The following is a 54,155-nucleotide window of genomic DNA, read 5'->3' as shown; positions in this document are numbered from 1 at the left end:
CCCCTCCCGCGATCGAGCAGCACCACCCAGCCCCTCCGGCGATTGAGGAGCGGGGGCTCGGGGGCCGGCCCCCGACCGCGACCCGCAGCATGCGGGCACCTGTCGCACAGGGTCCGTCCTCAAACGCCGGACGGGCTGGGTGTGCTCGGGCCACCCGTGGTGCGGGGTCCGTCCTCAAACGCCGGACAGGCTGGGTGTGCTCGGGGCACCCGTGGTGCGGCGTCCGTCCTCAAACGCCGGACGGGCCGGGTTTGCTCAGCCTCTCCCGCGATCGAGCAGCACCACCCCAGCCCCTCCGGCGATTGAGGAGCGGGGGCTCGGGGGCCGGCCCCCGACCGGGGCCCGCAGCTTGCGGGCAGCTGTCGCACAGGGGGCCGTGCTCAGGCGCCCGGCGGGCGGGGCAGTCCGCGAGTGCCGGGCCCGTCAGGGGCGCGCGGGCCGAAAGTGATCGCCGGTCTGGCGCGCGGCGCGACTTCCGGTGTACTGAGGGCTTCGCATCCCACCACCCACCCCGCAGCGAGGCCCCTCCATGACCCAGCCCCCCTCCGTCTTCGGTATACGCGTCCCCGACCGGGTCCACCCCGCCGCCGACCACATCGGCCGGCACCTGATGGCCTGGGCGGTCCACACCGGCCTGGCGTCGGACGGCCGCGACATGGCCCGGCTCGACTCCGCCGGGTACCACCTCGCGGCGGCCCGTGTCCTGCCCGACGCCGCCCCCGCCGGGGTGGAACTCTTCGCCGAGTGGACCGTGTGGCTCTTCCACCTCGACGACGAACAGGACCAGGGGGCCATGGGCCGGTCCGCCGCATCCGTCGCCGCCGGCTACGACGCCATCACCGCCGTGATGGCGGGCCGGCCCGCCCCCGCCGGAGCCTCCCCCGCGGTCACCGCGGCGGCCGCGCTCTGGCCCCGTACCGCCGGGCGGATGTCCCCGGCGTGGTCCCGCCGCTTCCTGGCGCACATCCACGACCACCGCGACGCCTTCATCGCCCAGGCCGCCCACCGCGCCGGCGGCACCCTGCCGACCCCCGAGCAGTACCCCGCGCTGCGCCGGAACGACAACGCCATGTTCCTGTACGACCTGGTGGAGGTCGCCCACCGGACCGAGATCCCCCCGGAGCTGGCCGGTGACCCGCACTGGACCGAGCTGTGCGCGGCCTCCAGCGACATCGGCGCCTGGTGCAACGATCTGCTGTCGCTGGACCGGGAGGCCGCCAACGGCGAGACCACCAACTACGTCACCGTCCTCGAACACGCCACGGGCGCCGGACGGCACGCCGCCGTGGAGCAGGTCCGTGCGCTCATCACCCGCCGGTCGCACGATCTGGCGGCGGCCGCGGACGCCTGTCTCGCCCGGGCGGCGGACCTCGCGCCGCGCACCGACCCGGACGGGGTCCGGCGGGTCGTCGCCACCATCGTCGACATGCCCGGCGCGTATGTGGCCTGGATGCTCGCGTCCGGCCGGTACGAGGCGCCGCTCCACCCGGCCCCGTAGCGGACGGGGTACGGCGGCGCCGGTGGGTGCCGGCGTCGCCGAGGGCATGGCCCGCGCGGGTGCCCCCCACACCGGCTCACCCCGCCCGGCGGCCGATCCGCCGGAGGGACACCGCGAGGAGCACCCCGCTGAGCAGCAGATGGATCGCGGTCTCCAGCCACTGGAACGCCCAGTAACGGCTGCCGGGGTGGTAGAGGACATCGACCCGCAGATCCCGCTCGGCCAGGCACGCCGCCGTGTCGCCGAAGGTGCCGCCCGTGCCGGTGCTGGGCGGGCTGTCGAGACAGGCGTTGAACTCGGCACCGCCCAGGGGCTTCCCGTCCGCGGTGCGGAGCGGGCCGGTCTCGGCGATCCACGCGTCGGGCTCGCCCGGGACGGTCACCCCTCCGATGACGGCTCCCCCGCCGATACTGCCCAGACTCCGTGCCCCGTTGATGACTTCGACCGTCATCGGCAGCGTGGCCCTCTCCGGCGGCATGAGACCGGGCCGCACCACGTTGGGGAAGAAGAACTGGAAGGCGATGAAGCCGACGAGCGTCACGGCCATCGCGGGCAGGGTGCGGCGCAGCAGAAGACCGATGGTGGTGCCCAGGGTGACGGCCAGCGCGGCGTGGCCGATCGGCGCGATGTTCCGCGCGCCGAACACCAGGGTGTCGAACCGCTCCTTGACGACCTCGTCGAAGGGGGCGGCGGCCCAGGTGAGACAGGCGGACGCGACACCCGTCAGCACCATGGCCGCCGAAACGGCGAGCAGCACCTTGCCGAGCAGCCAGCGCGTTCGGGTGACGCTCTGGTTCCACACCAGCCGGTGGGTGCCGTTCTCCAGCTCGCGGGCGACCAGGGGCGCGCCCCAGAAGGTGCCGAGGACGGCGGGGATCAGGGCGAGTCCGGTCGCGAGGAACAGCAGCGTGTTCTGATGGGCGCCGCGGAACCCGGCCTTCGCCCGGGCGCAGCCGGCCCCGTCCCGGTCCTGGCAGTGGGCCCGGTAGACCTCGTAGCCGTCGCGGATCTCCATACCGGTGTACAGCAGATACGCGGCGATGACCAGCAGCGCCCCGGCGCCGGCCAGTGCCTGGAGGCGGAACTGCCGCCAGCTCAGCCACATCATCGCGGGCCCTCCCCGGTGGTGCTCCCGGTCCGTCCGGCTCGGTCGCCGGCCGCCGCCCGGGTCATATGGGCGAGGACGAGCTCCTCCAGCGAGACGGGCTCGGCCGGGTACGGCAGCGCCGCGTGCGGGGTGTCGGTGCGGACCAGCGCCGTGCTGCGCCCGCCGCTCTGCCCGGTTTGGATCACCTCGGTCCCGGCGGGCGGCCGTATCGGCGCGCCGGCCGGCGCGACCAGCCGGGTGTGCCCGGCCAGCAGGTCCCGGGTGTCGCCGGCGAGCTGCACCCGTGCGCCGCAGAGCACGATGAGGTGGTCACAGACCTGTTCGATGTCGCCCAGCAGATGGGAGGAGAGCACGGCGCCGGCGCCGAGTTCGCGTACGGATTCCATCAGGTTCAGCAGAAATCCCCGGCGGGCCAGCGGGTCCAGCGCCGCCGCCGGTTCGTCGAGGATCAGCAGTTCGGGCCGCTTGGCCGCCGCGATGGCCAGCGCGAGCTGTGCCCGCTGGCCGCCCGAGAGCTGCCCCGCCTTCTGCGCGGGGTCCAGTCCCGCCCGGCGGATGCGCCGCTCGGCGAGGGACGGGTCCCAGGAGGGGTTCATCCTGGCGCCGAGGCCGAGGTGCTCGCCCACGGTGAACGAGCCGTACACCGGTGTGTTCTGCGCGACGAAGCCGACGCGGGCCAGATGCGCGGCGCTCGCCGCCGGGCGTGATCCCAGCACGGTCAGCGAGCCGGCCGTGGGTTCGATCAGTCCGCAGGCCAGGTGCAGCAGCGTGGACTTGCCGGCCCCGTTCGGGCCGACGAGGCCGATGACCCGGCCGGCGGGGACGGTGAGGTCGACCTCGTGGAGGGCGGGCCGGCCGCGGCGGCCGTATGTCTTGGTCAGCCTCTCGGCGCGCAGGACCGGAGGGGAGGTTGCTTGTGCCATGCCGACCATCCTGGAATCGCGCCCGTGTCCCGGCATCGGCCGAAAGCACGGCTCCCGCCGCCGGGGGCCGTCCCTCTGACCGGTTCGGTCCCGCACCGGGATTCCCGGCGGGTCCGGCGGTCCGGCGGTCAGCCGGTCAGCCGGGCCGCCCGGTGGGGAGGTGCAGGGGCAGGGTCGCCCGCACGGCCCAGCCGCCGCCGGGCCGGGGGCCGGCGACGAGCGAGCCGCCGAGCGTCTCGACCCGCTCGCGCATACCGATCAGCCCGTAACCGGCGCGGGGGCGGGGCAGGACGGAGCGCGGCGGGGCGTCGTCGACGACTTCCACGGTGACGGCTCCGGGCGCCCGGCCGACGGTGATCTCGACCGACCGGGTGTGCCGCGCGTGGCGCAGGACGTTCGTCAGCGCCTCCTGGACGACGCGGTACACGGTGCTGGTCACCTCCGGTGGCCATGGGTCGCCGTCGCCGGGCACGCTCAGTCGCACCGCCGGGCCCTGCCGTCCGAACCGCTCCACCAGGGCGCTCAGCGACTCCGGCCCGGGCGAGGCGGGCGCGGTGGCATCGGCGCCGTCGGTGGCCCCGGTGTCGCGCAGCAGGCCGACGACGCGGCGCATCGCGGCCATGGCCTCGGCGCCGGCGGCCTCGATATCGGCCAGCGATTCGGGTATCCGCTCCGGGCTCCGCCGCGCGACGATCCGGGCGGCCTGGGCCTGGATCAGCATCCCGGTGATGTGGTGAGCCACCACATCGTGCAACTCACGTGCCAGATCGAGCCGTTCGGCACGGCGCAGCCGCTCCTCGGCGGCCCTGGCCCGGTTGTCGAGCATCCGCAGCGACAGTCCCGCCCCGAGGGCGGCGAGGAGGACCGCGCCGGCGATGAACGGGACGGCCGACAGCGGCCGGGCGGCGAACTGGGCGGCGACCACCACTGTTCCGCCGCCCGCGATGCCCGCGGCCCGCTCCGCCGGCAGTGCCCTGACCGCGGAGGCGATGAGCACCGCGAGGCCCAGGGCCGTCGAGGGTCCGAGTCCGGCGGGAAGCCGGGTGCCGGGCAGCATCGGGACGAGGACGGCCAGCGCGGCGACGGCCAGGCCCGCGACCGCCGTCCGGGTCCGCTTCCGGTGGCGTATCAGCGCGAGGGCGCACACCAGCGCTCCGGTCGCCGCGCCGGGCACCCAGAACAGGCCGCCCCAGGTCTGCGCGATGGCGAGCGCCTGGACCGAGATCACCAGCAGGAAGACGGAGCCGAGCGCGGCGGCGGGCAGGGCCCTGACCCATCGTTCCGGAGTGATCATGCCGACCAGGCTAGCGAGCCCGCGCGGCCGGTCCGGACCGTCGGGCGGGGTGGCGGACCGGGCGGCGGGCCGGGCCGGGTCCGGCAGTTGCGAGGGTTCCGCCGGGTCCGGCGGGCCCCCGCCCGGCCTACCGATGCGGCGGGGCTCCCCAGGACCCCTGCGGCGCGGCGCGGCCGGCGCGCGGCCGGCGGTCGAGGAGGCGCAGCACCGGCCCGGTGACCAGGGCGGCGGCCAGCCCCGCGACGGCGATGACCGTCACGGCGGTCCAGCCCCCGGCTCCGGCCCACCCGGTCACTCCGGTGCCGCAGACGGCGATCGCGGCGGCCGGGCCCGGCGGCAGCGCCCGTACCGCCGAACCGACGAGCACGGACAGCCCCAGCACCGTGGCGGGCGCGGGCTCCTGCGGCAGACGGTCGCCGGTGGCCGCGCCCAGCGCGAGCGCCATGGCCGTCACGGCCAGGCCGGCGAGCGCGGTGAGCGCCCTGTTCCGCTCGCGCAGCAGCGCGAGTGCGCCCACCACCACCGAGACGGCGGAGCCGGGGACCCAGGAGGCGCCGCTCCGGCTGTCCAGGAGCAGATACGCCGTGGCGGCGATCCCCAGGGCGAGTACGGCACCGAGCCCGGCGTTGAACCTCGTCCGTGCCGGTCGGACCGGCCGCTCCGCTGTGTTCATGCGGATGAGGCTAGGGAGCGCGGACCCGTCGCACACCGGTCAGAAGTACGGAAGAGCGCCGGGGGAACCGTACTCGGGGAGGGTCCCGGACAGGGGCCCGGGCGGGGTTCCGCGCCGGTGGACCGGGGCCGTGGGAGGCGGGGGCCGCACTCCGGGCACGGCCGTGACCCCGGTGGTACGGTCGACCGGCCCCGACCCGGAACGGGCCGGTCCGTGCGGCCCGTTGTGCCCGTCCCCCCAGGGAGCCCGGATGACCATCAAGGTGCTGATAGCCGACGACCAGTCCATGATCCGCCGCGGTCTGCGGCTGATCCTGGAGGAGGAGTCCGACATCGTCGTCGTCGGCGAGGCCGCGGACGGAGCGGAGACGGTCTCCCTGGCCCGGCGGCTGCGGCCCGATGTGTGTCTGGTCGACATCAGGATGCCGAAGCTGGACGGCATCGAGGTCACCCGGCTGCTGGCCGGCCAGGGGGTGGCCGACCCCCTCCGGGTCGTCGTGGTCACCACCTTCGACACGGACGAGTACGTGTACGGGGCGCTGCGGGGCGGGGCGGTGGGGTTCGTCCTGAAGGACGCCGGACCGGCCCTCCTGGTGGAGGCGGTCCGCGCCGCCCACAACGGGGAGGCGCTGGTCTCGCCGTCGATCACACTCCGGCTGCTGCGCCAGGTGATCTCCGCCGGGGCGCCCCGGGCCCCTCAGCGGTCGCCGCTGTCGGAACGCGAGTCCGAGGTGGTGCGGTCCATCGCCCGGGGCCGCACCAACCTGGAGATCGCCTCGGAACTCTTCATCTCGCTGAGCACCGTGAAGAGCCATGTGTCCGGCATCCAGGCCAAGCTCGGAACGCGCAACCGGCTGGAGATCGCCGCGTGGGCGTGGGAGAACCGCGTGGTGGAGAGCGGATAGCGGCGCCCCGGTCACCGTGGGTGGCCGCCGCGCGGACGGGTGAACGGGACGGGTCCCGGTGCGCGGGAACCGCGCGGCCGGGGCAGCGATGAGTTCCGGGCGCCCTCCCGGTCCGAACAGAGAAGGCGGAGAGCGACCGCAGCGCAGTCGACGAGGAGAATCCCATGCCCACCGTCACTCCCAACCTCTGGTTCGACACCCAGGGCGAGGAAGCCGCGACGTTCTATGTCTCGGTCTTCCCGAACTCCGGGATCACGAACATCACCCACTACGGCGAGGCGGGCCCGCGCCCCGCGGGCACCGTGCTGACGGTCGAGTTCGTCCTCGACGGCCAGCCGTACACCGCGATCAATGGCGGGCCCGAGTTCACCTTCACCGAGGCGATCTCACTCATGATCAACTGCGCCGGCCAGGACGAGGTCGACCACTACTGGTACAGCCTCTCCGACGGCGGCGAGGAGGGCCCCTGCGGCTGGCTGAAGGACCGGTACGGACTGTCCTGGCAGGTCGCCCCCACCGTGCTCGGTGAGCTGCTCGCCGACCCGGACCAGGACCGGGCCCAGCGGGCCATGCGGGCGATGCTCGGCATGAAGAGGATCGACATCGCCGGGCTCCTCAGGGCGGCCGACGCCGAGGCGTAGCCGCACCCGCCGGGTGCGGGCACGGCGGGGGACCCGGCCGGCCGCCGCCCCCGGCGCCTCCGTCCCCGCCCCGCGGCGGGGGGGTGTGTGATCGACTCCCTCGTGGGCCCGCTCCCCCACCGGTCCGGGGCATCACACGGAACGGACCCCGCACCGGCCCCCGTCCGTCCCGCGGGGCCCGTGCGCCACACCAGGGGGCGTGCGGTAGATTTTGCGCGCCCTTGAACCGGTATCACCTCATGAACTCGGAGACCGTCCCCTCAATGAGCGACATCGTCAATGGACTTGGCCGGGCCGGCGCCTACGGCGCCCTCGGTCTGGTCCTTCTGATCCTCGGCATGGTCCTGATCGACCTGCTCACCCCCGGCAAGCTCGGCCGGCAGATATGGGAGGACCGCAACCGCAACGCCGCGCTGCTTCTCAGCTCGGCGCTGCTGGGCATCGGCGGGATCGTCTTCACCTCGATCTGGACCACCTACGACGACTTCGGCAAGGGCCTGGTCTCCACGGCCGCCTTCGGTGTCCTCGGCCTGGTGATGATGGCCGTGGCGTTCCTGGTGGTGGATCTGGTCACGCCGGGGAAGCTGGGCGCGACCCTGGTGGAGCCGGAGCCGCACCCGGCGGTGTGGGTGACGGCCTCCTGCAACATCGCGGTCTCCGCGATCGTCTCGGCGTCCATCGCCTGACCCGGCGGGGCGCCTCCGCGACCGGTGGGCGCGCCGCCGCCGCGTGCCACCGGGGCGGCGGCCCGGACAGAGCCCCCGGGCCGGTCGCCGGGCGGATGGGGGTGGCCCGGGCCGCACCTCGCGGGCGTCGCGGGCGGTGAGCGGCCCCGGGGGCCGGACCCTCGGCGCGCGACGGTCCGGGACCGCCCTCCCGGAACCCGGCGGCCTCCGGCGGCGACCGGCCGGGCCGGTCCCCGCGACGGCCCGGGGCCCGGCGGCCTCCGGGCGGGCCCGCCGCTACCGGAGTCCGTCCAGAAGCGGAGCGTAGTACCCGCCGTCCCCCTCGGCGAACGCCTCCAGCAGCGCCAGCGACGACGCCCGGTCGGCCTCGTCCGGCTCGGCGGACGCGAGGTCGTTCTCCAGCATCCAGGTCTCCAGCATGACCGCGTGGCCCAGGAGCACGTCCGGGCCGCCCGCCGCCGCCAGTTCCGTGGCGGCGATGGCGCGCACGACGTCCTGGAGGGGGGCGGGTTCGGCAGGGTCGCCCGGGGCGAAGGCGATCTTGAGCGGGGTCCGGTGCCGTGGATCGCGAGGCGGAGGAGGGAGCCCACGCGGAGCGTCGGCGACCGACGACAACGCGGCGAGGCGCGGTGCCAGGGCTCACGAGCCCGGCACGATCCGCAAGAGACGACCCAGATGATGGGTGGCGTAGCTGCGCCACGGACGCCACTTCTCACCGGCCGGCCCCGCCGGGCCGGCGCCGGTGCGGCGCAGTCCGGCGCGGACGGCGGGGTCGTCGGCGAGCAGGACGTCGGGGTCGCCGAGGGCGCGCATCCGGATCAGCGCGGCCGGGCGGGGGCCGATCCCGGGGAGGTTCCGCAGCGCGTCCTCGGTGGCGTCGCGGTCGGCGCCGGGGTCGAGGGTGAGGGTGCCCTCCGCGAGGGCGCCGGCCAGGGTGCGCAGGGCGGTGATCCGGTCCCCGGGGAGGCCGAGGCCCTCCAAGGCGGCCCCGGCCAGGGTGTCCGGCTCGGGGAAGAGATGGGTGAGGCCGCCGCTGGGCCGGCACAGGGGCTGCCCCAGGGCCGCGATCAGCGCGTCGCCGAGCGCGCGGCCGGCCCGGACGGGGAGGCCGTCGCCGACGACGGCCCGTGCGGCCAGCTCCTCCGGGTCGGTGGTGCCGGGGGCGCGCAGTCCGGGACAGGCGGCCACCAGCGGGGCGAGCGCGGGGTCGCGGGCGAGGAGTCCGTCGACGGCCTCCGGGTCGGCGTCCAGGTCGAAGAGGCGGCGGACGCGCTGGGTGGCGGTGGTCAGATCGCGCAGATCGGTCAGGTGCAGCCGGCAGTCGAGCCAGCCCGCGCCGGTCTCCTCGGTGACCTCGGCGATCCCGGGGCCGCCGGGCAGCCGCAGGGTGCGGCGGTAGACGCGCCGGCCGCGCTCCCCGGTGATCTCCTCGACTCCGGCCAGGGCGCGCTCGGCGAGGTGGTCGAAGATTTCGGCGGTGGCGCAGACGCCCCGGAAGGCGAGGCGCAGCGGCACCCCGGTGCGGCCGTGCTCCGGGGTGACCGGGCCGACGCGGGCGGCGGGGGTCCGCCCGCCGGGGCGGGCGGCGCGCAGTTCGCTGGGGGTGGCCGCGTAGATGGCGCGGATGGTGTCGTTGAACTGCCGCACGCTCGCGAACCCGGAGGCGAAGGCGATCTCGGCGGCCTGGAGCGTGGTGCTCTGGAGCAGTACGCGCGCGGTGTGGCCGCGCTGGGCGCGGGCGAGCGCGATGGGCCCCGCGCCGAGTTCGGCGTTGAGCTGGCGCTGGAGCTGGCGGGTGCTGTAGCCGAGCCGGCCGGCGAGCCCGCCGACGCCCTCCCGGTCCACCACCCCGTCGCCGATCAGCCGCATCGCCCGGCCGACGACATCGGCGCGGGCGTTCCACTCGGCGGAGCCGGGGACGGCGTCGGGGCGGCAGCGGCGGCAGGCGCGGTAGCCGGCGCTCTGGGCGGCGGCGGCCGTGCGGTGGAAGGTGACGTTGTGGCGTCGGGGGGTGACGGCGGGGCAGCTCGGCCGGCAGTAGATCCCGGTGGTGGAGACGGCGAAGAAGAAGACCCCATCGAACCGGGCGTCCCGGCTGCGCACTGCCTCGTATCTGCTGTCCTGCGTGGTCATACCTCCAGTATCGGCGCTGCCGCGACGCCGTTCCGGCGGGTTTCGGACACGGAGATCCGGGGTGGTCAGAGGGTGATCCGGACCGGGCCCCCGTCGGGGTCGGCGTTCCTCGTCCAGCGCGCGGAGAGCGGGAGCGGGCGCCCGGGGAGCACCGGGCGGGGCAGGAGCTGCCGGTGGAGGAGGAGCCCGTCCTGGCGGACGGTGAGCCGGGGCGGCGCGAGGGCCTCGGCGGCGCGCAGCAGGAACCGGTTGTGCGGGGGCGCGGGGCCGTCCGGGTGGACACGGTTCGGGGAGACCCACAGGAGGGGGTGGGCGGCTTCCACGGGCAGCCCCGGGCCGGGCCAGGGCTCGCCCGCGAGATGGCCGAGCACCTGTACGGCGGCGGCCCGCCCCTCGGCCGCCGCGAGGACGGCGCGCTCGCCGCCCCGGAGCAGGTTCCCGGCGGCGAGGACCCCCGGGACGGTGGTGCGGCAGCCGGTGTCGACGGCGGGCCCCCGGGTGGCCGGATCGAGCGTGACACCGCCGCGCCGGGCGAGTTCGTGATCGGGTATCCAGTCGCCGGTGAGGACGACGGTGTCGCAGGCGAGGGTGGTGGCCCGGCCGTCCCGGTGGCGCACGCGCACCCCGGTGAGCCGGCCGTGGCCGGTGAGAGCGGTGACGGTGGTGCGGTGGAGCACGGGGACGGTGCGCCGCAGCGCGCCCGGCAGCGGCGGCGGAGGGCGGTCGGTGACCAGCGCGACGGTCTCGGCTCCCCCGGCGCGCAGGGTGAGCACGGCGTGGTGCGCGAGGGGGCCGGCGCCCACGACGACGGCGCGGGTGCCGATCCGCCGGCCGTACAGATGGACGGCCTGCTGGAGTTCGCCGGTGGTGAGGACGCCGGCGGGCCGGGTGCCGGGGATCAGCCGGGCGGCGCGGGGCCGTTCGCGGGCCCCGGTGGCGAGGAGGACGGCGCGGGCGGTGACGCGCTCGATGCCCCGGGGGCCGGTGGTCTCCAGGGTGGTGGGGCCCGCCCAGCCGGTGACGGTGACGCCGGTCCGCAGCGCGGCCCCGGCGGACACCGCGTCGTCGGCCATCCCGCGGGCGTACGCGGGGCCGTGGCGGCCGTCGAAGCCGCCGTGGAAGCAGTGCCGGGGGATGCCCCCGGGCTGCCGCTCGCGTTCGAGCACCTCGATCCGCCCGGCTCCGGCGCGTGCGAGCCGGGTCGCGGCGCCGAGGCCGGCGGGCCCGGCGCCGACGACCAGGACATCGACACTCCGCTCGACGACCTCGCCCCTGGTCCGGGCCGATCCACCGGTCCGCTCCACCTCGCCCACCCCGTGCCTCCCGCTCGTCGCCCGGCCACGGGAGGAGTCCCGCACCGATCCGTCCATCCGTCCGCTCTCCGCCCGCGCGCCGGGCCCCGGCACCCGGCGCCGCGCCGCGCCGCCCCGGGGGTCCTCACCGCCGTGTGGGTGCCCGCCCGGAGCAATCGCCCACCCGCCCCCGCACCCGGCCCACCGGACGGACACCACCCACCACATACCCCTGACAAGCGGTACGCGGCACCGGGCGCGCCGCCCCCGCCGGGCACCCGCCCGCCGAACCCACCCGGAGCAAGCGCCCCCTGACAAGCGGTACGCGGCACCGGGCGGGCACCCGCCCCGGCGGGGCGTTCATCCGCCCGGCTCCCCCGGTGGCCCCGCCGCCAGCAGCTCGTCGACCGCCGGGCCGCAGTAGAACCCCTGGCAGCGGCCCGCGCGGGCGCGGGTGCGGCGGCGGAGGCCGTCCACGGAGCGCGGCGGGATGGTGGCGGCGAGCGCGTCGCGGATCTCGCCGCGCGAGACCCGTTCGCAGTGGCAGACCAGCGTGCCGTACTCGGGGTCCCGGGCGATCAGCTCCGGGCGCTGATAGGGGCGCGGGAACGCCTCCCCGAGGTTGGGCATGCGGACCGGCTCCCACGGGTGCGCGGGCCCGGGGTCGAACCCGGACTCCCTCAGCAGCTCCAGCACATGGGCGGCGATGGCCATCGAAGCGGTCAGACCGGTGGAGCGGATTCCGCCGACGGTGAGACAGCGCTGCCCGGGGTGGGCGCGGATGCGGTAGTCCTCCTGGCCGGTGGCGGCGCGCAGTCCGGCGTAGACGGCGGTGATCTCCTCGTCCGGCAGCCGTGGCACGATCCGCTTCCCCTCCCGCAGCAGCCCCGCGAGCCCCTCGGCCGTGGAGTCGGTGGCGCGCTTGTCGCCGAGGTCCTCGGCGGTGGGGCCGAGCATCACATTGCCGTACACCGTCGGGGAGACGAGAACCCCCTTGCCGAGGGCGGTCGGCACCGGCAGCAGGATGTGGCGGACCAGGTCGCGGGCGAGCTTGTCGAAGACGATGAGCTGGCCGCGCCGGGGGGTGACGGTGAAGTCGCGGCGGCCGATGAGGCGGTCGATGTCGTCGGCGTGGAGACCGGCCGCGTTGATGAGCCAGCGGGTGCGCAGCGGGCCCCGCCCGGTGGTGAGTTCATGGTGGCCGCCGGTGTCGGTGACGGCCTCGACCCGGCAGTTGAGGTGGAGGCCGACGCCGCCGCGCACGGCCTGGGTGGCGTAGGCGAGGGTGGTGGTCCAGGGGCAGACGATCGATTCGCCGGGGACGTCGAGCGCGCCCAGCGCGCCCGGCCCCAGCCCTGGTTCGCGGCGGTAGACCTCGTCCGCGCCGATGATCCGGGCCCGGTGGTAGTCGTTGCGGACGGCCTTCGCGGCGAGGGCGGGCAGGGCGTCGAGCTGTTCCCGGTTCCAGGCGACGAGGAGCGCGCCGAGCGGTTCGACGGGGATGCCGGTCTCGGCGGCGTACGCGCTCAGCATCCGCTGGCCCTCCCGCACCAGGCGGGACTCCAGAGTGCCGGGCACGGCGTCGAAACCGGTGTGCAGGATCGCTGTGTTGGCTTTGGAGGTGCCGTTGCCGACGTCGTCGGAGGCGTCGATGAGCGCGGTGCGCAGCCGGTGCCGGGCGAGTTCGCGGGCGATGGCGGAGCCGACGACCCCGGCGCCGACGACGGTGATGTCGTGGAGGCCGCCGGGGAGCGGGCCGGTGGTGGTGACTCTCACGACGGTCAAGGTACCCGGGGCGGCGTGCGCTCCAGGAGGGCGGTCACCTCGGCGCGGAACCGGCCGAGCCGTTCGGCGGCCTCGTCGGGTCCGGCCTGCGGTTCGTAGACGGCGGACGGCCGCCAGGCGGGAAGCGCGCCGGCGGCGGTGCGGCCGGGGTCGAGGCCGAGCCGCGCCACGGCGGCGGCGCCGAGCGCGGTGGCGTCGGGCAGGGCGGAGACCTCCACGGGGATCTGGAGCAGATCGGCCTGGGTCTGCATCAGCAGCGCCGAGCGGGTCAGTCCGCCGTCGACGCGCAGACTGCTCAGGGGGCGGCCGAGGTCGGTGGCGGCGGCCCGCGCGACCTCGGCGACCTGGGCGGCGATGCCTTCGCACAGGGCGCGCACCAGATGTCCGGGGCCGGTGTCGAGGCCGAGTCCGGTGAGTTGGCCCCGGACGTCGCCGCGCCACCAGGGGGCGGCGAGACCGGCGAGCGCGGGGACGAAGGCGACCCCGCCGCTGTCCGGCACCGAGGCGCCGACGCGGTCCAGGTCGGCGGCGCCGGAGACCACTCCGAGGCCGGTGAGCCAGCGGACGGCCGACGCGGCGGCGTACACCTGTCCGTCGAGGCAGTAGCTGGTGCGTCCGCCGAGCCGCCAGGCGACACAGGAGACCAGCCCGGCGGTGGTGCGGCGGGGGCTCGGGCCGGTCTGGGCGAGGAGGAACGCCCCGGTGCCGTAGGTGCACTTGGCCGTGCCGGGCTCGGTGACGCTCTGGGCGAGCAGGGCGGCCTGCTGGTCGACGAGCAGCCCGGTGAGCGGCAGCTCCGGGCCGAAGGCGGTGGTGGTGCCGACGAGGCCGGCGGCGTCGACCACCTCGGGCAGCGGCTCGTCGGCGAGGCCGAAGATCCCGAGCGCCTCGGGTGACCAGGCGACGGTGTCGAGGTCGAGGAGCTGGGTGCGGCCGGCGGTCGCGGCGTCGGTGACGAAGGCTCCGGTGAGCCGGTGGACCAGCCAGGAGTCGCTGGTGGTGACCACGCCGTCCCGGGTGCGGTGGCGGCGTATCCACGCCATCTTGGGGGCGGCGAAGTAGGGGTCGAGCGGCAGTCCGGTGAGATGGGCCAGCCGGTCGCCGTGGGCGGCGAGTCCGGCGCAGACGGACTCCGCGCGCCGGTCCTGCCAGACGATGGCGTCGGTGAGGGGTTCCCCGGTGGCGGGGGACCAGGCGAGGACCGTCTCGCCCTGGTTGGCGAGTCCGACGGCGGCGACGGGCTCCCCGGCTGCGGCCAGCGCCCGGCGTCCGGCGGTGACCACGGAGCCGAGCAGTTCCCGGGGATCGGCCTCCACCCGGCCCCCGGGGCCGTAGCGCGGGGTGACGGGCGCCGTGCCGGTGCCGATGACTCCGCGCTCGGGGCAGACGACGAGCGCCTTGGTCGCGGAGGTCCCCTGATCAATGGCGAGTACGGCACTTGACATCGGCCATCACACTCTCTCGGGAAGGCGTTGCCCGACGGCTCTCAAGTGCCGCGAGAATCCTGTTCGTTGACGAGAGGACAGGGTGGAGCACGGGACGACGGCCGTCAAGAGATAGTCAAATACCCTTGTTAATGTGCCCACCGTTCCACGATGTGACCGATCTTCGTCAACTTCTTGTCGTATTCGATTGGTTGAGTAAGATCGGCGCGCATACGGGGAGTGGAACGTTTTCTCTGCCCCCAGCCCACCCCCCACCTGTCCCTATGAGGACCCATGACGACCTTTTCTCGACATCCACGCCGGCGCAGAACGACGGGGGCGGCGGCGGACTGATGTCCCAGGACCAGTTCCGGCCGGTGTACCACCCGGCGGGCCACGACAACGAACTCCGCACCGTCATGCAGGATTTACGGACGGGCCGGTGGTTGTCGATGCGGAATCTGCTGCACACCACCACCAGCTGGGGTGTGTGGACCCAGCGCACCCAGGTGCTGGCGGCCGTCGCGGCGGGCTCCGACGCGGTCCAGGCGTGGCGGGCCGAGGAACCGGGCTCGCGGGCCGCCGCCGTGATGCAGAGCAGGGTCTCGGTGGAGCGGGCGCTGCGGGCCCACCGCGAGAACCACCAGCGGACCCAGGAGCTGTGGCACGAGGCGTGGGAGGCGTGCCGGATCGCCGCCCACCAGGGGCCCGACGACCCGGTGCCGTGGGTCTGTCTGCTGGCGCTGGCCCAACTGGACGAGAAGCAGCGGCTGGAGGAGCACCGCCAGGTCCCCCCGGGCCCGATGCTCTTCCCCGGCCCCTGGGGGCTGCTGGCGGAGGCGCACAAGCGCGACCCGTACAACCGCGAGGCGTACCACCGGATGCTCCAGTTCGTGTACGCCCGCAGGTCGGGCGGGCATCTGTCGGAGGCGGTGAACTTCGTCCAGTGGGCGGCGTCCGCCGCGCCGGCCGGATCAGCGCTGCTGGCCCTGCCGCTCCATGTCCGGGTGGAGCGCTACCGCCGGGACCGGGGCCACGAGCGGGCGCTGGATCTGCACTGGGTGACCGAGGACGCCACCCGGGAGGCGGTGATCGCCCTGGAGGGCTGGTTCGACCGGATCGACCCGGCCGAGGCCTCGCTGCTCGATCTCAACCATCTGGCCCACGCGCTGTGGGGCGCGGGCCGGTTCGCGGAGGCGGCCCGGGTCTTCGAGGCGCTGGGTCCGTACTTCACCGCACCCCCCTGGCTGTACCGCTCACAGAGCCCCGGTGACCCGGCGCTGGCCGAGGAGGTCTTCCTCCGCGCCCGGAGCCGCTGTCTCGCCGCCGCCCGCGGTGCCGGTCACTGACCGCCCCGCACCCGCACCACCCCCGTAACCCCCCACCGACTGTTCAGTGCGCGCACACCTTTCCCCCGGAGGTTGATTCATCATGTCCATCCCCTCACCCAGATGGTCGGGTGCGGACCCCAAGTCCCCCATCGACGAGGAGGAACGGCTGCGGGAACTCGGCTATCAGCCGGTTCTGGCCCGCCGCATGGGAGGCTTCGGCAACTTCGCCATCAGCTTCTCCGTCATCTCCATCCTCTCCGGCTGCATGACGCTGTACGGCTTCGGCATGAACACCGGCGGTCCCGCCGTGATGCTCTGGGGCTGGCTGGGTGTCGGGCTCTTCGTGCTCTGCGTGGGCATGGCGCTGGCCGAGGTCACCAGCGCCTACCCCACATCGGGCGCGCTCTACTACATGGCGGACCGGCTGGGCGGCCGCAAGTGGGGCTGGTACACGGGCTGGCTGAATCTGCTGGGCCTGCTGGGCGCCATCGCCGGCATCGACTACGGCGCGGCCCTGTTCACCGGCGCGTTCCTCCATCTCCAGTGGGGATTCGATCCGACACCCGGCTCCACCATGGTGATCTTCCTGATCATCCTGCTGCTGCACGCCACGCTCAACCTCTTCGGGGTGAAGCTGGTCAGCGTGCTGAACTCGATCAGTGTGTGGTGGCACATCGGCGGTGTCGCGCTGATCGTCGGTGTGCTGGCGGTCGTCCCCAAGAACCACCAGTCCCCGGAGTACGTCTTCACCGAGTTCGTCAACGGCACCGGCTGGGAGAACCCCGTCTATGTGGCGGCGATCGGTCTGCTGCTCGCCCAGTACACCTTCTCCGGCTATGACGCGTCCGCGCATCTCTCGGAGGAGACCTCCAATGCCTCCGTCACCGCCGCCAAGGGCATCGTCCGCGCGATCTGGGTCTCCTGGATCGCCGGTTTCGCCCTGCTCGCGGGGCTGACCTTCGCCATCCAGGACTACGCCGGGGCGCAGGACTCCGCGACCGGGGTGCCGCCGGCCCAGATCATGGTGGACGCGCTGGGCACCGGCGGCGCCTCGGCGCTGCTGCTGATCGTGATCGTGGCGCAGCTCTTCTGCGGCAACGCGGAGGTCGCGGCGGCCAGCCGGATGGTGTTCGCGTTCAGCCGGGACAACGCGCTGCCGGGCTCGTCCCTGTGGCGCAGGGTCAGCAGCCGCACCCAGACCCCGGTCCCGGCGGTGTGGCTGTCGGTGGGCTTCGCGGCGCTGCTGGCGCTGCCCTCCCTCTACTCGTCGACCGCCTACGGCGCGGTGACCGCGATCAATGTCATCGGCATCACCCCGGCCTACGCCATCCCGGTCTATCTGAAGCTGCGGGCGGGCGACCGCTTCCAGCCGGGGCCGTGGAACCTGGGCAGGTGGAGCAAGCCGATCGGCTGGATCGCCGTGGTGTGGGTGGCGTTCGTGACGGTGCTCTTCCTGCTGCCGCAGTCCAGCCCGGTCACGGTGGACACCATGAACTACGCTTCGGTCGCACTGGTCACGGTGCTGACGCTGGCCACCGTCTGGTGGTTCGTGGCGCGCCGCTCGTACGGCACCCCGCAGGCATACGGCTCGGCGCGTGAACAGGCCGAGCTGTCGGACCAGATCGTCTGACGTTCCGTCGGCGATCGGGCACGGAGAGACCGGTGGGGCCCGTCCGTCCCGGACGGGCGGGCCCCGCCGCCGTGTCACCGGACCGCGGGGCTCCCCGTGACCCTCGGTCCGCGCAGGCTCCCGGTGTTGTCGAAGGAGCCGAACCCGACCCGGCCGGTGGTGAGCGTCCGGTCCACGGCCGTCATCAGCGGGTGCCGGGAGCCGTCGACGTACACCGCGATCTCCCCGGTGCCGGCGCAGTGGGTCACGCGTACGGAGTGCCAGGCGGCGTCCGTGACGGCGGGCGGCGCCCCGGTCGCGCCGTTCCACTGGTGGTCGAGGCGGAGCCGGTCCGCGTCGGCGACGACGAAGATCCCGTTGTGCGGATAGATGGTGTTGTCCGACGACAGATGGGCGTAGTAGAAGCGGGTGTCGGACTGGTGGCCGAAGACGACGACCACATCCCGGTTGCCGATCTCGACCGGGGTGTCGAGCCGGATCTCGGCGTCGATCCGGGTGCTGCCGAGGACCGGGCCCGCGGTGAGCACGGCGTACTCGAAGGGCCTGCGGGGCCCCGGCCGTGAGACGCCGGCCTCGGCGAGGGTGACCCTGCCCCGCGGGAAGCGCCATTTCGCGGGGGTGACCGGGGCCCAGTGGCGGGAGGCGGTGAGACCGGTGAGCGTGGTGCCCGCCGGCCGGCAGTCGGCGAAGGTCCGGGTGCCGGTGACCCGCCAGATCCTCCCATTGGCCTTGGAGAGCAGATACAGCTCGCCCGCGGCGTCCTGCCCGAAGCGGAGATCGACCCGGCGGTCCCCGGCGAGGTCGCGCAGGGTCACCCGCTGTCCGGCGCGGTCGAAGAGCATCAGCCGGTAGGTGTCGGCGAGCCTCCCCGAGCCCCGGCGCATCTCGGCGCTCTCGGAGTAGAGGAGCCGGCCGTCGACGATGTCGCCGTAGAGGTACTTGCCGCGCAGCGCGGGGGCCGCGGAGCCCCGGTAGACATGGCCGCCGACGATGGCCCGGCCCACGTCCGAGCGGCAGTTCCAGCCGGCGGGCGGGTCGTGGTCGTAGGCGGCGACCGGATAGGTGTAGCCGTACCGGGCGTCGTCGGCGGGCAGGGCCAGGAGCCGGTCGCAGGGGTCGGCCGCGTTCCGGTCGTACACGAAGGCGCCCTCCCGCTCGCTCCAGCCGAGATTGTCCCCGGCGCGCACCTCGTACACCCCCTCGATGGCGTGTTCACCGATGTGTCCCAGGAGCAGCCGGTGGGGGGCGGCCCGGTCCCAGCTGAAGCGGTGCGGGTCGCGCATGCCGTACGCGTAGATCTCGCCGAGCGCGCCCGCCCGGCCGGTGAAGGGGTTGCCGGCGGGGATGCCGTAGGCGCCGTTGGGACCGTTCCGTCCGCCCGGGTCAATCCGCAGCAGCTTGCCGTGGGGCAGGGAGAGGCTCTGGGGCTCGCTGTTGTTCAGTCCCTGGGCGCCGTCGCCGACGGCGATGTACAGCAGCCCGTGGTCGCTGTCCCCGGGGCGGGCGGTGGGGTTGAGGTCGATCTGCTGGATGCCGTGGCCGCCGCCGGTGAAGCCGATCCGGAGCAGTTCGCGGCGGCTGCCGGAGAAGGTGGCCGCCGCCGGGTCGTCGGCCGTCCACTCGGTGACGACCCCGTGGTAGTTGACGGCCGACCCCTGGACGTAGTCGGGCCGGGCGGTGGTGGCGGACGCCTTCTCGGTGTGCACGGTGTAGAAGCGGCCGGTGTCGCGGAAGCCGGGCGCGAAGGCGACCGAGCCGAGGCCGGAGCCGAGGCCGCTGCTGGCGAAGAAGGCGGAGCCGATGGCGGCGGGGAGCTGGAGATAGGCGCGCGGGGTGCCGCGCCGCACGAGGTAGAGGGTGCCGTTGAGGTCGGGTACGGCCATCCGGCCCGAGCCGTCGGGCAGCTCGACGAGCTGGTTGATCCGGGCGTGGCGTCTGAGCCGGGCGTCGGTGACGGGCCCGGGGACGGGTTCGCTCCTGGGGAAGGAGGCGTACTCCTCGACGGTGAGTCCGAGGCCGGACTCGATGGGCTGCTGGGGGATCGGATCGCGGACGGGACCGGCCGCGCCGGTGTCGGCGGCGCTCCCCGGTGCGGCCGGGGCCGCGAGGAGCAGGGCGAGCGCGAGAAGGAGGGTGAGGAGGGGCGGGGGGAGGGTGCTCCTGCGGCGAGGACGAGACATCCCTCCATGTAATCGACGTTCCTATGTGTGAACAACCGTCGTGACACGATCCGTTGCCGGGGAACGGCGCGGAGGGTCCGGGCGGCGCGGAGGGTCCGGGCGGCGCGGAGGGTGCTCCCGGGGCCGGCGCGGACGGTGCTCCCGGGGCCGGCGCGGGTGGAGGGGAGGAGCCGGCCGCGGGGCGCGTCAGCGGATGCCGAGGAGCGGGCCGGTGATCGTCAGCCCGAGGTCGTGACCGGCGTACGAGAAGAAGGCCAGCAGCATCAGCGCCGCGCCGCCCAGCGAGACCGCCTTGAGGAAGTTGATCATCTCGGTCTGGCGGGCCTGCGCATCGTCCTCCTTCCAGAACGCGTGCATCAGCAGGGCCGTGGGGAAGAGGAAGACGGCGAGCAGCAGCGCGCCGAGGTCGGCCCAGACACCGAGGAGCACCATCAGCCCGCCCGCCGCCAGCAGCAGTCCGCTGCCGAAGGTGGCGGCGGCGGGCGCGGGGACCCCCCGCGCACCGGCGTAACCGGCCAGGGTCCGGGTTCGGGTGAGATGCCCGATGGCCGAGTTGAGGAAGAGCAGCGCGAACAGGATGCGTCCGATGAGCACCAGGACATCCATGGAGACCTCCCGAACAGGCGGTTGAACAGCGGACAACCAGCCCTTCCTCAGCGTACGTCCGCCCGGCGCGCGCCGCCCGCCGTGGCGGTTCGGCGCCCTTTGCCGGACATGGGGGGACACTCCCGGTGGCCGCATATGCCATTTCCGTGGGGGCGCGCGCTCCCCGCCCGCCGACGGGTATAGGACGAGGGCGCGGGCGGCACTCCGCATCGGCCCGCACCCTTCGGAGAGGCACCAGGGTGAACCCGAGCAGCCGGTACACGGCCATCGCAGCGGCACTGATCTTCGCGGCACTGGAGGTGACGGCCGTCCATCTGCTGCTCGGCGCGGGGACGGCCGTCCTGCTCTGTACGGACGCCGTCGTCGTCGCCGTCACCGGCGGCTGTGCGGCGGCGCTGCTCCGGCGGCGGGAGCCGGTGGCGGACGATCCCCGGGCGGAGGCCCGGGCCCGCCACAGGGCCGTGCGCTACCGGACGGACCGGGAGAGCAGCGCGCGCGGGTGCGGCCGGCCCGCCTGGCGGCCCTGAACCGGACGGATCGCACGGCCCGGTTGAATCGAGTCAGCAATCGGCCGTTTCCGGCCTTACTGCCCCCGCGTCCGGGGACAGCGGCCGGGGCTGCGTCCATGATCGTCGGAGCGAGTCCGCACCGGTCACCGGCTGAAGGAGTTCCCTCGATGCCCGCAGCACGCGTCAGTTCGGCCGTGATGACGCATCCGGTCCGACGAGCCGAGGCGGAGGAGCTCTGTGCCCGTCTGGGCCTGGACGGGCTGGCCCTGGACCCCGCGCCGGACGACTCCCCGTCGGCGCTGCGGACCGCGCTGGTGGCGTGGGGACGGGCGCGCGAGGACGCCACCCACCATCTGATGATCCAGGACGATGTGGCCGCTCCGCCGGATCTGCTCGACCTGGTGGCCCACTGCGCCGACCGGTTCCCCGGGGACGCCCTCGCCTTCTACACCAACTGGCACGCGCGCAACGGCGCCGCCGCCCGGCTCGCCGCGCTGGCCGGAGCGGGGTGGGTGCGGGCCGTGCCCGAGGAGTTCGCCCCGACCCTCGCCATCGTCCTCCCGGTGGCCATGGCCGCCGAGTTCCGCCGCTGGGCGGGCACGACCGGCGAGCGCCACGACGACGAGGTGATGGCGGCGTTCCTGCGGCGGGACGGGCGGCGCAGCGCCCTGCTGGCGGTGCCGACCGTCACCGAGCACATGGGGACCAGCAGCATCAACGGCCACGCGGCCCAGGGGGTGCGCCGCGCGGTCTGCCCGGTCGGCGCGGACGACGCCCGCCCGGCGCTGTACGGGGGCTGGGTGCTGGAGGAGCTGGAGTGGCTGCCGTACATGCGGTACGGCGAGGGGTTCATCCGGCTGCCGGGCCAGGACGCCACCCCCAAGGCGCGCTCGCACATCACCTGGCGCGAGGCGCTGCCGGGGACGGGGCTGACCGAGGAGGCGATCACGCGGGCGGTGCGGGCCGGCCGCCCGGAGGCCGCGGCCGGGGAGATCGGGAAGACGTTCGGGGCACCCTTCGCGGACGAGTTCTGGATTCACTGCCTGCTGCTGGGCCGGCAGGCCGAGTCCGCCGCCCGGCGGTACGCGCCCCGGGGCGCGGCCGGGAGCGGTTCCCCGGCCGGTGAGCGGCTGCGGGCCGCGGCGGTCTCCACCGCCGGTGTCGCCGGGCTGCCGCCGGAGCGCCGCCCGGAGGTGGACCAGGCGCACACGGAACTGCTCTCCGCGTACGCCTGGACCGCCGTCAGGTGCGGGGCCTCGCTGCTTCCGGAGCCGGGTCCCGCAGATCGAAGGTGATCCACACGCCCGGCTCCCAGTAGGAGGCGAGGTCCCGGTCCCGGTCCACCCGCAGGGTGGAGAGCCCCTCGGGGAAGACGTACTCGCCGTCCTCGGGGAAGGCCATCCCGGTCCAGGACTCCCACTCGGCGACGGTGCCGGTGATCCGGGAGGACTCCGACACCCCGGCGGCGACCACGCCCCCGAGCCGTACCTGGACACGAATCCAGGGGTCGAAGGGCTCGCCGTCCTCGCGGGTCCAGAACGCGTACCGCTCGACGGGGACGAGGGGGTAGCGGTGCTTCCAGATGGGCCGGACCGGCACGATCAGATGGGGCAGCCCGTCGGCGCGGGCCATCTCCGTCATCTGTGTCAGCAGCGCCTTGGAGAGGCCCTTCCCCTGGTGGGCGGGGGCCACTTCGACCCCGAGGGCGACCAGGGCGTTGGGCTCGGTGCCCGCGTCATGGGCGTCGAAGGCCGCGGTGATCGAGTCGTCGAGCCCGGAGCCGAGGTCCTCGGGGGTGCCGTCCCAGGTGCGCGGCAGTGAGCGGCCCGCGCCGAGCAGGGCGTCGTTCTCCTCGTCGTAGAGGACGAACTGGTGGTCCCTGAATTCCTCGAAGAGACGGTTCCAGTGGGTTTCGTTGATGTCCCCGTGCAGATTGTATTCGGGGACGACTCCGGCGAAGACCTCGGGGATACGGTCCCAGAGCTCGGGTCGCTCGGAATGGAGAACAACTCTCACGGCTGCCGCTGTCCTTTCCTTGGCGCCTTGGGCCGTCACGCCTTGACGGCTTCCCAGACGATGACAATGGGAATACCGCTCCAGGCCGCGCGGGCGGCGTCCGCGATGAACTCCTCGTACCCCCCGGGCGCGAGCCTTCCATTGAACACCGGCTCGACACAGGCGCGCACCGTGAGACCGGCGGATGCGAAGGCGTCGATGTAATGGCTCGGCAGATGCACATAGTTGCGCACAAAGGCCAGCCGGTCGTCGCCCTCCACGAAGAGGCACTGTCCCTGGAGGGTGATGACGAAGGGGTGCATGTCCGAGACGATGACCCGCCCGCCGGGGCGGACCACCCGGGCCAGCTCCGCGATCCCGGCCTTGAGGTCGGGGAGATGCGTCAGGGCGAGGGTGGACACGGCCAGGTCGACCGACTCGTCCTCCACCGGGAGGCTCTCCAGCCGCCCGCGGCGGTACTCGGCCTCCGGGGCCTTCTCCGCCGCGCGCTCCAGCATCTCCGGCGACTGGTCCACGCCGATCGTGCGGTAGCCGCGCGCGGTCAGGGCGGCCGTGGTGCGGCCGGTGCCGCAGGCCGCGTCGAGCGCGGTGCCCACCGGGCCGGCGTCCAGCAGCCCGTGCACCACCGGCTCCTCGACCTCGATGTAGGAGCTGGGCAGGGAGTCGTACACGGTGGACCAGGCCGCGTACCCGGCGGAGGCGTCCAGCTCGCTGACCGCCGAACCGCCGTCGGGCAGCCCCTGGGCGTCCTGGGCCGCGAATTTCCTTATCTCCTTGACGCGTTCTTTCAGGAACTCGTCATCCGCTTCCATCGCGGTGCGCAGCAGAGCCAGTCCCTCGATGCCCAGGACCAGCTCACGGACTCGGAATTCATTACTCATCGACATCTCCCAAGAGGGCGTTTCAACCTGTTGATCCGCGCTACCCAGAAAATCGCTCACACATTCTCCGGGCGCGCCACTTGGCCTGAATTCATCGCGAGTAGGCCGAACTTCTCCACCAGTTTGTTGTAGGGGGAACCGTCTTTTACCATCGCCCGGGACCCGGGCCGCGAACAGCGCGGTGGGTCACCGGGAGGAAAAATGATCGAAGGCTATGTGAACCGCGAAAGCGTGACCGCCGGCGAGATTCTGACACTCCATGTGTCGACCGATGCGGACGAGTTCCGGGTGCGTTTTTACCGGCTGGGCCGCGAGCTGTCCTTCATGGCCGAGTCCGAGGTGTTCCGGGGCGAGTGGAAGTCCCCGCCGCCGCACCCGGACGGGGTCGCGGAGCACGCCTCGCCCGCCGTGGCCTGGGAGCTGCCGCCGTATGCCTTCCGCACCCCCGAGGAGTGGCCGCCCGGCATCTATCTCGCCCATCTCGTGCCGGGCGACGCGGAGTCGGCCCGGTCCGTGCCCCTGCTGGACGCCTCGGGCATCGAGGGGTTCTCCCGGGAGTTCTTCGTGGTGAGACCGCGCGAACCCGGACGCCGGGGGCGCATCCTCTACAAGAAGTCGACCTTCACCCGGCACGCCTACAACCAGTCGAACAGCCAGGAGCTGACCCGGGGCTGCAACCTCTACGAGAACCCCGTCTACCAGGAGGGCGGCGACGGCGAGCCGCGCGGGCACCGGCTCAGTCTGCACCGGCCGGGCGGGGTGATCGATCTGGCCTACTGGGACGCCCCGTTCATCGCCTGGCTGGAGCGGTGCGGCTACGCCGTCGAGTACTGCACGGACCTCGATCTGCACGAGGACCCGGAGCTGCTGGCCCCCTACGACCTGCTGCTGAGCGTCGGCCACGACGAGTACTGGAGCGAGGAGATGCGGGCCCATGTGGCCGCGCATGTGGACGGGGGCGGGAATGTCGCGTTCTTCAGCGCCAACACCTGCTGGTGGCGTGTCCATCCGGTCGACGGGAACACCGCCTTCGTCTCGGACACCGACCACCGGGTGGGCGAGGAGTACCCCCATCTCCCGGCGACGGATCTGTGGTGGCCCGCCCCGCCGGACGGTGTCGGGGTGCCGGAGGACTCGCTCACCGGGATGAGCTTCCGCAACGGCGGCATGTGGCCCGGCGACTGGCCGGGCGACCGGCCGCGCGCGGGGTACACCGTGCAACACGCCGGCCACTGGGTCTTCGAGGGCACCGGGCTGCGCGACGGCTCGGACGGCGGGAAGCCGGACGCGCTGGGCGCGGGTACGGCGCTGATCGGATACGAGTGCGACGGCGCGTCCTTCGCGTACGACGGGGAGGGGGTCGCCCGGGCGGTCCGCGCGGACGGCTCCCCCTCCCCGTTCCTGATACTCGGCATCTATGTGCTGGACCCGGTGAACGAGAGCTTCCACGATCTCCGCTGGGGTCACTGGAACTGCCCCGAGCGGGAGCCGGACGCCACCGGCCCCCGCGCGGCGACCATGGGGGTCCACACGGCGGGCGGCACGGTGTTCTCGGCCGGCACCACCGACTGGCCGGTGGTGTGCGGCCGGGAACTGGACGCGGGTGTCGTCCGGGTGACCCGCAATGTGCTGGACCGGCTCTCGCACCGGGCTACAGCAGACCGGTGAGCGCGTCGAGCGTGGCGATCCGCGCCGCCCGGTCGGGCAGCGCGGGCGCCTCGCCCTCGACGGCCCGGTCGGGCCGCCACAGATGGACGGCGCGCATCCCCTGGTCCAGGGGGCCCAGCACATCCGCCTCCCACATGTCCCCCACGAAGAGGGCCTGCTCCGGTGCGGCCGAGCACGCGTCGAGCACGGTCCGGTAGATGTGGGGGTGCGGCTTGCGCGCCCCGGCCCTGGCCGAGGTGACGGCCACGTCCACCAGGCCGTCGATGCCCGCCTCGGCCAGGGCCCGGTCCAGATCCCAGTACCAGTTGGAGCAGACCGCCACCGTCAGGCCGCGCTCGCGCCGTCGCGCGAGCACGGCCGTCACATCGGCGTACAGCTCCAGCCGGAGCTGTCTGACGGCCCGGTCCAGCTCGGCCGCCAGCTCGCCCGCCTGGTCCTCGGGCACTCCGCACGCGAGGGCCCGCCGGCGCAGCCGGTCCAGCTCCCAGGCCCGGTAGGAGTCCTCGCTCACCGAGTGGACCCGGTGGTCCGCGCCGTCGGGCGGACCGGAGGACCACTGCCCGCCCCAGCGCGCCGCCGCCTCGTCGAGCCCTCTGCGCAGGAAGAAGGGCTCATGGCTCGGCGGCAGCGGCGGCACCATACGGACGAGCGTGCCGTAGAAGTCGAAGATCACTGCCTTGACATCGGACGGCCCCCCGGGCCGTATGGCGCCCACGGTGCGTCAGTACCGTCCGTGCCGGCGGGGGAAGTAGTCCTCGCAGTCGCCGTCGCGCTCGATGTCGACGGTGGCGCAGTGCAGTCCGCCGCCGAAGGGGCCGACCGACCGGAACGGCACGGGCACGATCTCGAAGCCGTAGGAGGCCAGCTGCTCGGAGAGGCGCACCTCCTTCTCCTCGACGCAGAGGGTGTTCTGGTCGAGGTTCAGCATGTTCCCGGCCAGCCAGGGGCTGCAGTAGGAGAGCTTCGGCGGGTGGTCCCAGCTCGCGGGCTGGACGGCCTCCACGATCTCCCAGTCGTTGAGCTTGAAGAAGTCCATCAGCTCCTGGTCGGCGAGGCGCTCACCGCAGTGCAGCACGAGCCCGGGGCGCAGCGGCACCCAGGTGGCGTCGATGTGCAGCGGATGGGTGTTGGTGGAGGTCACCGCGTGCACCCGGTGGTCGGGGTAGTGGCGCTTGAGCCAGTCGTAGCCGCTGCGGTTGGTGACGAAGGAGAGCTGGACGAAGAGGTCCTTGCCGAAGCGGGCCACATCGGCCGCGTCGAAGAGCGGCTCCTCCTCGGTGAGGACCAGATCGTAGTCGCGGACCTTGGCGAGCTGCACCTCGGTGGGCAGCTCGTTGTACGTGTCCCAGAAGGCGGTGTGGTAGCTGGCGTCGGTCAGCCGCGGCTTGGGCGCGGTCTCCCAGCGCATGCGCGCGTCGGCCTTGAACAGCTCCTGGAGGATGGGCCGGTAGGCGAGGTACTCGTGCCACCGGCTGCGGTACGACATGGTCGCTTCGAGGACCTCGTTGCCCACGGTGAGCAGGATGTCCCGCGGGGGCATACAACCGGACATCGTCTCCTGCTCCCAGTCCGGGGTGGAGACCTTCTGGTTGAAGTCGAGCGGGGTGGGTCTGTCCACCCGGATGCCTCGTTTGCGCAGCATGTCGGCGAAGTTGTCGAGCTGCTCGTTGGCCTCGGCGGTCATGTCGGCCGGCATCGGGCCGTAGGTGCCGAGGGGGTAGCCGTCGTCCGGGAAGTCCCGCCGTACAGCGGGTTCGGGCGCTTGCACCACGGCTTCGTCGGCCCTTCCGACGATGACATGGCGCAGCGGGTCCCAGCCGTTCCATGAGTTGACCCGTATGGGCCTGGTGGCCGATTCGCCAGTCGTCGTGCCGTGCTCAGTCACGTGCCACACCCTTCGATTGGTGACGTGGGGGACGCCAGGAGAAAAATGTGTCAGGAGGTGCGTCACCGTCAAGGGCACCCAAGTGGTGCATCGTAGTATTTTGCGTCAATCGAGAACGGCTGATCTGGTGCTGTTCGACGTTCTTCATCATCGCCGCCCGCTTGACGGGGGGCCTATCCGCATCAAGAACGTTCAATAAATCCCTGATCGATCCTGGCCAAAAAGCGCCCCATGGGTAGATTGCCGGTCTTCGCTGGGTAGATACGTGCCCGGTCCAGCCCGTCCTCGAAAGGTGGAGAATCATGCCCTGGCGCTTAATCCGCTTCACCTCGGCTGTCGGGGTGGTCGCACTGGCGGCGGCACTGACCTCGTGCGACTCCTCGGGGTCCGGCGGCCCGGCGAACGCCGGTGACCGGAGCGGGAGTCTGACGGTTTGGCTGACGATCGACGCCAGGGAGAGCTGGCCCGATCTGGTCGCCGCCACGAACAAACGTTTCGCCAAGCGCTATCCGAAGACGGAGGTGAAGGTTCAGTACCAGCAGTGGACGAGCAAGAACCAGAAGATTGACGCCGCCTTCGCGGGCAAGGACGTACCAGACGTGGTGGAGATGGGCAATAGTGAAACCACGAACTACATCGTCAACGGGGCGTTCATCGATCTGGAGAAGAGCGATTTCGACCATTCGGAAGATTGGCTTCCGGCTCTCTCGGATGCCTGCGAGTGGGAGGGCAAGACCTTCTGTGTGCCCTACTACGCGGGTGCCCGGGTGGGGGTCTACCGCACCGATCTGCTCAAGAAGGTCGGCGTCACCGAGGCGCCCCGCAGCTATCCCGAGATGCTCTCGGTCCTCGACAAGCTGAAAGCCGAGTTCGGCGCCGCCGACAAGAACTTCTCCGCCTTCCACATGCCCGGCCGCTACTGGTCCGCGGCGATGGCCTGGGTCAAGGACGCGGGCGGCGAGATGGCGGTGGAGCAGGACGGCCGCTGGCGCGGCGCACTCTCCTCGCCCGAGTCCGTGAAGGGCCTCACCGCCTGGAAGGACCTGCTGGACGCCTACTACACGGGTGACCGCTCCAAGGACAACGGCGACGAGCCCGCCGTGGTCGGCCAGGGCAAGGTGGGGATGTTCTACGGCAACACCTGGGAGGCCAACGCCGCGACCGACCCCCGGGCCGGCGGCAACGCGGCCCTGCGCGGCAAGTTCGCCACCTTCGCCTTCCCCGGCCCCTCGGGTGAGCTGATGCCGCCCTTCCTCGGCGGCTCCCTGCTCGCCGTCCCGGTCAAGTCGCGGAACCAGGCGCGGGCCCAGGAGTGGATCAAGCTCTTCACCGACCACACCTCGCAGCGGAAGCTCATCGACGCCGAGACCCTGCCCAACAACACCGTCCAGTTGCGCGATGTGCCCGCCGACGGCATCAACGGCGCCGCCGCGCGCGCCGCCGCACGGGGCTGGGTCACCCCGCTGGCACCCGGCTGGGTGGCCGTGGAGAAGGCGAACGTCCTGCCCTCGATGCTCCAGTCCATCGCCACCGGCAAGAAGTCGGTACGGCAGGCGGCCCGGGACGCGGACCGCGAGATCGACCAGCTGATCAACAACAACTGACACCCCTCCGCACTCCCTCACTCCCGTATCCCCCACACGACGAGTCCGCGCCGGCGCGGCGCACACGCCCGGGCGCGCCGCGAAACGATGACGTGAGGAGCCCGCCCGCATGGTGACCGCAGGTCCACCGCGCCCCTCCGGCGCGCCCTCGCGCCCCCACACCGTCCCCGCGCCCCGGGGCGGCCGGCCCGGCACCGGCCGCCGGTCCCCCGCGCGGCGGTGGCGGATCACGCCGTACCTCCTCATCGCCCCGACCGTGCTGGCGCTGACCGCGGTCCTCGGCTATCCGCTGGTCGATCTGCTGATGCTGTCGTTCCAGGACATGACCCGCAGAGAGCTGTTCGCCGGCACCGCTCCCCCGTGGGCGGGGCTCCAGCAGTACCGGACCATCGCGGGCGATGGCTTCTTCTGGGAGGTCGTGGCGCGCACCGCGCTCTTCACGGTGGCCGCCTCCGCGGTGACCATGGGCGGGGCGGTGCTGGTGGCCCTGCTGATGCGCCGGGTCTCGCCCTGGGTGCGGCTGACGATGGCCGGGGTGCTGGTGGCGGTCTGGGCGATGCCGGTGATGGTCGCCGCGTCGGTCTTCCGCTGGCTGGTGGACACGGACTACGGGGTCGTCAACTGGCTGCTCGGCCGGCTGCCGGGGCTGGACTTCGCCAAGCACAACTGGTTCGAGGACCCCTGGCAGGGGTTCACGGTGATCGTCGCCGTGGTGGTGTGGGGCGCGCTGCCGTTCGCCGCGATCACCCTCCAGGCCGCGCTCACCCAGGTGCCGCTTGAGCTGGAGGAGGCGGCCCGGGTGGACGGGGCGACGCCCGCGCAGACCTTCCGTCACATCACCTTCCCCGTGATCAAGCCCGCGTTCGTCATGGTCGCGACGCTCACCTCGATCTGGAACTTCGGTGTCTTCAACCAGATCTGGCTGATGCGCTCGGGCCAGCCGGAGCGGGAGTACTACCTCCTGGGCGTCTACTCCTTCATCGAGTCCTTCGCCGTGAACCGCTACAGCACCGGGGCGGCCATCGCGGTGGTCACGGTGGTGCTGCTGCTCGCCGGAGCCGTGTTCCATGTCCGCCAGCTCGTCAGGATGGGAGAGGCCGAGTGAGCACCGCTCCACGTCCCCGGCGCCGGGCCGGCCGCCGATCGCGGCGGGCCGACGCGCTCGGGCTGCTGTTCTGCGCCGTCATGGCCTTCCCCGTCTACTGGATGCTGCTCACCGCCGTGCGACCCGCGTCGGAGATCCGGCGCGATCCACCGCGCTTCTGGGCATCGGAGCTGACCCTGGACCACTTCCGCCGGGCCGTCGCCTCCGAGACCTTCTGGTCGAGTGTGCGGGCGAGTGTGCTCGTGGGCGCGGCGACCGTGGTGATCTCGCTGCTCATCGGGGTGCTGGCGGCCTACGCGGTGGCGCGCTTCTCCTTCCTGGGCCGGCGGGCCTTCGTCCTGGTGATCCTCTCCGTGCAGATGATCCCGCTGGCCGGGCTGATCATCCCGCTCTATCTGCTGCTCAGCGACGCCGGGCTGACCGACAGTCTGACCGGTGTGGTGGTGACCTACCTGGTCTTCATGCTGCCGTTCACGGTCTGGCTGCTGCGCGGGTTCATCGCCGCGATCCCGGCGGAGCTGGAGGAGGCCGCGATGGTCGACGGCTGCACCCGCTGGGGCGCCTTCCGCCGGGTGCTGCTGCCGCTGCTGGCCCCCGGTCTGGTGGCCACCTCCATCTACTCCCTGGTCCAGGCGTGGAACGAGTACGTCCTCGCCTATGTGCTGCTGTCCAGCAATGACAAGCAGACCGTGAGCATCTGGCTGGTCTCCTTCCAGACCAGCTTCGGCACCGACTACGGCGCGCTGATGGCGGGGGCCACCCTGACCGCCCTGCCCGTCGTCGTCTTCTTCCTGATCGTGCAGCGACGCCTTGCCTCGGGGCTGGCCTCGGGGGCCGTCAAGGGATGACCGCACGAGGCCCGCCCCACCGCCGCCGCACCGGCAGTGGAGCGCCCGCAGGACTGGGCGCGGGGGCACAGCGCACCGCCCCGACGAAACACCGAGAACACCTGGGCCGTCCTGGTCCGGTTCTCTTTACCAGCAGGAGTTCATTTTGACGTTCGACCGTCTTGACCTGGTGTCCAAGCTGTATCAGCCCACCGGCTGGCCCCGCGTGCTCGAAGCGGCCGCGGGTAAACGTTCCTCCGGGCCGCTGGTGGTGGACCTCGATCCGACGACGTTCTGCGATCTCGCCTGCCCCGAGTGCATCAGCGGCAAGCTGCTGAACCAGGGGCGCTTCACCCCCGAACGGCTGGCGGAGCTGGCCGGGGAGATCATAGAAATGGGTGTGCGCGGTGTGGTCCTGATCGGCGGCGGGGAGCCGCTGGCGCACCGGGGCACCCGCAATGTGCTCCGGGTCCTGGGAGAGGCCGGCGTCGCCATCGGCGTGGTCACCAACGGCACCATGATCCAGCAGAATCTGGACGAGCTGGCGGAGTACGCCTCGTGGGTGCGGGTGTCGATGGACGCCGGTACGCGGGAGACCTATGGAATCTTCAGACCTGACCGCAAGGGCCGCAGCGTGTTCGACAAGGTCGTCGGCAATATGAGGCTGCTGGCCGAGGTGAAGAAGGGCGCCCTCGGCTACTCGTTCCTGGTGATGTCGCGCCGGGAGGCGGACGGCCGGGTGGTGAGCAACCACCACGAGGTGCTGGAGGCGGCGCGGCTGGCCCGGGACATCGGCTGCGACTACTTCGAGACCAAGGCGATGTTCGACGACGGCCACCATGTGATCCAGGTGGAGAACGAGATCCTCCAGTCCGTCGACGACCAGCTGGCCGAGGCCGAGGCGTGGGCGGACGGCTCCTTCGAGATCATCAATTCCTCCACCCTGACCTCACTGCGCAACCGGGTGGGCGCGGTCCAGCCGAAGGACTACCACCACTGCAAGGTCGCCGAGCTGCGGACACTGATCACCCCGTCCGGGGTCTATGTCTGCTCCTACCACCGGGGCAACTCCCAGGCGAAGATCGGTGACGCCGTCACCGAGCGGCTCCCGGACATCTGGGCGAACTCGGACCGCAGTGTGATCGATCCGAGCCGGGACTGCCTCTTCCACTGCGCGCGTCACCGCTCCAACCTCGAAATGGACAAGATCGACGCTGAAGCGGTGACACCCGTTCCGGACAACGACTACGACCCGTTCATCTGAGCCGTGAGCTGACCCTTCATCCAGCCGGTGCCCGCGTCCGCCCTCCGGGGGGCCGCAGGCCCGCCGCCGCCCGGGTGGGAATCACCCGGGCGCCGGGGTGAGCCGCGGCCAGGCCCCGCCGCAGCGCGGTGACCGTCTCGTCGAGACCGGCCACCGGGCAGACCCCGACCAGCGCCCCGCCGCCACCGGCCCCGCTCAGCTTGAGCCGCAGCCCGGTGGCGCGCCGGGCCGCCGACCGCAGTTCCTCCAGCAGCGGGGTGGACATCCCCTGGTGGTCCCGCATGGCGGCGTGGGCCCGGTCCATGGCGTCGGCGAGCCCTTCGAGGTCGCCTCCGCCGATCGCCGCCCACGCGTCGGCCGACGCCCGGTCCGCCTCCCTCATGTACGAGGCGAGCGCGGGGTCCCGGCCGGCGAGCTGTGCCCGTACGACCCTGATGTGGTCGCTGGTGTCCTTGCGGGTGGCGGAGTCCACGACGACCACGGCCCACGCGCCGGGGAACACCGCGCGTTCGAGGACCCGGGGCAGCCCGGTGGGCCTGCCGTCCAGCAGCAGGGCACCGCCCTCGATGACGGCCAGATGGTCCATCCCGCCGCCGTTGAAGTGCGCGAACTCGAACTCGTACGCCCACCGCGCCAGGGTGTCCACCGGGATGCCCGGCGGTACGGCCGTCGCTGTGTACGCCTGGAACAGCGCCACGATCAGGGCGGTGGACGAGGACAGCCCGCTGGCGGCGGGGGCGTCGCTGCGGACGGTGACGGCGGGCGGCTCGGGGCCCAGGGCGGGCAGGCGCGCGCGGAGGAACTCCCACACCTGCGCCGGCCAGCCCCCGCCGGCCGGTGCCCCCGTGCCGGGGGCCGTCCCGACCTCGGTGGTCAGATCCAGGGCCAGGCTGACGGATCTGCCGCCCAGCCAGTCGAGGTCCTCGCCGGAGAGACAGGCGCGGCAGGGCACCACCGCGCGAGAGGATTCACCACCGGTGCTCACCGTGCCTGGAACCTTCCCGTGGCGCCGAACTCCCGGAACATCTCCAGCACCACCCCGGTCGGCGGGTGCAGCGGCCGGGGCGGGTCCGCCGGGTCGTGGAACCCCGCCCGTACGACCTCGCCGGGCCCCGGGACCAGCTCGCCGGACCAGGTCCGGGCCAGGAAACAGAGGGCGAAGCAGTGGGTCACATCGCCGTTGGGGTAGGTGAGCGTGTGCACGCCGGGGTCCGAGAGGGAGCCGAAGGGGATCAGATCCGCCCGCTCCACCCGCAGCCCCGTCTCCTCGGCCAGTTCGCGGACGGCGGTGCCGGCGAAGTCGCTGCCCTCCTCGCACGCGCCGGCCGGGAGCTCCCAGACGCCGGTGTCGGCGCGCTGCTGGAAGAGGACCCGGCCGGCCGGGTCCTGGAGCAGTACCTGGGCGCCGGGGACGAGCAGGAGGCGGCTGCCGACCGACTGGCGCAGCGACCAGATGTAGGAGCCGGTGTACGTCATGGGTGTGCGGCCTTCCTCGGTGCCCGGCCGGTCTCCGGCCGTCTGGAGCGAAGGTGTCACGCGGTCTTCTCCGTGAGCCAGTGCGGTACCGCCTCCGGCGTGGCGTTCAGCCAGCGGACATAGCGCTCCACACCCTCGCGCACGGTGATCCCGGGCTTCCAGCGCATCAGTTCGTTCAGCTTCTCGGTGGCCGCGAAGCCGCCCAGCGGGTCGTCGGCGGGCCGGGGGGTGATGATGAACTCGGAGCCGGGGAAGTGCGGGGCGATCAGCTCGCCCACGTCCCGGACGGAGGTGGGGACGCCGCTGCCGACGTTGACGGTCTCGCCGACGACTCCGTCCTCGACCAGCGCGAGGGCGGTGGCCGCGGCTATGTCGTCCACATGGACCAGGTCCCGCACCTGGATGCCGCCGCCGTTGAGCCTCATCGGCAGCCCCACCCGGGCGTGCATGGCCAGCCAGGCGACCATCCAGGAGTGGCTGCCGGGCTTGGGGACCTGCGGGTCGCCGTAGACGGAGAAGTAGCGCAGGATGGCGAACTCGGTGTCCGCGGCTCCGAGCATCAGCCGGGTCTGGTGCTCGGCCCAGAGCTTGGCGTTGGCGTAGACGGAGAGCGGGTGCGGGGGCTGGTCCTCGGCGAACCGCTGGACTCCCTCGGCGCCCGGGACGCCATTGCCGTAGACGGCGGCCGAGGAGACCATGACGAAGCGGCGCACGTTGGCGGCGGCCACCTCCTCCAGCACGGTCTCGGTGCCGTCGTTGTTCGCGCGGAAGGCGATATCCGGCCGCCGCGTACAGGCGGCGACATCGGCGAACGCGGCGGCGTGGACCACGTAATCGGCGTCGGCGACGAGGGCGCGGACCTTCTCCCGGTCGCTGATGTCACCGACGATCAGACGGGTCGCCAGCTTCTCGGCGCCGAAGAGCCGATGGGTGGATTCCGGGTACGCGTCCATCCGGTCCAGGATCGTCACTTCGGCCTGCGCTCCGCTCAGCAGAGCGGTGAGTCTGCTTCCGACCAGCCCCGCTCCGCCGGTCACCACCACCTTGGAGCCACGGAGCCGCTCCAGCCGGGAAGAAACGGAATCACGTGCGCCGGTGCCTTCGTCAGTTGTCTGCACACTCATACGGGCTCCTCCATCGGTGATACGCATGGGGTTTGCGTGCTGCCAGCATGACGATCTTCGTCGGCTGAAACCAGGGTGCCTTTTCGGCGCCCCCGCAGCCGTGAAAGGCCCGACCGCACTGTCCGAAATTCATTGGTAGAGGGAGAACGCATATGCGGAATTTCTCCGTCCGCCAACAACCCGAGCACGGAGGACCTGTGACGCGTTATCGCATCAGCGGAGCGGTGATGACCCACCCGAAGCGGCTGCCCGCCGCCGAGAGGCTCGCCGCTTCGGCTCCGCCCGGAGCGCTGAGGGTCGTCATGGACCCCGACCCGGCCGGCAAGCCGTCGGTGCTGCGCACCGCGCTGGCGGCCTGGTCGTCGATCGAGGAGGGGGCCACCCATCAACTCGTCGTCCAGGACGACATGATCCTCTCCGACTCCTTCTTCGAGCGGGTCGGCGCGGCGGTGGCGGAGCTGCCGCACGCGGCGCTGGCGCTCTTCGCGCTCTGGGACTCGCGCAACGGGGCCGCCGTGCGCCTCGGCGCCATGGCGGGAGCCCGCTGGGTGGGCGCCGTCAACGAGTACTTCCCCTGTGTCGCGATCGTGCTGCCCCGGCGGGTCGCGGAGGGGTTCGTGGCGTACGGCAGGGCACGCCTGGACGCCTGGCCCGACGACATCCTGATGTACCAGTATCTGCGGGCCAACGGGATTCCCGGGTATGTGTCGGTGCCGAGCCTGGCCGAACACGAGGACCACGGCAGCATTTCCGGGAACGCTTTCCGGGGGCCGCGCCGCGCGGTGGCATTCCTGCCCGGCGACCGGCCCGGTGACGAGGGAGCGCGGCTCGAAGGGCTCCGGGTCATTCCCTTCTTCAAGCAGGGGGTCGCGCAGTGCACGGTCCGGGTGGACGGACCGGGGCCCGAAAGGTGGTTGCATCTGGACTGCAGCGACTTTTTGGAAGGTTATGGAATAAATACTGACAGAGTTATCGACAGTCTTAAATCGGCCAATGTCGGTTTGACCGAAGTATATGATCAAGAGGCTGTCAAGGGGACCTGGCTGACCGCTTTCACCATGGGATTCGTCCATCGGCGGGAGGGACGGGGCACCGATCTTTCCCGGACACCCGTCTGCGCCGAGGCGCTGGCCACCATCGGGGCGGGCGGGGTGAGCCACAACCGGGGCGAGGAGCGGATCGCCGAACTCCGCGACGGGCTGGCGCGGCTCGCCCGCGCCGGGGTCGAGGCGGGCCTGGAGGCGGGTGCGGCGCCCGCGCGGCGCGCGGCCCCCGCCGTGACGGCCCCGCGCGTCGGGGTGCTCGGCGGGGCGACCCCGCTGGGTGAGCATGTCGTCCGGCGGCTGACCGACCGGGGGCACACGGTCTCGCTGGTGCGGGGGGCGACGGGGGCGGACCCGGGGGTCGACGCGCTGATCGATCTGCGTCCGCTGCGGCACGGCGCCGGGGACGCGGGGGCGCGGGTCGTGGTCCGGTTCCCGGACCGGGCGGCCGGCGCCGGCCCGCTGTCGTACACCCTGCACACCGGGGACCTGTACGGGCCGGGCTGCTCCCTGGACACACCGATCGGCCGCATGGTGTGGAGTGCGCTGCGCAGCCATCCGGTGGTGGTGGGTGAGCCGGAGGGGGCGCCGCTGTATCCGTTGCACACGGCCGATCTGATCGAGGCGGTGGCACGGGTGCTGCGCACCCCGCCGCCGGAGCGGGAGTTGTTCCTGCCGGAGCGGGAGCCGGTCGGCGAGGGGGAGATGGCGGAGGCGGTGCGGTCGGCGGTGCGGCCGGTGCCGCTGGCCGGCGGACCGGTGGCGCCGGGCGCCCGCCGCCGGGGGCCGGGTCCGGAGATCACGGGGCTTCCCCGCCCGGCGGGGTGGGGGCCGGGGCGCGGGCTGCACCAGGGGCTGCACACCTTTATGCAGTGGCTGGCGTACGAGGGCATCCGCTATGCCGCCGACCCGGCGACGGACCGGACCGGCTGAACCGGCGGTGGCCGTACCGGGACTCGCCGGTACGGCCACCGCGCCACTCCCTGACACGGAGCCCGAACCACCCCAGCCCACCCCAGCCCACCCCAGCCCGGGAACACCTGCCGCCACCGGACAGAACCCCGAACCACCCCGGCCCGTCCGGCGCTTGAGGACGGACCCCCCACCCCAGGAACCGGCACAGAACAAGAACCCCACCAAACGCACCCCACCCCCCGCCCCCCGACAGGGCACCCCCCAGCCACGAGCACCAAATCCAGACAGACATCCGATGACTATCGAATAGATCTTCCCCATCCGGAATATTGGTGCACAGACACCACCCCCTCCGCACCACCCGGCCCCACGAGAGGAATGGACATGGACCCCGACCAGTACGAGCCTCCGGTCATGATCGAGACGGGCGAGTTCGCCGAGACCACCATGGGCACCGACTACGGCTGGCCCGAGGGCGGAATCCTCTTCGTCTTCAGACTGCTCTGACCGCCCGGCGCGCGGGCCCGGTGACCAGGCCCGCGCGCCACCCGGGCCGGGCCCGGGCGCGCCTCCGCCTCCCCCGTCTCAGGAGCGCCCCATGGACGACCCCGGACCGGAACGGACCATCCCCGCGGGTGGCCGGTTCGCGGCCTTCCCCGACAGCGCGGGCGGCGCCGCGGACGCGGCCCGGCTCGCCGCCCGGGGCTGCCGCACCCTCTCCCACCCCTCCGGCCGCCCCTGGATCGTGGGGCGGTGGCGGCACAGCGACCTGGTGCACATCGCCGCCGGGCCGCTGCGGCTCGCGGTCATCGGCCTCTGCCCCGTCACCACCACCGAACTCGCCCGCGCCGCCGCCTCGATCACCCGCCCCGAGCAGGTCGCCGCGCTGGCGGGCCGCTGGCCCGGCTCCTTCCACCTCGCCGCCGCCCGCGACGGCTGGGTGTGGGTGCAGGGCGGCGTCGCCGAGGTGCGCCGGGTCTTCCTCGCCCGCACCGGCCGGGGCCCGGTCGCGGCGAGCCACGCCGCCCTCGCGGCCTGGCTGAGCCGGGCACCGGTGGACGAGGGGCGGCTCGCGGTCCGGCTCGCCTCGCCCGCGGCCACCCCTCTGGCCGAACTCACCCCCTGGCGGGGGGTGGACGCCGTGCCCGGCGGCAGCGGGCTCCGGCTCGACCGCGACGGGACCGCGCGGACCGTCCGCTGGTGGCGCCCGCCCGAGGCGACCGCGCCCCTGCGCGAGGGCGCGCCCCTGCTCCGTACCGCCCTGCGGGACGCCGTGGCCACCCGCGTGCCCGAGGGCGCCCCCCTGGGAGCCGACCTCTCCGGCGGACTGGACTCCACCTCCCTGTGCTTCCTGGCGGCCGAGGCCGGTGCCTCGCTGGTCACGGCGACGATCCAGTGGACGGGCGGCGGGAACACGGACGCCGAGTGGGCGCGCCGCGCAGCCGGGCGGCTGCCCCTGCGGGAGCGGTTCGCGTACCGGGGCGACGCACTGCCCCCGTTCTTCTCCCACACCGGCCGGCCGGGGCCCGTGCTCGACGAACCCCTGCTGGTGCGGGATCTGGACCAGCAGGGGCCCTTTCTGCGGGGGATGCTGGGGCACGGTGCCGTGACCCGGCTGAGCGGCCTCGGCGGGGACCATGTGGTCCAGGCCCCGGAGCAGTATCTGTTCGCGCTGGTCCGCCGTCGGCCCGCCACCGCCGCGCGGACCGTGCGCGCCGAGCTGGCCGAGCACCGCTGGCCCACCGTCCGCACCCTGCGGACCCTGCTCGCGCCGCCCTCCCACACCGCGTGGCTCGCCGGGCTCGCCGGCGCCGTCCGTTCCGGTGTCCGGGTGCCCGGGCGGCTCCAGCCCTGGGGCCCGGTCCCGGTCCTGCCGCCGTGGGCGAGTCCCCTCGCCCGCGAGGCGGTCGCGGCCCTGCTGGAGGAGCGGGCGGCGGCCGGGGCCGGGCCGCTGGACCCCCGGCCCGCGCTCCACGCCCGGCTCGCCCTCGCCCGCTCGGCCGGGCGCTCCGCGGGGCTGGTGGAGGAGTTGTACGCGGGGGTGCTGCCCACGCACGCGCCGTTCTGCGACGACGCCGTCGTCGCGGCCTCCCTCGCGGTGCGCCCCGAGGAGAGCGCCGACCCGTTCGCGTACAAACCCCTGCTGACGGCGGCGATGGCCCCCGTCGTCCCCGCCGGGCTGCTGCTGCGCGACACCAAGGACAGCTCCGTCGTCCACTGGTACGAGGGCCTGGAGCACAACCGGGGCGCGCTGGCGGCGCTCGCCGGGGACTCGGCGCTGGCGGCGCTCGGGCTCGTCGACGGGCGGCGGTGGCGCGAGGCGCTGCTCAGCCCCCGGCAGGCGAGCGGCTCCCCGCCCGCGTTCGAGAAGTCCCTCGCGCTGGAGATCTGGCTCCGGGACCGCGTCCGGGGCGCCGACGACCCCTTTCCCCGGCCTCTCGCACTCGACGATCTCCTCACCGTCCATCCCGAAGACCTCCGATCTCTTGCCCTTGAGGAGCGGACATGACGCTGCGGCTGCGCGACGATGTGTCGATGGTGCGGACCGACACCGCCCTGGTCGTGCTGGACGAGCGGAACGGCCGTTACTGGCAGCTCAATCCCACCGCGGCCGACATCCTGGACGATCTGCTGGCGGGGTGCGGCGACGCGCTGGCCGCCGAACGGCTGGCGCGGCGCTGCGGGATCGGCCCGGAGCGCGCGCGGGAGGATGTCGCCCGGCTCCTCGCCACCCTGGTGGACTCGGGGGTGACGGCGCCGTGAGCCAGGTCGCCGCCACGGCGTCCCGGCCGTCACCGTCCCGCCGGATTCCCGCCCTGCTCTGCGTGTTCGCCGCGCGGCTGCTCGCCCGGGCGAGCCCGCGCCGAATCCGCCGTGTCCTGGAGCTGCTGCGGACGGGCGCCCGGCCCGCGAGCCACGCCGGGACGGCGGCGGCCCGCGACGACATCACCGGCAGCAGCACCCTCTGCCGGGGCCGCCGCCACTGTCTGCGCCGGTCGCTGGCGGTCGCGCTGCTGTGCCGTCTCCGGGGCACCTGGCCCACCTGGTGCACCGGGGTCCGGACGGCGCCGTTCGCCGCCCACGCCTGGGTGGAGGCGGAGGGCCGCCCGGTCGGCGAGGAGGGGGACGACCGGCTCTACCACACCATCATGTCGGTGGGTCCGAGCAGCCCCGCGCGGTGACCGCGTCCCCCACCGGGCGCGCGGGCCCCGAGGCCGCGCCCGGGGCGCGCCCGTGCGCTGTTCCGCGCCGTAAAACGTAAGAATTGTCTCGCCGGTCCCTCCGGGCGGCGCAAAACATTCGCCCCGGTGGCCCCTCGGGTCCCTCCTTTGCTCCCGGAACCCCGGAACGAATTGACACACTGTCGACAACGCGCCTGTCGCACGCGCCGCACGCCCCGGTGAGCAAAGGAACCACGCCGGAAACCGGGCCGTCCGGAAACGGCCCACCGTCACGAACCCCCCGGTCAACTGCCCTTTCCCGCACCGGCGCGGGCCGTCGGAGGCTGATCTACGCTGCGCACGCGGCGCACGGGATCGCGCTGCTCCCTCTCACTCAACCGGGAGACACCATGACGCTCAGAGACATGACCACCTCCTTCGATCCGGACGCTCTGGACCTCGGTGACATCACCGTCACCGCGATGCGCGACACGGCGGGGATCGGTGAATCCACCTACTCCCTCGCCTCGTCCTCGTCGACGTCCTGTATGGGATGCAGCGGCTGCGGCGCGTGCAGCGTGCAGAACCCGCGCGTGACCGAGATGTCCTGACCCCCGCACGGTGAGGGCTTCCGCGGCTTCGGCTCCCCGCTCCGCGGGCGCCGCGGGAGCCCCGCACCGCGCCGGTCCGCCCCTCGCACACGCCGTCGACTGGATCGAAGTGAAACCGCTCCTCCCGGAACGTCAGACGCGGCCGGCGCCCACGCCCCGGGCCGGCACCGAACAGCCCGCCCCCGCCCCGCGGCTCGCCCCCGGCGCGCTGATCCGCACCACCCTGCTGAGCCTGCCCGCCGAGACCCGCCCCGCCGGTGCCTTCCGCGCCGCCCTGGCGGAGCTGACCGCGCTGGAGGAGGAACTCACGGCGCGCGCTCCCGCCCTCGGCGACGCGCTGTACGCGAGCCGGGCGGGCCACGGCGCGGAGTTCCACCGCGAGGTGGTGCTGCCGCTGCGCCGCGCGGTGCACAACGGGCGCGACCCGAGGCCCGCCCTCCTCGGCCGGCTCGGCGATCTGCCCGGACGGGTGCCGGGGCTGCCCGGGTGGCTCGGCGCGCGGAGGCGGAGGAGTGAGCTGCTGACCGCGCTGGAGGCCGGGACCGCGCCCGCCCTCGCGGCCGGGCGCGCGGCGCTCGCCGGGCTGTGCCGGGAGCCCGCGTTCACCCGGGCCGTGGCGTTCGGCAGCGCCGATCTGCTGCGCGCGGTGGTGCGGGCCGGGGAGGGCCGGGACGACCGCGGGGCCCGCAAGGAGGAGGCGGGCGTGCTCCGGCACGCGATGCGCGCCGCCGCCCGGACGACCCCGCTCTCCTGGTTCACCGCCGTCGGCTGGGGTGAACTGCCGCCCCCTGCCGCTGGAACACGGCGGCCCTGGAGCGGCGCCGGGGTGCCGCTCGAATCGGCCGGAGCCGTCGTCCGCGTCAACCGGACCCTGGTGGACACCCTGATGGCGGCGCTCCTGGCCGACCGGGAACGCCGTGCGGGTCTGCCCCACCGCATGTGCAGCAGCCCGCGGCTCTCGGACGGCCGGGCGGCCTTCGCCCGCTCCCGTACCGCCTTCGTCTCCGCGCGCTTCGTGTCGGTGGAGGACGACGAGGTCGCCCTCGCCGCCGGGGAGCCGCTGCTCCGCCTCGCCGCACTGTGCGCCGGAGCCGGCGGGCCCGGCGGTCTCGACGCGCTCGCGCGGGCGCTCGCCGGACCCGGCGAGCAGGACGCCGCGCTCGCCTTTCTCGGGCGGGTGTGCGAGGCCGGGCTGCTCGTCCCCGTGGAGCCGGTCGGCCCGCACGACCCGGACCCGCTGACAGGGCTGGCGACCTGGCTCCGGGAGGCGACCGGTTCCCCCGGGGACCGGGAGCTGGCCGGCCGTATCGACTCCCTCGCCGCGGACACGCGCGCGTTCGGCACGGCGGAGCCCGCGCGCCGCACCGCCGTCCTCACCGGCCTCCGGGAGCGCTGGGGCGCCCTCCTCGGCGAGGTCGGCCGCCCGGTGGGCGACGGCGCGGACCGGCTCACGGTGCTGAGCGAGGACGTGGTTCTCGGGGAGCCGGTCCGGCTGGACGGCTTCCTCGACGACGGTGATCACCAGGCCCTGGCGGAACTGGCGGCGCTGACCGAGCTGTTCGACCTCGGCCCCGTGGTGCGCCGCTGCGTCCGGGACAGCTTCGTCGCCCGCTACGGACCCGGCGGTGTCTGCCCCCACGTCTGGGACTTCGGTGCCGCCGCCCACGAGACCTGGCAGCGGGCCACCCGGCTCATCGCCGCCGGTGACCCGCGGGCCGAGCCGCCCGGCTCCCCGGCGGCGGACGGCGCCGGCCGGCTCACCGCCCTCCGCTCCGAGCTGGTCGCCGCCGTCCGCCGGGACCACGCGGAGAGCGGCGGCGCGGATGTGGTCCTGCCCGGCGGGCTGGTCACGGACCTCGTCCACCGGCTGCCGCCGTGGGCGACCCGGCGCCCGGTGTCGTACTCCCTCTTCCTCCAGCGCGGCCACGGCGGACTGCTCTGCGTGAACCAGGTGTACGGCGGGTGGGGCCGCTTCTCCAGCAGATTCCTGGAATCCCTGCCCCCGGCGGCGGCACGCGGGACGGCGGACGCGGTCCTCGGGGCGCTCGCGCCCGGCGCGCGGGTCGCCCAGCTCCGGCCGGTCAGCGGCTTCAACGCGAATCTGCACCCCCTCTTCGTACCGGAGGAGATCGGGCCCGACCGCTCGTACGCCTCGCTCGGCGCGGACGATGTGGAGCTGGTCCACGATGTGCGCGACGACGAGGTGCGGGTCCGGCTGAAGGCCACCGGCGAGCCCGTCGACGTGCTGTACGCGGGGGTGCTCGCTCCGCTGCTGCTCCCGCCCCGGCTCGCGCCGCTGCTCACCGACCACGCGCACGGCACCACCGACTTCAGCGCCCTGGCACCGCGCCGGATCAGCGCCGTGCCCGGCGGCGAACTGGTGCGCACCCCCCGGGTGCGCCACCGCCATCTGGTGCTGCGCCGGCGCCGGTGGGAACTGGCGGGCGGCAGCGTCGCCGCGCTCCGGGCGGAGCTGGCGGCCGAGGGCGGGGTCCCGGTGGCGGCGGTGGCCCGGTGGCGGGCCCTGGCCGGCCTCCCCGACCAGGTCTTTCTGCACGCCGCCCCGCCGCCCCGGGGCGAGCGGGTCACGGAGGACTTCCTGCACGCGCTGGACCTCCCCAAACCGCAGTTCGTCGATCTGGGCGACGCCCTCCATCTGCGCTCGCTGGGGAAGTGGCTGGCCCGGCACCCGGGCGGCGCGGTCCTGGAGGAGGCGCTGCCGGCGCCCGGCGCGGCGGGGGCGGGCCCGGCGGTCGAGCTGGTCGTGGAGACCTACCGCGCCGGACGGCCCCGGGTCCGCCGGAACGACGAATCGAGGGACCGGACATGACTGTTCGTCAGGAAGCGCCGCACGCGGCCGAGGACGCGCCGGTCACACCCGACGCACCGGTCGCGCCGGTCGCGCCGGTCGTACCGGTCGTACCGGTCGCGCCGGTCGCGCCGGTCGCACCGGACGCACCGGACGCACCGGACGCACCGGAAGAGGACCTGGGCGCGCCGGGGGGCGGGCCGGACGCACCGGACTCCCTGGACTCCCTCTGCCGGTGGCGGCTGCGCCCGGGGGTGGCGGCGACCGTGCTCGGGGAGGGGGTGCATCTGCGGGGCTGGATCACCAGTGTCTCGCTGGAGGGCAGCCCGGCGCTCCCCGCGCTGTGGGAGCAGTTGGCCGACGCCCTCGCGACGGACGGGGGTACGGCCCTGGCGGGCGCGGTACCCGCCGGTTCACGGCTCCGGGCGGCCCTGGTCCAGCTGATCGACCGGCTCCGTGAACACGACTTCCTCGTCGAGCGGGACATCCCCGGCGGACCGGCCGGACCGTGGCTCGGCACGGTCGCCGACCGGCCCGCCGAAGCGGCGGCGCTCCTCGCCCGGACCCGGACGCGGGTGCTCGGCCCCCACCCCGGGGGCGCGCTCGCCCGGGCCGCGGGACGGGCGCTGGAGCGGACCGGCGCCGGGGCGGAGCGGCTCCGGGAGCCCGGTCTGCCCGCCGGGCGGATTCTGCTGGTGGCGTCGGTGCCCGGCGGACCGGACCGGGCGGTGGCGGCGGAGGTGGTCGCGGGCTCCGGGTTCGTCACGCCCGTGGGCAGCCCGGCCCAGGCGCGGGCGGACGCGGAGGCGCTGGCCGAGCGGCTGGGACGGCGGGCGGCCACGGCCCCCGGCTCCGGGGAGCACCCGGCGCTGACCGCGCTGGTGGCCTCGGCGGCGGCGCAGCGGCTGCTGTGCGCCGCCGCGGGGCTGCGCGACCCGTCGGCCGAGGCCGGGGACGCCCGGCTGCTGCCGGGCCGGCCGGCGGTGCTCGTCGCGGCGGACCGGCCGCTGCGGGGCGAGTACCGGACCTGGCTGGGCCCCGCTCTGCTGGACGCCGACCGGGTGGCACCCGGTGCGGTCCCCGCCACCCTGGCCGACGCGCTCGCCCGGATTCCCGTGCTCGGCGACGCCGAGGTGGGGGTGGTGGACGCGCCGGACCCCGGCGCCCTGCCGCAACTGCCCGTCGCCCTGGTCCGGTGCGCGGCGCCGGGCGGCGCGCTGCTCTCCGGGGCGGCGCGGGCGGACCTCGCCCGGCTGGAGGCGGTGTGCCGCGCCGCCGAACTCCACCTCGGGGGCGAGCGGCCGGGCCCGGCCGTGGGGGTGAACCCGGAGCACGCCCGGGGGCGCGCGCTGCGGCGGGCGGTCCCCCTGGACGGCGGCCCCTTCGCTGTCGTCGGCGCGCCGGTGGACACGCTCCATCCGCAGGCCCGCCACTGGTGGTCGGTCCTGGTCCGGCGGCTCGGTGTGGACGCGGAGCTGGAGGTCTCCCGTACCGGCTCCGGCGCCGGTGTGTTCCGTGCCGTGGTGCGCGGGCGCGCGGCCGGGGTCGGCTCTGTTGCCGTCCTCGGGGCGGCGGTGGAGGCGACGGCGGACGACGCGGTGGCCTATGCGGCGCTGTCGGCGGTGGTGCGGGTACGGGCGGGCGGACCGGCGCGGGCGGAGGCGGGCACGCGGGCACTGCCCGGCGGGCGGGTACAGGAGCACCGGTATCTCGCCCTGCCCAGCGGCGCGGCGGCCGTGCTCGCCGCCGGTGCGGACCCGGCTCCCTGGGAGGACGGCGGCTGGACGGCGGTCTGGCTCGGGGAGACCGCCGGCCGGGAGCGGGCGTTCCAGCAGGCGCTGGCCGGACTGACCGGCGCGTCCCCGCGTCCCTGGGAGCCCGCCGGCGGCGCGTCCGCGCACGCGCACGCGCTCCGGTCCGCGCTGCGGCAGTGCGGGTTCTCGGTCCTGACCACGGAGCCCGCGTCCGGCCCCGATCCCGATGCCGGTCCCGGGCCCCGGCCCGGCTCCGACCTCGATCCCGACTCCGGCCCCGGCCCCGACCTCGATCCCGGCTCCGGCTCCGGCTCCGGCTCCGGCCCCACGGAAGGACTCCGATGACCTCAGCGGCTCCGCTGCGGGACGCCCTGGCCGAACGGCAGCCCGTGGTACTCGACGTGCCACAGGCCCTGCGTCTCACCGGGGGCGGCGCCGTCGTGGTGCTCGACGAGTGGAGTCTCGCCACGGCGGCGGAGCTGTCCCGCCACGCGCTGGGGCATCCGGTGACCCTCGTCCCGGTCCGCTGCGACGGAGCGCTCGCGGTGGTCGGGCCCGTGCTGCGGCCCGGCGCGCGGGGGTGTCTGTCGTGCGGCGAGTACCGGCGGCTCGCGACCATCGGCGGCCGGGTGCCCTGGCACAGCCCGGGGCTGCGGCTCACGGGCCGTCCGTCGCCCGCGTTCCTCGACGCGGTCGGTGTGCTGGCCACCGAGCTGCTCGCCACCGGGACCCCCGCCGCCCACGGGAGCGGCGCCCCCGACGGCTCCCGGGGCCAGGACCCGGACCCCGGCGCGGTCGTCCATGTCGTCCACAGCGGCCGGGCCACCTGGTCGACACACCTCCTCCGGCCCGTCGGGGGCTGTGCGGTGTGTCTGCCGCTGCCGCCCGACGGGCCGGAGGCCGCCGAGACCGCCATCGGCCCGGCCGCGCGCCGGGCACCGGGACCGGCGCACGATCCGGCGTCGCTGCGCGCGCCCAACGCCCGCACCCACACGGCCGGTCTGACGTCGGAGCTGCTGGACGAGCGGTTCGGGCCGGTCAACCAGCTCCTGCGCACCGAGGAGTCCGTCTCCAGCCTCACCAGCGCGTATGTCACCTACGGCCGCCCGCACGGGCGCGACGGCGGCTACGGCCGGAGCACCGACTTCGACAGCAGCGAGCGCGTCGCCCTGTTCGAGGCGGCCGAGCGGCTCGCGTCCATGAGCCCGATCGGGCGGCGGACGGTGCTCCGCGCCCCGTACGCCGAACTCGGGCCCGCGCGGGCGGTGGACCCGGTGCGGCTCGGGCTGCCCGATCCCGCCCACCACGGCCACCCGGCCTCCGCGACGGTCCCCTACACACCCGCACTGCCCCTGGACTGGGTGCACGGCTGGTCCCTGACCCGGGAACGGCCCCTGGCGGTGCCCGAGCACGTCGCCTACTGGGACCCGAGCCCCGGCCGGCCCCGTGTGGTGTACGAGTGCTCCAACGGCTGCGGTCTGGGCAACAGCCCGCAGGAGGCGGCGCTGTACGGCCTGTTCGAGGTCGCCGAGCGGGACGCGTTCCTGATGGCCTGGTACGCGCGCACCCCGCTGCGCCGGGTCGCCCCGCCCGCCGACGATCCGGAGGTGCTCCATCTGACCGACCGGGCGGCGCTGGCCGGCTACCGGATCACCCTGTTCGACGCCACCAACGACCTGGGGGTGCCCGTGGTGATCGCCGTCGCCCTCCACCGGGGCGAACCCGCCGCGGCGCCGCAGGCGTTCGTCGCCGCCGGAGGGCACCACGATCCGCGCTCGGCCATCCGCTCGGCCGTCTCCGAGGTCGTCACCAATGTGGTCAACGCCGTGCACCGGCACCGTGCCGAGCCGGGGCTCTACGACCGGCGGCGGCTGCTGACCCTGCTGGAGCGGCCCGAGCTGGTCACCACGCTCTCCGACCATGTGGCCGTGAACACCCTCCCCGAGGCGCGCTCCCGGCTGGACTTCCTCCACGGCGACGGGGCGGAGGCCGACTGGCGCGAGCTCTGGCCCGGTGCGCCCGCACCGGTGCCGGATCTCACCGCGCTCCTGGAACGAACGGTGGCCCGGCTGGCCGGGCTGGGGCTCGAGGTGGTCGTCGTCCCCCAGGACGAGCCCGGGGTGCGGGACCGGCTCGGGCTCAGCACCGTCAAGGTCGTCGTCCCCGGCTCGCTGCCCATGACCTTCGGGCATGTCAACCGGCGCACCCGCGGGCTCCCCCGGCTTCTGGAGGTGCCCTTCCGGCTGGGCCGGGCGGACCGGGTTCTCGGCCACGGCGAACTGTCGCCGCACCCGCACCCGTTCCCCTGACCCCGCCGCACCGCCCATACCTCCCTCCCCCACCCTCAGCACCCCGAGCGACCAGGACCTCATGTGACGGACACCCTCGATGTGACACCGGCGACCGGACCGACGGGCGCGGGCGGCTGGCTCAGCCTCCACTGTTTTCTGCGGTCGGCCCCCGAGGACACCGACGCCTTCCTCCACCGGGATCTGGCGCCGCTGCTCGACGGTCTCGTCGCCCGGGGCGGGGCCACCGGCTGGTTCTTCATCCGCTACGACGAGGGCGGACACCATCTGCGCGTCCGGGTGCGGGAGGCGGCGCCGGACGAGGCGGCGGCGCTGCCGGGGGCGCTGGCGCGCCTGGTGGGACGGCTGGCGGTCGTGGCCGGCGGGCCGGTCCCGGACGGGGAACCGCCGGGGCGGCACGGCGAGGTCCGCCGGGAGCCCTACGTCCCGGAGACCGGGCGGTACGGCGGACCGGCCGCCCTGCCGGTGGCGGAGGAGGTGTTCCTGCTCTCCAGCGGTGTGGCGGTGCGCGCCCTGGCCGGCGCTCCGCGCGGCAGCGCACGGCTCGCCCTCGCCGTCGATCTCGCGCACACCACGGCCCTCGCCCTGGGCATGGACCCGCTGACGGCGGCGCGGTGGCTGCGGCGGCACGCGGCCGGCTGGCGCTGGGCCGAGGAGGTGCCGCTGCTGGCACCCCAGCATGTCCACACCCGGGTCAACCAGGTGTACGCGCTCCAGCGCGAGGCCCTCGCGGGCCGCGCGGATTCGGTGCGGAGCGGGCTCGCCGACGGCACGGCTCCCGGCCCGCTGCTGGAGTGGCACCGGGGGGTCCGGGCCGCCGACGAGGCGGTACGGGCCTGCTCCCCCGCCGTGAACCGTCCCCTGGTGTGGGCCTCCCAGCTCCATATGCTCTTCAACCGGCTCGGCACGGCGCCCGACGAGGAGCGGGCCGTCTGCCTCCTGGCCGCGCGCACCCTTCTCGACGAGGGCGGGGAGACATCGTTCTTCCCGGCCGGGCACCTGTCGCCGGACCGGCGGTATCTGGAGCGGAGCAAGTTCCACATCGGGCGCGAGCAGGACTCGGCCGCCCGCGATCTGCCGCCCGCGCCCGCCGGGACCTCCCCCCGGGCGGAGCCGCTCCGGTCCGCCGGGCGGGCCCTCCCCCCGGAGCGGGCCCTCCCCGCCGATCCGCTCCCGGAGACGGGTCTGCGCACGGTGATGGCGGCCCGGGTCTCCCGGCGCGGCGCGCTGACGGGCCCGCTGGACGCGCGGACGCTCGGCACCCTGCTGTGGGGGGCGCACGCCTCCGGGCACACCTCGGTCCACCGGCACGCGGACGGGAGCGAACGGATCATGCGCCACCGCCCCTATCCGAGCCCGGGTGCCCTGTACGCCGCCGGTATCCGGCTGATCGCCCTGGATGTCGAGGGACTGGCCCCGGGCACCTACCACTGTCTGCCGGACCGGCGCTCCCTGCGGTTCATCGGCCCGGCGCCCGCCCGGGACGAGGTCGCCGCCCTCTCCTCGTATCTGTCCCGTCCGCCCGGCGACCCCGACGGCATCGCGCCGGAGGGACTCCCGCTGCTCCTCGGCCTGTACGTGGATCTGGGCCTGCTCCGCCGCCGCTACGGGCTGCGCGCCCTGCGCCTCGGTCTCCTGGAGGCGGGCCATCTGACGCAGTCCCTCCTGCTCGCGGCCACCGCCCTGGACCTCGCCTGCACCCCCCTCGGCGGCTTCCGCGACGACCTCGCGCACGAGGTGTTCGGGCTGGACGATCTGGACCGGCCCCTTCAGTACCTGCTGCCCATGGGCAGGCCGCCGACGGCCGGAATGACGGACACCGGATGACGGACACCGGGTCTCGCGGCTCCGACGCCGAACATCGCCCCCCTCACCCCTGATTCATCCCTTCCATCCGTAATCCACCACTAAGCGCATCTCCATCCCCCTTGGCCGTTTATGCGGTCGCCCGTTTGAGTGGTCGCCCCGACGCGGCGGGGTGAAGGGACGGCGGTGGGGGAGGTGGAGGGGGACAGGGAGGCCGGCTCGTCCGCCGGCCGACCGCAAAGGGACGTGGTGCGGATGCTCGGGACACATGCGGTGGTACTCGGCGGCGGCATGAGCGGGCTGATGGCGGCGCATGTGCTCGCGGGGCATTTCGAGCGGGTGACGCTGGTGGAGCGCGACGAGGGCGGGAGCCTCGATCCGCGGCGGGGCATCCCCCAGGGCTGGCATCCGCATGTTCTGGCACTGAAGGCCAATGATCTGCTGGAGCGCCTGTTCCCGGGAATCGGCGAGGAGTTCATCGCCGACGGCGGGCTCCGGGTGGGCATGCTGGACCAGCACCGCATCACCTACTACGGCCGCCGTCTGCGTCAGTCGCGGAGCGCCCTGGAGACGGTCTGGGCGAGCAGGCCGTTCCTGGAGGAGGGAATCCGCAAGCGGGTGGACGCCCACGCGCAGGTGTCCACCCGGTTCGGCTGGGAAGCGGTCAGGCCCATCGTCGATTCGCCCGGCCGGGTGTCGGGGGTGACGGTCGCGCGCGCCGACGGCGGGCAGACGGAGGATCTCGCGGCGGACCTGGTGGTGGACGCGACGGGCCGGGCCGGCCGGGCGCGGGCCTGGCTGGCGGAGATGGGGTACAAGGCACCGCCGGAGGACCGGATCGGGGTCAATCTGGGGTACGCGAGCCGACTGGTGGAGTGCGCGCCGGATGTCCTGGGCCACGACCGGGCGATTGTGGTGGGGCCCGAACTGAACCGTCCGCGCGGCTTCTACTTCACCGTCCAGGAGGCGGGACGGTGGACGATGACGGTCTTCGGCTACGGCGACCACCGTCCGAGTACCCAGCCCGAGCGCTTCATGGCCCAGGCGGAGGCCCTGGCCCCCGACGATGTGTGGCGGGCCATCCAGTCCGCGAAGGTCTCCCCCGAGGTGCACTCCTTCCAGGTTCCCAGGACGTTCCGGCGCCGGTACGACCGGCTGTCGCGTTTCCCCGAGGGATTCCTGGTGACCGGCGACGCCCTGGCGGTGCTCAATCCCCTCTACGGCACGGGGATCATGTCCGCCGCGGCGTACGCGCTGATCCTCGACAAGCGTCTGCGCAAGGGTCTCGACGGCATCCACCGGGGCTTCTTCCGGGACGCGGCGCGTGTGGTGGTGGGCCCGTGGTGGTTCTCGGGTCTCTCGGACTCCGCCCTCCCCGGCGTGGGAGGTCTCAGCGTGCCGGGCGCGGGGCTGGCCTCCTGGTATCTGCGCCGCGTGGTGGCGCTCGCGGAGCAGGACGCGGCGGTGGCGGCCGGCTTCGTCCGGATCGCCGGAGCGCTGGACAGTCCGCTGTCACTGGGGCGGCCGGCGGTGCTGGGCAAGGTGTTCCGGTCCCGGTCGAGTTGATCGCGGTGGCGCCGCACGGTGCCCGGCCCGGGCGCCGGGCACCGTGCGGCGCCACCGTCCGGGCCATGGCCGTGGCCGTGGCCGGCGAGCGGGCCGGCGCCCGGGCCGCGGACGTGGTGCGCGGGTCAGGGGGTGAAGCGGCCCAGCTCTCCGCGCAGGCGCTGGGCGCGGAGGACCAGTTCGAGTTCGAAGCGGCGGTCGGGGTCGTCGATCTCGTCGCCCCACAGCTCGCGGATCTGGCGGAGGCGGTAGCGGACGGTCTGGGGGTGGACGCCGAGGCGGCCCGCGACCTCGGGGGCGCCGCCGCGGGTCTCCAGCCAGGCGAGGAGGGTTTCGGCGAGGCGGCGGGCATGGGTCCGGCCGCACTCGGCGAGCGGGGCGAGGGTGCGGCGGGCCAGGTCGTCGATCAGTTCCTCGGGCTGGAGGAGCACCAGCGCCTCGGTGTGCTCGGTGCAGTGCAGCACCTCCCCGGCCGGGAGCAGCCCGCGCTCCATGAGGCGTACCGCGGCCTCGGCCCAGCGCAGTGACTTCGCGGCGTCGACCAGGGGCACCGGTGGCCCGATCGCGCCGGCCCAGCCGGTCATGGCGCGCCGCAGCAGTTCGGGGCGGCCCGCCGCGTCCGGGTCGGGCACGACCATACGGGGCTGTTCGGCCTCCATGTCCAGAAGGACACCCTGGCCCACGGCGGGGGCGACGGCCTGGCGGGCGGGGCGCAGCAGCACCCCGGCCGCGACCCTGGCGGGCAGCGGCCAGCCGATCCGGGCGGCGCGCTCCGCGAGGGCGGCGGCGATCTCGTGCGGGCCGGCGGCGGGGCGGCTGCGGTCCTCCACGAGGAGGAGTTCCATCAGCTCGCGCTGGAGCCGGAGGCGTTCACCGGCCTGCCGGGCGGCGGCCTCGGCATAGCCGCGCACCGACTGGTCGACCAGCCCGTCCAGATACTCGTATCCCGCGTCGACCAGTTCGTACATGGCCGGTGGCGGGATGTCGACGCGCTGGCCGATCTCGGCGAGGCGGCGCCAGGTGAGGCGGACACCGAGGCGGTAGATGGCCTGGAGCGAGTCGAGGCTGCGCCCGCCGATCCCCTCGCCCCGGCCGAAGTCCTGGAAGACCTCGGGGTGGACCCGCGGCCGGTCCTCCGCGGTCTCCAGATGCAGCACGAAGATCTCGATGGCGCGCCGGATGCCGATGAGGGACTTGGGTTCGCCGGAGTCGTCGAGGATGACCGGGACGTGCGGGTACTCGCGGCGGATCTCCCGCAGGATCTCCTCGGCCAGCGCGGGAGCCTCGGCCATGGCGAGCGCCGCGAACCGGCGCACCTGGCTGCGCGGTACGTCGTACCAGGCCGAACGGGCCCCGAGGGGCGGCACGGCGCGGTCCCCGCCGGTGACGGGGGCCGCCGCGCCCGGGGGGCCGAGGGCCGGGGTGGAGGAGGGCACGGTCAGCGCTCCCGGTCGGCCGTCTCGTAGGTGACCAGCGGGGTGTTGGGCTGGTCCGGGGTGGCGTCGAGCAGGGCCACGACACCGAGGGCGGCGCCCACGGCGAGGGCCGCGGCGGCCGCGGCGGTGAGTGCGGCGGCGAGCAGTCTGGGCATGCTGGGGGTCCAGCCTCTCCGGTCGAAAGGTCGTCCCCACCCTGGATGATCCACACGATCCGCGCCAGTGGCCACGGGCCCCTGGTTCGGGCCTCCCGTGGTGGCGCACACCGGCCCCGACCGGCTGGGGCCCAGTGTCGGCAATGCATTGACACCTAGTCAAGGGTGCGCCTACGGTTCCCGGCCCATACCGCGGCTGCACTTTCCCCGCCCGCGCGACTACGTTCCGTCACCTTGTGACCGCGACTCCCCGACCCCGTGTCGAGCCGCCCCGAACCCTCCTGGAGTGCCCGGATGCGACGCACCACCTCACCCGTCCCGCTCGTTCTGCTGGGCGCCGGCACCTTTCTGCTGGTGCTGGCCGCGATGCTCGCCTGGTATGTCGAGCCGCGCGCCCAGCGCACCCCGATCGACACCGATGTGACCACGGTCTTCACTGGTCAGGGAAGCTATTTCGACACCGGCAGGGTCAAGACCGTCGACGAGGCGGAGCTGACCATCACCCGCAAGGTCCGCGGCGACGTGGCCGACAGCGAGGAGAGCGGCCGGGCCATCTGGGACGTGTCCACGAGTGTCGACACGAACGACACCCTGCCCGCGTCCGATCCCCACGACTCGTTCCAGTGGACCGTGGAACGCTGGGTGACCGACCGTGAGACCAACGCCCCCGTGCACTGCTGCGGGGAGAGTCCGCGATTCGACGGCGAGGCGTACCTGAAGTTCCCGTTCAACGTGGAGAAGCGTCCGTACCGCTGGTGGGACAGCACGCTGGGCGCCACCGTGGAGCTCCGGTTCAAGGAGCGGACGAAGGTCCAGGGCCATGAGGGCTATCTGTTCACCGGCACGGTCGACCCGGTCAAAACCGGGACGCGGCAGGTGCCGGGGGTGCTCGTCGGCCGGCCGGAGCGCGGCCAGGTGCTCGCCGAGGAGTGGTACGCCAACCACGGCATCGAGCTGGTCGCGGACCAGCGGACCGGGCGGATTCTCCTCGCGGCGATCGGGCCGAGGAAGACGCTGCGGGCGCCCGGGGCCGACTCCGCCGAGAACGAGGTGGTGCTGCTGGAGAGCGAGCGCATCGCGTTCACCGAGGAGACGCAGAGGAAGCAGGTCGAGCTGGCGAGGGCCGACAACCGCAAGCTCCAGTTGGTGGGGGTGACGGGGCCCGTGGGAGCGGGCGCGCTGGGGCTGCTGCTGGCCGTGGCGGGCTCGGTCATGGTGTTCCGGAGGCGTCCCGAGGACCCCGCCGGGGTCCCGGCTCCGGTCCGGGTGCCGGAACACTCCACCCGGTGATGAGGTACGGCCGGTAACAGGTGCGCAATTTGTCACCTCGGTGAGTAGCCGCGGCGAACCACTGGGCGAAAACTGTCCATCCCACCCACCCGAACACACCATCCGTGCATGACCCCAGCACATCCGAGCGGCCCCGGCACCCTCCGGGGCGGCCCGCATCCGGCCGGACCCCGCCGGAACCGCGCGCGACGGCAGTCGCTCCCCGGCGCGGTTCCGGACCCGGCCACCGCACGAACCACCGCGCCGCCGGCACTCCGTACCGCCGTGCACCTCCCTCGTACCACCGCACGGTTCCGCACCCTGAGACGAGTCGGAGCACCCATGCCCCAGCACGTGCACGCTTCGCTGCGCGCGGCCGGTCCCCGGCCCGCCCAGCCCCCCGCGGCGCCGCCCGCCGAGCCGCGCCGCATTGTGTTCCTCTCCCGTCGCGACCTCGGGAATCCCGCCGCCGGCGGTTCCGAGATCCTGGTCGACCGGCTGGCCGGCGGGCTCACCCGCCTCGGCCATCAGGTCACCCTCGTCTGCGGTGGACCGGCGGCCCGCCGTGACTACCGCGTGGTGTCGGCGGGCGGCGACCTCGGTCACTTCCTGCGGGCCCGCGGTGCCCTGGCCCAGCGGGTCGGCGCGTGCGACCTGCTGGTCGAGGTGTGCAACGGCATGCCCTATCTGACACCGCTGTGGCACAGCGGTCCGACGCTCTGTCTGGTCAACCACGTCCACACCGACCTGTGGGACATGCGCTTCGGCGGCCGTGCCCTCGCGCCCGCCGGGCGGCTGGGGCGCCGGCTGGAGCACTGGGCCCTGAAGGAGGCACAGCGGCGGAATCTGATGGT

The 54,155-nt window shown here is 74.0% G+C and carries 45 protein-coding genes and 1 pseudogene (1 of these 46 running past the window's edge); 26 read left to right on the top strand and 20 right to left on the bottom strand.

The window, feature by feature from the left end:
- The first annotated feature begins 529 nt into the window (after window positions 1-529).
- Window positions 530-1,498 carry a terpene synthase family protein gene (locus ABT122_RS10590; protein WP_351548423.1) on the top strand — a complete coding sequence of 323 codons (969 nt, stop codon included), beginning with the start codon at window positions 530-532 and terminating at the stop codon, window positions 1,496-1,498.
- Between the two features lie 76 nt (window positions 1,499-1,574).
- Here the strand turns inward: ABT122_RS10590 and ABT122_RS10585 are convergent, their stop codons facing one another.
- From ABT122_RS10585 to ABT122_RS10570, 4 genes are all read right to left on the bottom strand, one after another.
- A complete protein-coding gene (locus ABT122_RS10585; protein ID WP_351548420.1) occupies window positions 1,575-2,606 on the bottom strand; it encodes an ABC-2 membrane transporter-related protein in 1,032 nt (343 codons plus the stop codon).
- Complete coding sequence (locus tag ABT122_RS10580; RefSeq protein WP_351548417.1) at window positions 2,603-3,529, bottom strand: ABC transporter ATP-binding protein; 927 nt, start codon at window positions 3,527-3,529, stop codon at window positions 2,603-2,605. Before ABT122_RS10580 ends, ABT122_RS10585 begins: the two co-directional genes overlap by 4 nt.
- Window positions 3,530-3,665: 136 nt before the next feature.
- Window positions 3,666-4,823, bottom strand: coding sequence for a sensor histidine kinase (locus tag ABT122_RS10575; RefSeq protein ID WP_351548415.1), 1,158 nt, complete (start codon window positions 4,821-4,823; stop codon window positions 3,666-3,668).
- 127 nt (window positions 4,824-4,950) lie between these two features.
- Entirely contained in the window at window positions 4,951-5,496 is a 546-nt protein-coding gene (locus ABT122_RS10570; protein WP_351548413.1) for a metal transporter, read from the bottom strand.
- Window positions 5,497-5,746: 250 nt separating this feature from the next.
- On the opposite strand from ABT122_RS10570, the gene ABT122_RS10565 reads away from it, so the two are divergent.
- From ABT122_RS10565 to ABT122_RS10555, 3 genes are all read left to right on the top strand, one after another.
- On the top strand, window positions 5,747-6,400 hold the full coding sequence (locus ABT122_RS10565) for a response regulator (RefSeq protein WP_351548410.1): 654 nt from the start codon (window positions 5,747-5,749) through the stop codon (window positions 6,398-6,400).
- A 164-nt stretch (window positions 6,401-6,564) separates the two neighbouring features.
- Window positions 6,565-7,041 carry a VOC family protein gene (locus ABT122_RS10560; RefSeq protein ID WP_351548408.1) on the top strand — a complete coding sequence of 159 codons (477 nt, stop codon included), beginning with the start codon at window positions 6,565-6,567 and terminating at the stop codon, window positions 7,039-7,041.
- Window positions 7,042-7,304: 263 nt separating this feature from the next.
- Window positions 7,305-7,727, top strand: coding sequence for a DUF350 domain-containing protein (locus ABT122_RS10555; RefSeq protein ID WP_351548405.1), 423 nt, complete (start codon window positions 7,305-7,307; stop codon window positions 7,725-7,727).
- A 276-nt stretch (window positions 7,728-8,003) separates the two neighbouring features.
- Here the strand turns inward: ABT122_RS10555 and ABT122_RS10550 are convergent, their stop codons facing one another.
- From ABT122_RS10550 to ABT122_RS10530, 5 genes are all read right to left on the bottom strand, one after another.
- A complete protein-coding gene (locus ABT122_RS10550) occupies window positions 8,004-8,216 on the bottom strand; it encodes a hypothetical protein (RefSeq protein ID WP_351548402.1) in 213 nt (70 codons plus the stop codon).
- A gap of 150 nt (window positions 8,217-8,366) precedes the next feature.
- Complete coding sequence (locus tag ABT122_RS10545) at window positions 8,367-9,860, bottom strand: AlkA N-terminal domain-containing protein (RefSeq protein ID WP_351548399.1); 1,494 nt, start codon at window positions 9,858-9,860, stop codon at window positions 8,367-8,369.
- A 65-nt stretch (window positions 9,861-9,925) separates the two neighbouring features.
- The gene (locus tag ABT122_RS10540; RefSeq protein ID WP_351548396.1) at window positions 9,926-11,230 is read right to left on the bottom strand and encodes an NAD(P)/FAD-dependent oxidoreductase; all 1,305 of its coding nucleotides are present in this window, start codon (window positions 11,228-11,230) and stop codon (window positions 9,926-9,928) included.
- A 282-nt stretch (window positions 11,231-11,512) separates the two neighbouring features.
- Window positions 11,513-12,928 carry an FAD-dependent oxidoreductase gene (locus ABT122_RS10535; protein WP_351548393.1) on the bottom strand — a complete coding sequence of 472 codons (1,416 nt, stop codon included), beginning with the start codon at window positions 12,926-12,928 and terminating at the stop codon, window positions 11,513-11,515.
- Window positions 12,929-12,933: 5 nt separating this feature from the next.
- Window positions 12,934-14,382 (bottom strand): FGGY family carbohydrate kinase, encoded by a 1,449-nt coding sequence (locus tag ABT122_RS10530; protein ID WP_351548390.1) that lies wholly within the window; start codon window positions 14,380-14,382, stop codon window positions 12,934-12,936.
- Between the two features lie 332 nt (window positions 14,383-14,714).
- Here ABT122_RS10530 and ABT122_RS10525 point away from each other — a divergent pair, with 332 nt between their 5' ends.
- Entirely contained in the window at window positions 14,715-15,710 is a 996-nt protein-coding gene (locus ABT122_RS10525) for a hypothetical protein (protein ID WP_351548437.1), read from the top strand.
- An 82-nt stretch (window positions 15,711-15,792) separates the two neighbouring features.
- A complete protein-coding gene (locus tag ABT122_RS10520; protein ID WP_351548388.1) occupies window positions 15,793-17,322 on the top strand; it encodes an amino acid permease in 1,530 nt (509 codons plus the stop codon).
- Between the two features lie 74 nt (window positions 17,323-17,396).
- Here ABT122_RS10520 and ABT122_RS10515 read toward each other — a convergent pair whose 3' ends face one another.
- Window positions 17,397-19,502, bottom strand: coding sequence for a PQQ-dependent sugar dehydrogenase (locus ABT122_RS10515; RefSeq protein WP_351548386.1), 2,106 nt, complete (start codon window positions 19,500-19,502; stop codon window positions 17,397-17,399).
- A gap of 186 nt (window positions 19,503-19,688) precedes the next feature.
- Window positions 19,689-20,108: a DoxX family protein gene (locus ABT122_RS10510; protein ID WP_351548383.1), complete on the bottom strand. Its 420-nt coding sequence runs from the start codon at window positions 20,106-20,108 to the stop codon at window positions 19,689-19,691.
- Between the two features lie 239 nt (window positions 20,109-20,347).
- Between ABT122_RS10510 and ABT122_RS10505 the strand changes: the two genes are divergently transcribed.
- Together ABT122_RS10505 and ABT122_RS10500 are read left to right on the top strand one after the other, a co-directional pair.
- Window positions 20,348-20,635, top strand: coding sequence for a hypothetical protein (locus ABT122_RS10505; protein ID WP_351548381.1), 288 nt, complete (start codon window positions 20,348-20,350; stop codon window positions 20,633-20,635).
- A 149-nt stretch (window positions 20,636-20,784) separates the two neighbouring features.
- Window positions 20,785-21,912, top strand: a complete 1,128-nt coding sequence (locus ABT122_RS10500; protein WP_351548378.1) for a hypothetical protein — start codon at window positions 20,785-20,787, stop codon at window positions 21,910-21,912.
- Here ABT122_RS10500 and ABT122_RS10495 read toward each other — a convergent pair.
- Together ABT122_RS10495 and ABT122_RS10490 are read right to left on the bottom strand one after the other, a co-directional pair.
- Window positions 21,860-22,633 (bottom strand): GNAT family N-acetyltransferase, encoded by a 774-nt coding sequence (locus tag ABT122_RS10495; protein ID WP_351548376.1) that lies wholly within the window; start codon window positions 22,631-22,633, stop codon window positions 21,860-21,862. The two genes, ABT122_RS10500 and ABT122_RS10495, sit on opposite strands and share 53 nt — an antisense overlap.
- Before the next feature lie 35 nt (window positions 22,634-22,668).
- Window positions 22,669-23,514 carry a class I SAM-dependent methyltransferase gene (locus ABT122_RS10490; protein WP_351548373.1) on the bottom strand — a complete coding sequence of 282 codons (846 nt, stop codon included), beginning with the start codon at window positions 23,512-23,514 and terminating at the stop codon, window positions 22,669-22,671.
- Window positions 23,515-23,730: 216 nt separating this feature from the next.
- Here ABT122_RS10490 and ABT122_RS10485 point away from each other — a divergent pair, with 216 nt between their 5' ends.
- Window positions 23,731-25,182: a N,N-dimethylformamidase beta subunit family domain-containing protein gene (locus ABT122_RS10485; protein WP_351548370.1), complete on the top strand. Its 1,452-nt coding sequence runs from the start codon at window positions 23,731-23,733 to the stop codon at window positions 25,180-25,182.
- On the opposite strand, the gene ABT122_RS10480 is transcribed toward ABT122_RS10485, so the two are convergent.
- Window positions 25,166-25,897 carry an HAD family hydrolase gene (locus ABT122_RS10480; RefSeq protein WP_351548367.1) on the bottom strand — a complete coding sequence of 244 codons (732 nt, stop codon included), beginning with the start codon at window positions 25,895-25,897 and terminating at the stop codon, window positions 25,166-25,168. The genes ABT122_RS10485 and ABT122_RS10480 overlap by 17 nt on opposite strands.
- A 6-nt stretch (window positions 25,898-25,903) precedes the next feature.
- Complete coding sequence (locus tag ABT122_RS10475; RefSeq protein ID WP_351548364.1) at window positions 25,904-27,067, bottom strand: serine/threonine protein kinase; 1,164 nt, start codon at window positions 27,065-27,067, stop codon at window positions 25,904-25,906.
- Window positions 27,068-27,369: 302 nt separating this feature from the next.
- Between ABT122_RS10475 and ABT122_RS10470 the strand changes: the two genes are divergently transcribed.
- The 4 genes from ABT122_RS10470 (at window position 27,370) to ABT122_RS10455 (ending at window position 31,867) form a co-directional block, all read left to right on the top strand.
- On the top strand, window positions 27,370-28,671 hold the full coding sequence (locus tag ABT122_RS10470; RefSeq protein ID WP_351548361.1) for an extracellular solute-binding protein: 1,302 nt from the start codon (window positions 27,370-27,372) through the stop codon (window positions 28,669-28,671).
- Between the two features lie 109 nt (window positions 28,672-28,780).
- On the top strand, window positions 28,781-29,776 hold the full coding sequence (locus ABT122_RS10465) for a carbohydrate ABC transporter permease (RefSeq protein WP_351548358.1): 996 nt from the start codon (window positions 28,781-28,783) through the stop codon (window positions 29,774-29,776).
- Complete coding sequence (locus ABT122_RS10460; RefSeq protein ID WP_351548356.1) at window positions 29,773-30,624, top strand: carbohydrate ABC transporter permease; 852 nt, start codon at window positions 29,773-29,775, stop codon at window positions 30,622-30,624. Before ABT122_RS10465 ends, ABT122_RS10460 begins: the two co-directional genes overlap by 4 nt.
- A 145-nt stretch (window positions 30,625-30,769) precedes the next feature.
- Window positions 30,770-31,867, top strand: coding sequence for a radical SAM protein (locus ABT122_RS10455; RefSeq protein WP_351548354.1), 1,098 nt, complete (start codon window positions 30,770-30,772; stop codon window positions 31,865-31,867).
- A 16-nt stretch (window positions 31,868-31,883) separates the two neighbouring features.
- Here ABT122_RS10455 and ABT122_RS10450 read toward each other — a convergent pair whose 3' ends face one another.
- From ABT122_RS10450 to ABT122_RS10440, 3 genes are read right to left on the bottom strand one after another with little or no spacing between them, the layout of a single operon-like run.
- Window positions 31,884-32,852, bottom strand: coding sequence for a mevalonate kinase family protein (locus tag ABT122_RS10450; protein ID WP_351548351.1), 969 nt, complete (start codon window positions 32,850-32,852; stop codon window positions 31,884-31,886).
- Window positions 32,849-33,403, bottom strand: coding sequence for an NUDIX domain-containing protein (locus ABT122_RS10445; RefSeq protein WP_351548349.1), 555 nt, complete (start codon window positions 33,401-33,403; stop codon window positions 32,849-32,851). Before ABT122_RS10445 ends, ABT122_RS10450 begins: the two co-directional genes overlap by 4 nt.
- Window positions 33,400-34,467 (bottom strand): NAD-dependent epimerase/dehydratase family protein, encoded by a 1,068-nt coding sequence (locus tag ABT122_RS10440; RefSeq protein ID WP_351548346.1) that lies wholly within the window; start codon window positions 34,465-34,467, stop codon window positions 33,400-33,402. Before ABT122_RS10440 ends, ABT122_RS10445 begins: the two co-directional genes overlap by 4 nt.
- A gap of 227 nt (window positions 34,468-34,694) precedes the next feature.
- Here ABT122_RS10440 and ABT122_RS10435 point away from each other — a divergent pair, with 227 nt between their 5' ends.
- The 11 genes from ABT122_RS10435 to ABT122_RS10385 all read left to right on the top strand — a co-directional run bounded on the left by ABT122_RS10435 (window position 34,695) and on the right by ABT122_RS10385 (window position 50,441).
- Complete coding sequence (locus ABT122_RS10435; protein WP_351548343.1) at window positions 34,695-36,443, top strand: NAD-dependent epimerase/dehydratase family protein; 1,749 nt, start codon at window positions 34,695-34,697, stop codon at window positions 36,441-36,443.
- A 366-nt stretch (window positions 36,444-36,809) separates the two neighbouring features.
- Window positions 36,810-36,932 (top strand): lasso RiPP family leader peptide-containing protein, encoded by a 123-nt coding sequence (locus ABT122_RS10430; RefSeq protein WP_351548340.1) that lies wholly within the window; start codon window positions 36,810-36,812, stop codon window positions 36,930-36,932.
- A 91-nt stretch (window positions 36,933-37,023) separates the two neighbouring features.
- The gene (locus ABT122_RS10425; RefSeq protein ID WP_351548337.1) at window positions 37,024-38,934 is read left to right on the top strand and encodes an asparagine synthase-related protein; all 1,911 of its coding nucleotides are present in this window, start codon (window positions 37,024-37,026) and stop codon (window positions 38,932-38,934) included.
- Window positions 38,931-39,188, top strand: coding sequence for a lasso peptide biosynthesis PqqD family chaperone (locus ABT122_RS10420; RefSeq protein WP_351548335.1), 258 nt, complete (start codon window positions 38,931-38,933; stop codon window positions 39,186-39,188). Before ABT122_RS10425 ends, ABT122_RS10420 begins: the two co-directional genes overlap by 4 nt.
- Window positions 39,185-39,607 (top strand): lasso peptide biosynthesis B2 protein, encoded by a 423-nt coding sequence (locus ABT122_RS10415; protein WP_351548332.1) that lies wholly within the window; start codon window positions 39,185-39,187, stop codon window positions 39,605-39,607. Before ABT122_RS10420 ends, ABT122_RS10415 begins: the two co-directional genes overlap by 4 nt.
- A gap of 389 nt (window positions 39,608-39,996) precedes the next feature.
- Window positions 39,997-40,197, top strand: a complete 201-nt coding sequence (locus ABT122_RS10410) for a thiopeptide-type bacteriocin (protein WP_351548329.1) — start codon at window positions 39,997-39,999, stop codon at window positions 40,195-40,197.
- A 109-nt stretch (window positions 40,198-40,306) separates the two neighbouring features.
- Window positions 40,307-43,027: a lantibiotic dehydratase gene (locus tag ABT122_RS10405; protein ID WP_351548326.1), complete on the top strand. Its 2,721-nt coding sequence runs from the start codon at window positions 40,307-40,309 to the stop codon at window positions 43,025-43,027.
- On the top strand, window positions 43,024-45,105 hold the full coding sequence (locus ABT122_RS10400) for a hypothetical protein (protein WP_351548323.1): 2,082 nt from the start codon (window positions 43,024-43,026) through the stop codon (window positions 45,103-45,105). The genes ABT122_RS10405 and ABT122_RS10400 overlap by 4 nt, the downstream gene beginning before the upstream one ends.
- Window positions 45,102-47,069: a TOMM precursor leader peptide-binding protein gene (locus tag ABT122_RS10395; protein ID WP_351548321.1), complete on the top strand. Its 1,968-nt coding sequence runs from the start codon at window positions 45,102-45,104 to the stop codon at window positions 47,067-47,069. Before ABT122_RS10400 ends, ABT122_RS10395 begins: the two co-directional genes overlap by 4 nt.
- A 63-nt stretch (window positions 47,070-47,132) precedes the next feature.
- Window positions 47,133-48,896: a thiopeptide-type bacteriocin biosynthesis protein gene (locus ABT122_RS10390; RefSeq protein ID WP_351548318.1), complete on the top strand. Its 1,764-nt coding sequence runs from the start codon at window positions 47,133-47,135 to the stop codon at window positions 48,894-48,896.
- Between the two features lie 234 nt (window positions 48,897-49,130).
- A complete protein-coding gene (locus ABT122_RS10385) occupies window positions 49,131-50,441 on the top strand; it encodes an FAD-dependent monooxygenase (protein WP_351548315.1) in 1,311 nt (436 codons plus the stop codon).
- 125 nt (window positions 50,442-50,566) lie between these two features.
- Here the strand turns inward: ABT122_RS10385 and ABT122_RS10380 are convergent, their stop codons facing one another.
- Complete coding sequence (locus ABT122_RS10380; protein ID WP_351548435.1) at window positions 50,567-51,808, bottom strand: PucR family transcriptional regulator; 1,242 nt, start codon at window positions 51,806-51,808, stop codon at window positions 50,567-50,569.
- Between the two features lie 71 nt (window positions 51,809-51,879).
- Window positions 51,880-52,032, bottom strand: coding sequence for a hypothetical protein (locus ABT122_RS10375; protein WP_351548312.1), 153 nt, complete (start codon window positions 52,030-52,032; stop codon window positions 51,880-51,882).
- Window positions 52,033-52,326: 294 nt separating this feature from the next.
- Here ABT122_RS10375 and pgfA point away from each other — a divergent pair, with 294 nt between their 5' ends.
- Window positions 52,327-53,322, top strand: a complete 996-nt coding sequence (pgfA, locus tag ABT122_RS10370) for a cell envelope lipid trafficking protein PgfA (protein WP_351548309.1) — start codon at window positions 52,327-52,329, stop codon at window positions 53,320-53,322.
- Between the two features lie 321 nt (window positions 53,323-53,643).
- Window positions 53,644-54,155 (top strand): annotated as a pseudogene (locus ABT122_RS10365) (glycosyltransferase family 4 protein) (its annotated part continues 655 nt past the right edge of the window); the annotation flags it as partial.

Origin of the sequence: Streptomyces sp. NPDC001985, assembly GCF_040296845.1 — a bacterium.
Classification (GTDB): Bacteria; Actinomycetota; Actinomycetes; order Streptomycetales; family Streptomycetaceae; genus Streptomyces.
This window is presented reverse-complemented; position numbering and strand designations above follow the sequence as displayed.

Coding starts and splice junctions, on each gene's coding strand:
- ABT122_RS10440 (WP_351548346.1), bottom strand. CDS start 34,467: ATGAGTGTGCAGACAACTGACGAAGGCACCGGCGCACGTGATTCCGTT.
- ABT122_RS10575 (WP_351548415.1), bottom strand. CDS start 4,823: ATGATCACTCCGGAACGATGGGTCAGGGCCCTGCCCGCCGCCGCGCTC.
- ABT122_RS10515 (WP_351548386.1), bottom strand. CDS start 19,502: ATGTCTCGTCCTCGCCGCAGGAGCACCCTCCCCCCGCCCCTCCTCACC.
- ABT122_RS10490 (WP_351548373.1), bottom strand. CDS start 23,514: ATGAGTAATGAATTCCGAGTCCGTGAGCTGGTCCTGGGCATCGAGGGA.
- ABT122_RS10545 (WP_351548399.1), bottom strand. CDS start 9,860: ATGACCACGCAGGACAGCAGATACGAGGCAGTGCGCAGCCGGGACGCC.
- ABT122_RS10425 (WP_351548337.1), top strand. CDS start 37,024: ATGGACGACCCCGGACCGGAACGGACCATCCCCGCGGGTGGCCGGTTC.
- ABT122_RS10435 (WP_351548343.1), top strand. CDS start 34,695: ATGACCCACCCGAAGCGGCTGCCCGCCGCCGAGAGGCTCGCCGCTTCG.
- ABT122_RS10585 (WP_351548420.1), bottom strand. CDS start 2,606: ATGATGTGGCTGAGCTGGCGGCAGTTCCGCCTCCAGGCACTGGCCGGC.
- ABT122_RS10420 (WP_351548335.1), top strand. CDS start 38,931: ATGACGCTGCGGCTGCGCGACGATGTGTCGATGGTGCGGACCGACACC.
- ABT122_RS10530 (WP_351548390.1), bottom strand. CDS start 14,382: ATGTCAAGTGCCGTACTCGCCATTGATCAGGGGACCTCCGCGACCAAG.
- ABT122_RS10590 (WP_351548423.1), top strand. CDS start 530: ATGACCCAGCCCCCCTCCGTCTTCGGTATACGCGTCCCCGACCGGGTC.
- ABT122_RS10580 (WP_351548417.1), bottom strand. CDS start 3,529: ATGGCACAAGCAACCTCCCCTCCGGTCCTGCGCGCCGAGAGGCTGACC.
- ABT122_RS10560 (WP_351548408.1), top strand. CDS start 6,565: ATGCCCACCGTCACTCCCAACCTCTGGTTCGACACCCAGGGCGAGGAA.
- ABT122_RS10465 (WP_351548358.1), top strand. CDS start 28,781: ATGGTGACCGCAGGTCCACCGCGCCCCTCCGGCGCGCCCTCGCGCCCC.
- ABT122_RS10430 (WP_351548340.1), top strand. CDS start 36,810: ATGGACCCCGACCAGTACGAGCCTCCGGTCATGATCGAGACGGGCGAG.
- ABT122_RS10525 (WP_351548437.1), top strand. CDS start 14,715: ATGTCCCAGGACCAGTTCCGGCCGGTGTACCACCCGGCGGGCCACGAC.
- ABT122_RS10565 (WP_351548410.1), top strand. CDS start 5,747: ATGACCATCAAGGTGCTGATAGCCGACGACCAGTCCATGATCCGCCGC.
- pgfA (WP_351548309.1), top strand. CDS start 52,327: ATGCGACGCACCACCTCACCCGTCCCGCTCGTTCTGCTGGGCGCCGGC.
- ABT122_RS10555 (WP_351548405.1), top strand. CDS start 7,305: ATGAGCGACATCGTCAATGGACTTGGCCGGGCCGGCGCCTACGGCGCC.
- ABT122_RS10400 (WP_351548323.1), top strand. CDS start 43,024: ATGACTGTTCGTCAGGAAGCGCCGCACGCGGCCGAGGACGCGCCGGTC.
- ABT122_RS10410 (WP_351548329.1), top strand. CDS start 39,997: ATGACGCTCAGAGACATGACCACCTCCTTCGATCCGGACGCTCTGGAC.
- ABT122_RS10385 (WP_351548315.1), top strand. CDS start 49,131: ATGCTCGGGACACATGCGGTGGTACTCGGCGGCGGCATGAGCGGGCTG.
- ABT122_RS10520 (WP_351548388.1), top strand. CDS start 15,793: ATGTCCATCCCCTCACCCAGATGGTCGGGTGCGGACCCCAAGTCCCCC.
- ABT122_RS10395 (WP_351548321.1), top strand. CDS start 45,102: ATGACCTCAGCGGCTCCGCTGCGGGACGCCCTGGCCGAACGGCAGCCC.
- ABT122_RS10500 (WP_351548378.1), top strand. CDS start 20,785: ATGCCCGCAGCACGCGTCAGTTCGGCCGTGATGACGCATCCGGTCCGA.
- ABT122_RS10540 (WP_351548396.1), bottom strand. CDS start 11,230: ATGGACGGATCGGTGCGGGACTCCTCCCGTGGCCGGGCGACGAGCGGG.
- ABT122_RS10510 (WP_351548383.1), bottom strand. CDS start 20,108: ATGGATGTCCTGGTGCTCATCGGACGCATCCTGTTCGCGCTGCTCTTC.
- ABT122_RS10375 (WP_351548312.1), bottom strand. CDS start 52,032: ATGCCCAGACTGCTCGCCGCCGCACTCACCGCCGCGGCCGCCGCGGCC.
- ABT122_RS10470 (WP_351548361.1), top strand. CDS start 27,370: ATGCCCTGGCGCTTAATCCGCTTCACCTCGGCTGTCGGGGTGGTCGCA.
- ABT122_RS10570 (WP_351548413.1), bottom strand. CDS start 5,496: ATGAACACAGCGGAGCGGCCGGTCCGACCGGCACGGACGAGGTTCAAC.